This is a genomic window from Halovibrio sp. HP20-59, from assembly GCF_033052795.2.
In the GTDB taxonomy this organism is placed as follows: Bacteria; Pseudomonadota; Gammaproteobacteria; order Pseudomonadales; family Halomonadaceae; genus Vreelandella.
The window spans coordinates 401476-458906 of record NZ_JAWJUW020000001.1; the positions used below are offsets into that span (position 1 = coordinate 401476).

51 protein-coding genes and 1 riboswitch (2 of these 52 only partly in view) are annotated in these 57431 nt (G+C 55.7%); of the genes, 30 read left to right on the forward strand and 21 right to left on the reverse strand.

Going from position 1 to position 57431, the window contains the following annotated elements; all coding sequences use genetic code 11:
• The 3 genes from RZA33_RS01905 to RZA33_RS01915 form a co-directional block, all read right to left on the reverse strand.
• A protein-coding gene (locus tag RZA33_RS01905) for an SDR family oxidoreductase (protein WP_317506151.1) crosses the window boundary here: on the reverse strand, positions 1-485 show its 5' portion. It extends 310 nt beyond the left edge of the window; only the first 485 of its 795 coding nucleotides appear in the window; its start codon is at positions 483-485; the stop codon falls past the left edge of the window.
• Positions 486-630: 145 nt separating this feature from the next.
• Positions 631-951 carry an antibiotic biosynthesis monooxygenase family protein gene (locus RZA33_RS01910; protein WP_317506152.1) on the reverse strand — a complete coding sequence of 107 codons (321 nt, stop codon included), beginning with the start codon at positions 949-951 and terminating at the stop codon, positions 631-633.
• Between the two features lie 149 nt (positions 952-1100).
• The gene (locus RZA33_RS01915; RefSeq protein ID WP_322976186.1) at positions 1101-2141 is read right to left on the reverse strand and encodes a C45 family peptidase; all 1041 of its coding nucleotides are present in this window, start codon (positions 2139-2141) and stop codon (positions 1101-1103) included.
• Between the two features lie 397 nt (positions 2142-2538).
• On the opposite strand from RZA33_RS01915, the gene RZA33_RS01920 reads away from it, so the two are divergent.
• The 12 genes from RZA33_RS01920 to RZA33_RS01975 all read left to right on the forward strand — a co-directional run bounded on the left by RZA33_RS01920 (position 2539) and on the right by RZA33_RS01975 (position 15929).
• Positions 2539-3756 carry an aspartate aminotransferase family protein gene (locus RZA33_RS01920; protein ID WP_317506154.1) on the forward strand — a complete coding sequence of 406 codons (1218 nt, stop codon included), beginning with the start codon at positions 2539-2541 and terminating at the stop codon, positions 3754-3756.
• Positions 3757-3802: 46 nt separating this feature from the next.
• Complete coding sequence (locus tag RZA33_RS01925) at positions 3803-4867, forward strand: arginine N-succinyltransferase (protein WP_317506155.1); 1065 nt, start codon at positions 3803-3805, stop codon at positions 4865-4867.
• Entirely contained in the window at positions 4867-5898 is a 1032-nt protein-coding gene (gene astA, locus RZA33_RS01930; RefSeq protein WP_317506156.1) for an arginine N-succinyltransferase, read from the forward strand. The genes RZA33_RS01925 and astA overlap by 1 nt, the downstream gene beginning before the upstream one ends.
• Before the next feature lie 22 nt (positions 5899-5920).
• The gene (gene astD, locus RZA33_RS01935; RefSeq protein WP_317506157.1) at positions 5921-7393 is read left to right on the forward strand and encodes a succinylglutamate-semialdehyde dehydrogenase; all 1473 of its coding nucleotides are present in this window, start codon (positions 5921-5923) and stop codon (positions 7391-7393) included.
• A complete protein-coding gene (astB, locus tag RZA33_RS01940; RefSeq protein ID WP_317506158.1) occupies positions 7390-8757 on the forward strand; it encodes an N-succinylarginine dihydrolase in 1368 nt (455 codons plus the stop codon). The genes astD and astB overlap by 4 nt, the downstream gene beginning before the upstream one ends.
• A 90-nt stretch (positions 8758-8847) precedes the next feature.
• Positions 8848-9273, forward strand: coding sequence for a GNAT family N-acetyltransferase (locus tag RZA33_RS01945; RefSeq protein WP_317506159.1), 426 nt, complete (start codon positions 8848-8850; stop codon positions 9271-9273).
• A 156-nt stretch (positions 9274-9429) separates the two neighbouring features.
• A complete protein-coding gene (bluB, locus tag RZA33_RS01950) occupies positions 9430-10119 on the forward strand; it encodes a 5,6-dimethylbenzimidazole synthase (protein ID WP_317506160.1) in 690 nt (229 codons plus the stop codon).
• A 152-nt stretch (positions 10120-10271) separates the two neighbouring features.
• A complete protein-coding gene (locus RZA33_RS01955; RefSeq protein ID WP_317506212.1) occupies positions 10272-11183 on the forward strand; it encodes a LysR family transcriptional regulator in 912 nt (303 codons plus the stop codon).
• Between the two features lie 163 nt (positions 11184-11346).
• Entirely contained in the window at positions 11347-12744 is a 1398-nt protein-coding gene (locus tag RZA33_RS01960) for an amidase (RefSeq protein ID WP_317506161.1), read from the forward strand.
• Between the two features lie 49 nt (positions 12745-12793).
• Positions 12794-13021 carry a hypothetical protein gene (locus tag RZA33_RS01965; protein WP_317506162.1) on the forward strand — a complete coding sequence of 76 codons (228 nt, stop codon included), beginning with the start codon at positions 12794-12796 and terminating at the stop codon, positions 13019-13021.
• On the forward strand, positions 13014-14516 hold the full coding sequence (locus RZA33_RS01970) for a sodium:solute symporter family protein (protein ID WP_317506163.1): 1503 nt from the start codon (positions 13014-13016) through the stop codon (positions 14514-14516). Before RZA33_RS01965 ends, RZA33_RS01970 begins: the two co-directional genes overlap by 8 nt.
• Before the next feature lie 90 nt (positions 14517-14606).
• On the forward strand, positions 14607-15929 hold the full coding sequence (locus tag RZA33_RS01975; protein WP_317506164.1) for a DUF2252 domain-containing protein: 1323 nt from the start codon (positions 14607-14609) through the stop codon (positions 15927-15929).
• A 71-nt stretch (positions 15930-16000) separates the two neighbouring features.
• Here RZA33_RS01975 and RZA33_RS01980 read toward each other — a convergent pair whose 3' ends face one another.
• The 3 genes from RZA33_RS01980 to RZA33_RS01990 form a co-directional block, all read right to left on the reverse strand.
• Positions 16001-17800, reverse strand: a complete 1800-nt coding sequence (locus RZA33_RS01980) for a GGDEF domain-containing protein (RefSeq protein ID WP_317506165.1) — start codon at positions 17798-17800, stop codon at positions 16001-16003.
• Positions 17801-17963: 163 nt separating this feature from the next.
• A complete protein-coding gene (locus tag RZA33_RS01985; protein WP_317506166.1) occupies positions 17964-19016 on the reverse strand; it encodes an SPFH domain-containing protein in 1053 nt (350 codons plus the stop codon).
• A 1-nt stretch (position 19017) separates the two neighbouring features.
• The gene (locus RZA33_RS01990) at positions 19018-19512 is read right to left on the reverse strand and encodes a nodulation efficiency, NfeD-like protein (protein ID WP_317506167.1); all 495 of its coding nucleotides are present in this window, start codon (positions 19510-19512) and stop codon (positions 19018-19020) included.
• Between the two features lie 134 nt (positions 19513-19646).
• On the opposite strand from RZA33_RS01990, the gene RZA33_RS01995 reads away from it, so the two are divergent.
• Positions 19647-20360 (forward strand): trimeric intracellular cation channel family protein, encoded by a 714-nt coding sequence (locus tag RZA33_RS01995; protein WP_317506168.1) that lies wholly within the window; start codon positions 19647-19649, stop codon positions 20358-20360.
• Here RZA33_RS01995 and RZA33_RS02000 read toward each other — a convergent pair.
• Positions 20357-23338, reverse strand: coding sequence for a hypothetical protein (locus RZA33_RS02000; RefSeq protein ID WP_317506169.1), 2982 nt, complete (start codon positions 23336-23338; stop codon positions 20357-20359). The genes RZA33_RS01995 and RZA33_RS02000 overlap by 4 nt on opposite strands.
• A gap of 109 nt (positions 23339-23447) precedes the next feature.
• On the opposite strand from RZA33_RS02000, the gene RZA33_RS02005 reads away from it, so the two are divergent.
• Positions 23448-24155, forward strand: a complete 708-nt coding sequence (locus RZA33_RS02005; protein ID WP_317506170.1) for a DUF3581 family protein — start codon at positions 23448-23450, stop codon at positions 24153-24155.
• A 15-nt stretch (positions 24156-24170) separates the two neighbouring features.
• Here RZA33_RS02005 and RZA33_RS02010 read toward each other — a convergent pair whose 3' ends face one another.
• From RZA33_RS02010 to RZA33_RS02020, 3 genes are all read right to left on the reverse strand, one after another.
• A complete protein-coding gene (locus RZA33_RS02010) occupies positions 24171-25037 on the reverse strand; it encodes a transglutaminase family protein (RefSeq protein ID WP_317506171.1) in 867 nt (288 codons plus the stop codon).
• A complete protein-coding gene (locus RZA33_RS02015) occupies positions 25034-27445 on the reverse strand; it encodes a circularly permuted type 2 ATP-grasp protein (protein ID WP_317506172.1) in 2412 nt (803 codons plus the stop codon). Before RZA33_RS02015 ends, RZA33_RS02010 begins: the two co-directional genes overlap by 4 nt.
• A 64-nt stretch (positions 27446-27509) precedes the next feature.
• Entirely contained in the window at positions 27510-30692 is a 3183-nt protein-coding gene (locus RZA33_RS02020; protein ID WP_317506173.1) for a transglutaminase family protein, read from the reverse strand.
• Positions 30693-31056: 364 nt separating this feature from the next.
• Between RZA33_RS02020 and RZA33_RS02025 the strand changes: the two genes are divergently transcribed.
• Together RZA33_RS02025 and RZA33_RS02030 are read left to right on the forward strand one after the other, a co-directional pair.
• Positions 31057-32538 (forward strand): circularly permuted type 2 ATP-grasp protein, encoded by a 1482-nt coding sequence (locus RZA33_RS02025; protein ID WP_317506174.1) that lies wholly within the window; start codon positions 31057-31059, stop codon positions 32536-32538.
• 4 nt (positions 32539-32542) lie between these two features.
• Positions 32543-33544 carry an alpha-E domain-containing protein gene (locus RZA33_RS02030; protein ID WP_317506175.1) on the forward strand — a complete coding sequence of 334 codons (1002 nt, stop codon included), beginning with the start codon at positions 32543-32545 and terminating at the stop codon, positions 33542-33544.
• Between the two features lie 16 nt (positions 33545-33560).
• Here RZA33_RS02030 and RZA33_RS02035 read toward each other — a convergent pair whose 3' ends face one another.
• Positions 33561-34253, reverse strand: a complete 693-nt coding sequence (locus RZA33_RS02035; protein WP_317506176.1) for a hypothetical protein — start codon at positions 34251-34253, stop codon at positions 33561-33563.
• Positions 34254-34542: 289 nt separating this feature from the next.
• Positions 34543-34651: riboswitch (TPP riboswitch) on the forward strand.
• Here RZA33_RS02035 and RZA33_RS02040 point away from each other — a divergent pair.
• From RZA33_RS02040 to RZA33_RS02065, 6 genes are all read left to right on the forward strand, one after another.
• A complete protein-coding gene (locus RZA33_RS02040) occupies positions 34641-36011 on the forward strand; it encodes a sodium:solute symporter (RefSeq protein WP_317506177.1) in 1371 nt (456 codons plus the stop codon). Its footprint overlaps the riboswitch before it by 11 nt.
• 73 nt (positions 36012-36084) lie before the next feature.
• Positions 36085-37542 carry a diguanylate cyclase domain-containing protein gene (locus tag RZA33_RS02045; RefSeq protein WP_317506178.1) on the forward strand — a complete coding sequence of 486 codons (1458 nt, stop codon included), beginning with the start codon at positions 36085-36087 and terminating at the stop codon, positions 37540-37542.
• Positions 37535-38503 carry a magnesium/cobalt transporter CorA gene (corA, locus tag RZA33_RS02050; RefSeq protein WP_317506179.1) on the forward strand — a complete coding sequence of 323 codons (969 nt, stop codon included), beginning with the start codon at positions 37535-37537 and terminating at the stop codon, positions 38501-38503. The genes RZA33_RS02045 and corA overlap by 8 nt, the downstream gene beginning before the upstream one ends.
• Positions 38504-38669: 166 nt before the next feature.
• Complete coding sequence (locus RZA33_RS02055) at positions 38670-39248, forward strand: NnrU family protein (RefSeq protein WP_317506180.1); 579 nt, start codon at positions 38670-38672, stop codon at positions 39246-39248.
• 124 nt (positions 39249-39372) lie between these two features.
• Positions 39373-40560 carry a zinc-binding dehydrogenase gene (locus RZA33_RS02060; protein WP_317506181.1) on the forward strand — a complete coding sequence of 396 codons (1188 nt, stop codon included), beginning with the start codon at positions 39373-39375 and terminating at the stop codon, positions 40558-40560.
• Complete coding sequence (locus RZA33_RS02065) at positions 40560-41633, forward strand: proline racemase family protein (RefSeq protein ID WP_317506182.1); 1074 nt, start codon at positions 40560-40562, stop codon at positions 41631-41633. The genes RZA33_RS02060 and RZA33_RS02065 overlap by 1 nt, the downstream gene beginning before the upstream one ends.
• A gap of 46 nt (positions 41634-41679) precedes the next feature.
• Here RZA33_RS02065 and RZA33_RS02070 read toward each other — a convergent pair whose 3' ends face one another.
• The 3 genes from RZA33_RS02070 to RZA33_RS02080 all read right to left on the reverse strand — a co-directional run bounded on the left by RZA33_RS02070 (position 41680) and on the right by RZA33_RS02080 (position 43395).
• A complete protein-coding gene (locus tag RZA33_RS02070; RefSeq protein WP_317506183.1) occupies positions 41680-41880 on the reverse strand; it encodes a DUF1289 domain-containing protein in 201 nt (66 codons plus the stop codon).
• Between the two features lie 74 nt (positions 41881-41954).
• Entirely contained in the window at positions 41955-42371 is a 417-nt protein-coding gene (gene arfB, locus RZA33_RS02075) for an alternative ribosome rescue aminoacyl-tRNA hydrolase ArfB (RefSeq protein ID WP_317506184.1), read from the reverse strand.
• 76 nt (positions 42372-42447) lie between these two features.
• The gene (locus RZA33_RS02080; protein WP_317506185.1) at positions 42448-43395 is read right to left on the reverse strand and encodes a D-2-hydroxyacid dehydrogenase family protein; all 948 of its coding nucleotides are present in this window, start codon (positions 43393-43395) and stop codon (positions 42448-42450) included.
• Between the two features lie 89 nt (positions 43396-43484).
• Between RZA33_RS02080 and RZA33_RS02085 the strand changes: the two genes are divergently transcribed.
• From RZA33_RS02085 to RZA33_RS02105, 5 genes are all read left to right on the forward strand, one after another.
• Positions 43485-44099 (forward strand): flavin reductase family protein, encoded by a 615-nt coding sequence (locus RZA33_RS02085; protein ID WP_317506186.1) that lies wholly within the window; start codon positions 43485-43487, stop codon positions 44097-44099.
• Positions 44100-44324: 225 nt separating this feature from the next.
• A complete protein-coding gene (locus RZA33_RS02090) occupies positions 44325-45539 on the forward strand; it encodes an ABC transporter substrate-binding protein (protein WP_317506187.1) in 1215 nt (404 codons plus the stop codon).
• Between the two features lie 59 nt (positions 45540-45598).
• The gene (locus tag RZA33_RS02095) at positions 45599-47698 is read left to right on the forward strand and encodes a methyl-accepting chemotaxis protein (RefSeq protein ID WP_317506188.1); all 2100 of its coding nucleotides are present in this window, start codon (positions 45599-45601) and stop codon (positions 47696-47698) included.
• A 111-nt stretch (positions 47699-47809) separates the two neighbouring features.
• On the forward strand, positions 47810-48379 hold the full coding sequence (locus RZA33_RS02100; RefSeq protein ID WP_317506189.1) for a DJ-1/PfpI family protein: 570 nt from the start codon (positions 47810-47812) through the stop codon (positions 48377-48379).
• 112 nt (positions 48380-48491) lie between these two features.
• Positions 48492-48854, forward strand: a complete 363-nt coding sequence (locus RZA33_RS02105) for a ribbon-helix-helix domain-containing protein (RefSeq protein ID WP_317506190.1) — start codon at positions 48492-48494, stop codon at positions 48852-48854.
• Positions 48855-48883: 29 nt separating this feature from the next.
• Here RZA33_RS02105 and RZA33_RS02110 read toward each other — a convergent pair whose 3' ends face one another.
• Entirely contained in the window at positions 48884-49651 is a 768-nt protein-coding gene (locus RZA33_RS02110; protein WP_317506191.1) for a DUF1499 domain-containing protein, read from the reverse strand.
• 76 nt (positions 49652-49727) lie between these two features.
• On the opposite strand from RZA33_RS02110, the gene RZA33_RS02115 reads away from it, so the two are divergent.
• Entirely contained in the window at positions 49728-50072 is a 345-nt protein-coding gene (locus RZA33_RS02115) for a hypothetical protein (protein ID WP_317506192.1), read from the forward strand.
• Between the two features lie 27 nt (positions 50073-50099).
• Here RZA33_RS02115 and RZA33_RS02120 read toward each other — a convergent pair whose 3' ends face one another.
• The gene (locus RZA33_RS02120; protein ID WP_317506193.1) at positions 50100-50333 is read right to left on the reverse strand and encodes a DUF3820 family protein; all 234 of its coding nucleotides are present in this window, start codon (positions 50331-50333) and stop codon (positions 50100-50102) included.
• 145 nt (positions 50334-50478) lie between these two features.
• Between RZA33_RS02120 and RZA33_RS02125 the strand changes: the two genes are divergently transcribed.
• Positions 50479-50904: a VOC family protein gene (locus tag RZA33_RS02125; protein WP_317506194.1), complete on the forward strand. Its 426-nt coding sequence runs from the start codon at positions 50479-50481 to the stop codon at positions 50902-50904.
• A gap of 47 nt (positions 50905-50951) precedes the next feature.
• On the opposite strand, the gene RZA33_RS02130 is transcribed toward RZA33_RS02125, so the two are convergent.
• A complete protein-coding gene (locus RZA33_RS02130) occupies positions 50952-51845 on the reverse strand; it encodes an AraC family transcriptional regulator (protein WP_317506195.1) in 894 nt (297 codons plus the stop codon).
• Between the two features lie 271 nt (positions 51846-52116).
• Here RZA33_RS02130 and RZA33_RS02135 point away from each other — a divergent pair, with 271 nt between their 5' ends.
• Positions 52117-53178 carry an NAD(P)-dependent alcohol dehydrogenase gene (locus RZA33_RS02135; protein WP_317506196.1) on the forward strand — a complete coding sequence of 354 codons (1062 nt, stop codon included), beginning with the start codon at positions 52117-52119 and terminating at the stop codon, positions 53176-53178.
• Between the two features lie 152 nt (positions 53179-53330).
• Here the strand turns inward: RZA33_RS02135 and lnt are convergent, their stop codons facing one another.
• The 4 genes from lnt to RZA33_RS02155 all read right to left on the reverse strand — a co-directional run.
• Complete coding sequence (gene lnt, locus RZA33_RS02140) at positions 53331-54812, reverse strand: apolipoprotein N-acyltransferase (RefSeq protein ID WP_317506197.1); 1482 nt, start codon at positions 54810-54812, stop codon at positions 53331-53333.
• 61 nt (positions 54813-54873) lie between these two features.
• Positions 54874-55773, reverse strand: coding sequence for an HlyC/CorC family transporter (locus RZA33_RS02145; protein WP_317506198.1), 900 nt, complete (start codon positions 55771-55773; stop codon positions 54874-54876).
• Between the two features lie 162 nt (positions 55774-55935).
• Positions 55936-56463: an rRNA maturation RNase YbeY gene (gene ybeY / locus RZA33_RS02150; protein ID WP_317506199.1), complete on the reverse strand. Its 528-nt coding sequence runs from the start codon at positions 56461-56463 to the stop codon at positions 55936-55938.
• Positions 56460-57431, reverse strand: the 3' portion of a protein-coding gene (locus tag RZA33_RS02155) for a PhoH family protein (protein WP_317506200.1). It continues 111 nt past the right edge of the window; 972 of the gene's 1083 nt are visible here — the last part of the coding sequence; its start codon lies off the right edge, out of view — the gene reads right to left on this strand; it ends in the stop codon at positions 56460-56462. The genes ybeY and RZA33_RS02155 overlap by 4 nt, the downstream gene beginning before the upstream one ends.

A 57431-nucleotide genomic window follows, 5' to 3' on the forward strand; every position in this document is an offset into this window, starting at 1 on the left:
AGCAGCGCGGATTTTGTCATGCCGTAATGCACCATTTCACTGGGGATGTTGATGCCTGACTCGCTGGAAATAAACTGTATGCGGCCCCAATCGCGGTCACGCATGCCTTGGGCGTAGTGACGGGAAAGCCGCACCGCACTCATAATATTAATGTCGAAAAATTGCTGCCACGTGGCGTCGTCAACGTCGAAAAAATCCTGCGGGCCGAAGATGCCTACGTTATTGATCAGGATATCCGTGCCGGGCTGCTGTTCGATTAGCGTTTGGCAGCCTTCAGCGGTACCGAGATCCGTTGCCACGCCTTCCACCTTGGCGTTGGGGGTGACTTTTTTAATCGCAGCGATGGCCTCGTCCACCCGCGCCTGGGTACGTCCTGTTACGACCACGTCAGCGCCCGCCTTGGCAAGCCCCTCGGCAATCGCAAAACCAATACCTGCTGTAGAACCCGTGATAATGGCATGTTTGCCGCTTAGATCAATCTGCATACGATGGTCTCCTCTCGTCCTGAGTGTCGGTGCTCATCACTATGCAATGCAGCTCAGCGATAACCGCATAGCTTGCTAATAAGTATGGTGCTCTTTTAGGCTTCTTCAAGGGGGAGGTCTTCAATATCTCTAGCCCAACACCCGTTTACGACTCGGCATTCGGCGGCATCACCATCCACTCAGGCTCCTCGAATTCGCCAATCAGGCGGATCTCGCAGCAGGGGGCCGCACGGCGGATGATCTCCTTTATCTCCGGGTTGGGCTGGGCTTCCATGGCGTCGCGGCTGGCCTTGCTGTCCCAGTGGGCGATGGCGATCAGGGTGTTGGGGTCGCCGATTTTACGATGCAGTTCGGTGCCGCGTGCCCCTGGCGCCTGCTGGATGAGTTGGCTGGCGCGGACCCAGGCGTCGGCGTAGTCCTCGGCACGGTAGCCGTCGCGGATATGCACTTCAAAGATATATTTCATGGCGCTGCTCCCTGTCGCTGCTGCTGAAACTTTCGATCCTGGGTCAGTGTATCCCGCCCACCGTCCTGATTCAGCCGCTACGTTGCACGCCGAGGATCCGCGGCGCATGAGTGCCTGGCTGGAGGTGAGCCACATCTGTCCTCGCGCCGTTAGTCGAGCGTGATTCTTAGCGTTTGCCGGGCCTCGCAGGGGTAGCCGTGGCGCAGGTGCAGGGTGCGCTCGTCCAGGACCATCACCACCGCGAACACGGTCTCCATGCGCTCAGCCTCGGGCAGGTCGACGTCGGTGTGCTTGCAGATCGACATGGGCGCATTGTGGTGGTCGCTCAGTACGTCGAACAGCGCGCTGACGCTGGCCTCTGGCGGTGGGTCGAGCAACTCATCAAGGCGGCGCAGGCGCACATGGGAGTCGGGCTTGGGGAAATCAGCGATACAGGCGGTGGCGGCCGCGGCGTAGAGGTGATTGGTGTGGGTCACTCGCCCACCGCTGGGTTCGAGTACCCCCGGTGGCCCGGGCTGTACCTCGAAGCCGGCGGCCTGGCCAGCAGCGCTGGCGACTAGAAAGTGCGCCGGCGAGGCGACGCGGTCCTCCTCGACGATGCGTTGGGCACTGGTGAAGCCGTCGCTCTCGAGAAGCTTGCGCAGGGCGACGTGGATCGGCAGGCCGTCGCCGCAGGTCTGCGAGCGGATGGCGTTGAGACACACGCCGAGGCCGTGGACGTTGAGGCCGATCTTGGCCAGCATCCCGGCCTCGCCGACGCTGACCAGCGGCGGGGCGTCGTCGCCCTCTATGTGCAGTACCACCACGTTGTCGAGCTGGTCGAGGCGCCAGTCCCAGTTCTGGGCCAGCCACTGGCGACCCTGCTGGTAGAGTGAGAAGGCGGAACAGCCGCCGCTGGCTTGGGTTAGCGAGATCTCGCTGCGGCAGTTGAGGGTGAGAATGTCGTCGCGCTGCAGGCCAGCGCCCTCGGCAATGCCCTCAATCTCATCCAGGATCGCCGGAAAGCCGCGTTCGATAGCCGGTATAAAGCGGCGTGCCTCCTGCCGAGCTGCGGCCCAGTCGAGGCCTACAAAGGCTTGAAACAGCCGGTCATAGACCTCAATGCTGTTCTGAATCTGTGCGGCGTGGCACTGGCCATGGGCCACGCCAATGGCATGGCGGCTACCACGCAGGTGGGTTATGTTGAGCATGCGGAGTGCTCCTCGGGGAGGGGATTTACTCAAGCCTACCGCGAACAGCGTTGAAGTGCAGGTGGGTGCTTGGCTACGCAGGCTCACGGATTGACTCACCCTTGATTACCGGCACCCCGCGCCGATGCCTGGATGCCGCGCCTTATTCAACGTTTGAGGCAAGCTCGCTGCTGACAGCTACCAAAGGGCATCAGGCGTCCCCCCCAACGATAAAAAGCAGGTCTAAATACGTCACTGATACCGTGAGGTGCACAAGGACGGATATAGACTGTTACAAAAGGCGGGACTCCAGTTAAATGCTGCTATTCATAATTTGCCGTCCCATTGCTGAAAGCGGTTAACCGGGTTGGCCGCTTATACTGTTGTTACTTCTTTCCTCCATTGGAGATAGCGTGCCATGAGCCATACCCCAAGCCGTCAGGATTTCGATCACTATATGACGCCTAACTATTCCCCGCAGCAGGTCATTCCAGTGCGCGGTGAAGGTAGCCGCTTGTGGGACCAAGAAGGGCGTGAATATATCGACTTCGCCGGCGGTATTGCGGTGAACTCCCTAGGCCATTGCCATCCTGTACTGGTCAATGCGCTCAAAGAGCAGGGCGAGAAGCTCTGGCACCTTTCCAATGTGTTTACCAACGAGCCAGCGCTGAGCTTGGCTAAATCGCTGGTTGAGCGCACTTTCGCTGATAAGGTTTTCTTATGCTCCTCAGGCGGTGAAGCCAACGAAGCCGCACTTAAGCTTGCTCGCCGCTGGGCGGTGGATAATCACGGTGAGCAAAAAGATAAAATCATCTCGTTTTATCAATCCTTCCATGGACGCACCTTTTTTACTGTCAGCGTGGGCGGCCAGCCCAAGTACTCCCAGGGCTTTGGGCCAGTCCCAGGCGGTATTCTGCACGCTAACTATAATGACCTGGAGAGCGTTCGCGAGCTGGTGGGTGACGACACCTGCGCGATTATGGTTGAACCCATGCAGGGCGAGGGCGGCATCGTGCCCGGAACGCAGGCATTCCTCCAAGGGCTGCGCGACCTCTGTGATGAACACAACGCCCTACTGATTTTCGACGAAGTGCAAACGGGCGTTGGCCGCAGTGGCGAGCTCTACGCTTATAAGAACTATGGGATAACCCCGGATATCCTCACCAGCGCCAAATCCCTGGGCGGCGGCTTTCCTATTGGCGCCATGCTGGCTACCGATGACGTGGCTAAATCATTGGCGATTGGCACTCACGGTTCTACTTACGGTGGTAATGCGCTGGCATCTGCCGTTGCGCTGGCGGCGGTGGCATTTATCGATACGCCCGAGGTGCTTGCAGGCGTTAAGCATCGCCACGACCTGTTCCGCGAGCACTTAGAAACCATCAACCGTAAGCACGGCGTGTTCAAAGAGATTCGCGGTATGGGCTTATTAATAGGCGCTCAAATGTCGGATGCCTATGAAGGCCGCGCCAAAGATATTCTGCCGTTGGCGATTGAAGAGGGTTTGATGGCGCTGATCGCTGGGCCGAACGTACTGCGCATGGCGCCTTCTCTGGTCATTCCTGAAGCGGATATCGCCGAGGGTATGGCCCGCTTAGAGCGCGCGATTGAGCGGTTAGTTGCGCAGGATGAGTGAGCAACAGGCTGCGTCAGTCGTGTTAACTGAAGAGGGGGCATTGAGGATGCTGGTAGTTCGACCCGTTAAAGCGTCTGATCTCACGGCGCTTGAGCAATTAGCCGAGCATGCAGTACCTAAGCTTACTAATTTACCTGCTAACCGTGAGCGGCTTCAGGAGCGCATAGCGCGCTCTCAAGACGCCTTTAATGGTGACGTCGAGTTTCCAGAAGATGAGCACTATACGTTTGTGCTGGCGGACGATACACGCGAGGAAGTGCTCGGTACGGCTACTATTCGTGCCCAGGCAGGCGCTAATGAGGCTTACTACACCTACCGCCAGGAAACGCTGATTCACGCTTCACAGCAGCTCAATGTTCGCCGTGAAGTGCAGACGCTAGCGCTTTCTCATGAAGTGTCGGACGCTACTCTGCTGTGCGCTTTTTCGCTTAATCCTCGCTATAAAGGCACCAGCGCGGAGAGTCTTTTACGCCGGGCGAGGCTGATGTTTATCGCCCAATACCCCGAGCGCTTTTCGCGTATCTTAGCGGTGGCGTTTCCCGGCTATTTGGATACGCGCAGTGAATCGCCGTTCTGGGAGAGCGTAGGGCGGCACTTTTTCGCCCGCAGCTTCCAGGATATTAACCACATTGCCGGGGTGCGCTCGAAAAGCTTTATCGCCGAAGTAATGCCCCAGTTTCCACTTTATTTGCCGTTGCTAACGCCTCAGGCGCGGGCGGCAATCGGCCGGGAACACCCCGCCCATGAAGAGGCGCTGGAAGAGATGCTGGCAGAGGGCTTTGTACGCTCGCGCCATGTGGATATTTTCGACGCCGGGCCGATTGTCAAAGCTGAGCGCGAGCGGCTGGAAACCTTCCGTAGCGCCGCCTGGCACCCGGTACGTATCCGCCCTGAGCACGTCTTGCCGGATGCCGAACCTGCACTGATTGCCAATCAAAAGTTGGGTGAGTTCCGCTGTATCGTCGCGCGCTATGCGCTGTCGCCCACAGGCCAGTTGATGCTCTCAGCGGAGCACGCCGAGCGGTTGGGCGTCACGGAGGGGCGAGCGGTATTGGTCGCGCCGTTAACCCTGCCGAGCGTGGTAGACGCGCTTGATGAAGGAGAAATGTAATGCGCATTCGACCCATTGCCCGTGATGATTTGGATGGGCTTCAGGCGCTTGCGCAGCAGGCGGGCGTTGGTTTTACCTCGCTGCCGGATAACCGCGAGTTTCTAGCCGGTAAAATTGAAGCGGCTGCCAGTGCCTTTGAAGAGCGCACCCCGGTGGACGACCGACTCTACTTCTTTGTATTGGAAGATGAAGACAGTGGCGAATTGGCCGGCTGCTGCGCCATTGAGGGCCAGGTTGGCCGTGAAGTGCCGTTCTACAACTACCGGCTGGGCACGTTGGCACATTCCTCGGTTCAGCTTGACCTGCACCGCACCATCGATACGCTGTTTTTAAGCTCCGACCACACCGGCGACGCCGAAGTCTGTTCGCTGTTTTTACGCCCTGAGTATCGTGGTGAAGCCAACAAGCATTTGCGCAACGGCGCGCTGCTCTCCAAAGCGCGCTGGCTGTTTATTGCCCAGTTCCGCGACCGCTTCCCCAACAAAGTGTTGGCGGAAATGCGCGGCGTATTTGACGAGAACAACACCAGCCCTTTCTGGGAGAGCCTGGGTAAGCATTTCTTTCCCATGGATTTCAATGAAGCTGACCGCTTGACCGGCTTGGGGCAGAAGAGCTTTATCGGCGAGCTGATGCCCAAGTTCCCCATTTACACCACCTTTATGGCCGAAGAGGCGCGGGCCTGTATTGGTCAGGTGCATCGCCACACCCGTCCGGCGCTGGAAATGCTCAAGAAAGAAGGGCTGCGGTGGGAAGGCTATATCGATATTTTCGACGGTGGCCCGACGGTGGAGGCGTACATTGATGACGTGCGCGCCATACGTAACTCACGCATCTGTCAGGTGGAAGTATCTGCCGCTGCCAGCGAAGAGAGCGTCAGCCGCTGGCTGGCTGCGACCTCCAACATGCTCAGCTTTACCGCCAGCTGGGTAGGGCGCGCGCCTACCGAAGACAACACCATCGTGCTTAGCGAACAAGAAGCGAAGCGCTTAGGCGTTGGCACCGGCGACACCCTACGACTACTCGAGACCTAGGCGACGCTTACAGGAGAGTTTTATGCACGCCCAACAGCAGCAACTGATAAATGGCGCCTGGGTCGTAGGCGACGCAGAGCCGTTAAGCAAGCACGACCCCGTTTCCGGTCAGCCGTTATGGCAAGCAGCGACGGCCAGCACTAAGCAGGTCGCAGCCGCTGTAAAGGCGGCTCGCGGCGCCTTCCCCGGCTGGGCACGCACCCCTTTTGCCGAGCGCCAGGCGCTTGTCGAGCGTTTTGCCGAGGTGCTGAAAGCACGCGGTGAAGACATGGCCGTGGCGATTGCTTCCGAAACCGGCAAGCCGCTCTGGGAGGCGCGCACCGAAGCGGTAGCCATGGTCGGTAAGGTGGCGCTGTCGGTTAAGGCGTATAACGAGCGCACCGGTGAACGAGAAAAAGTCGTGGGCAGTGCAAACGCCGTGTTGCGCCATCGTCCACATGGTGTGATGGCGGTGTTTGGCCCTTACAACTTCCCTGGCCACCTGCCCAACGGCCATATAGTGCCTGCGCTGTTGGCGGGTAACTGTGTGGTTTTCAAACCCAGCGACCAAACGCCGCTTACCGCGGATTTGACCCTACAGTGCTGGCTGGAAGCCGGGCTGCCCGCCGGGGTAATCAATCTGGTTCAGGGCGGTGTGCCGGTAGGCCAGGCGCTGGCAGGAAACCCGGATATTGATGGCCTGCTGTTTACCGGTAGCGCCAAAGTGGGTGGCATGCTGCACCAGCAGTTTGCTGGGCAGCTGGATAAAATTCTGGCGCTGGAACTAGGCGGCAATAACCCCCTGGTAGTGAAAGATGCCGACGACGAGCGCGCCGCGGTATTGACCATTCTGCAGTCGGCGTATCTCTCCGGCGGCCAGCGCTGCACCTGCGCGCGGCGTTTAATGGTGCCGGAGGGCGCAGTAGGCGATCGCTTGATCGATGCGCTTTCTGAGGCGATCACCAAGTTGCATGTGGCGGGACAGTTCGAAGAAAACCCTGCGCCATTCTATGGCGGTTTGGTCAGCGTGGCGGCGGCGGATGGCCTGCTCAAGGCCCAAGAGGAGCTGGAAACCATGGGCGGTACGGTGATCAACCGTATGCAGCGCCTGCAAGACAACACCAGCCTGTTAAGCCCTGCATTGATCGACGTGACCGGCCTTGACGTGCCTGACGAGGAGCACTTCGGCCCGCTGCTGAAAATCCACCGCTATCGCGATTGGGATGAAGCGCTAGCGCTTGCCAATAACACCCGCTACGGGCTCTCCGCCGGTTTAATTGGCGGCGATCGAGCCGATTGGGACGACTTCCTGCTGCGTATTCGAGCGGGCATCGTCAACTGGAACCGCCAAACCACCGGCGCATCCGGCGATGCACCTTTTGGCGGCGTGGGTGACAGCGGCAACCACCGTCCCAGCGCATTTTACGCGGCAGACTACTGCTCCTACCCGGTGGCCTCTATGGAAGCTAACAGCCTCGAGATGCCCGAGACTTTGCCGCCAGGAGTTAGCTTGTGAGTGCCGCCGATATCAGTAGCGTCAGGGAAGTCAATTTTGACGGTCTGGTCGGCCCAACCCACAACTACTCTGGGTTGGCCGTGGGTAACGTGGCTTCCATGAGCCATGGCGGCTTGGTGTCCAACCCCAAAGAGGGCGCGCTGCAGGGGCTTTTAAAGATGAAGTCGCTGATGGACGCGGGCTATGCCCAGGGCGTGCTGCCTCCCCAACAGCGCCCCGATATTGGCGCACTGCGCGATTTAGGTTTTAGCGGCAGCAACAGTGAAGTGCTGGCCCGCGCCGCTCTTGAAGCCCCGCAGTTGCTGCGAGCGGTATGCTCGGCCTCCAGTATGTGGACGGCTAACGCGGGCACTATTACTCCCAGCGTGGATGCACCCGATAGCCGGGTGCATTTCACACCAGCCAATCTACAGTCCAGCTTTCACCGCTACCTGGAGCCGCAAACCACAGGGCGTGTGCTGCAAGCGATTTTCCGCGACGAACAGCACTTCGCCCACCACCCGGTGCTGCCCGCTACTCCAGCCTTTTCCGATGAAGGTGCAGCCAATCACACCCGTTTGTGCGGTGAGTACGGCGAACCCGGCGTCCACCTGTTTGTATATGGCCGCCAGACGTTTGGTGACGTGCGTAGCGCCCAGCGCGAACCAAAGCGCTACCCCGCCCGGCAAACCCTGGAAGCCAGCCAGGCGGTGGCCCGCCAGCACGGGCTGACGGAAGCGCAAACGGTGTTCGCCCAGCAGCACCCGGACGCCATTGACGCGGGCGTCTTCCATAATGACGTCATTGCAGTCGGCAACGGCCCTGTACTGCTCTACCACGAAATGGCGTTTCTGGATGAAGAGGGCACGCTTGATGAACTGCGCGCCAAAATGGCCATCCCGCTGATTCCCGTGCGCGTGCCCTTGGAAGCGGTCAGCATGGAGGATGCGGTAGCCTCGTATCTATTTAATTCGCAGCTGCTCTCTAACCCGGACGGCACCATGACGCTGGTAGTGCCTGGCGAATGCCAGGAGCGCGAGGCGGTATGGCGCACTATTCAGGATTATCTGCTAGCGGGCAATAACCCGATCAGTGAAGTGGTCGTCAAAGACGTCAAACAAAGTATGCGCAACGGCGGTGGCCCCGCCTGCCTGCGCCTGCGCGTGGTGTTAACGGACGCCGAGCGTGAAGCGCTCACGGGCCGCGTACTGCTCACCGATGCACTTTATGATGACCTAACCGCCTGGGTGAATCGCCACTACCGCGACCGCCTCGCCCCGGATGATTTGGCCGATCCACAGCTGGCGGAAGAGTCGCTTGCTGCACTGGATGAGCTAACCCGATTGTTAAAGGTCGGGCCGGTTTATCCGTTTCAGTTGGGGTAGGGATTACGTTAAGCTAAAGACAACAAGCCAAGGCAATCCCTTGGCTTTTTGCATTTAAAAACGGGTGGCCATGTTGTCAGGAATAGATAGATGAAGCCCATTATTCGGTCGACTGATGACAAAGCGTTTGCGGAAAAGTTAATTCGCCAAAATATGGGTGCTTACTACAAGCAGCTGGGTATGCGCTGGGACACCGCCCTGTTTGATAAACAGTGGGGCGAGTTAGACAGCTACGAGTTAGTCATAAATGCTTCACGAGCGGGGCTGCTATGTATAAACCACGATGAAGCCGCTTACTATATCCGAGAGCTACAAATTGATCAGAAGTGGCAACGTCACGGCTTAGGCACAACGGCCATTCGCTTCACTGAGGAAATCGCTCAACAGTCGGGTATCCGCTTACTTCGGCTGCGTGTGTTTTGTATTAATCCCGCCATAGCCCTCTATGAGCGTATGGGGTTTAGCGTGCGCAAAACGGAAAGTAATACGCACTACATGGAACGGCGCATTGTTTAGCGATAGAAGTAACCTGGCTGGATGATTCGATTTGCTGACTCTGCGTAGTCGCTGCCTTCACCCTCTCTTTAAGATCGACTCTCTGGTAAACGGCTTGGCTGAGCTCATGTAGACTGCTGCCCATCAACCCGATCAGCAAAAGGCCCAATCAGCGCCATGACCACCTTGAACCACCGTTTTTCCGATGCTGAACGCCGTGGCCTCTACCGCGCCATACACGAGCGGCGTGATGTGCGCTCGCAGTTTCTACCTGACCGGATCCCCGCTGATGTACTGGCCCGCCTTTTGGAGGCCGCGCATCACGCGCCTTCAGTGGGATTTATGCAGCCCTGGGATTTTATTATCATTGAAAGCCAGGAGGTCAGGGCAGCGATCCTGGCAATGTTCGAGCAGGAGAACCAGAAGGCCGCCGAGCGCTTTGAAGGCGAGCGTCAAGCGCATTACCGTAGCCTTAAACTGCAAGGCATTATGGAAAGCCCGCTTAATCTGTGTATTACCTGCGACCGAAGCCGGGGAGGCCCTCATGTGCTAGGGCGCAATAGCATTGTAGATACCGATCTTTTCAGCACTTGTCTCGCTGTACAAAATCTCTGGCTGGCGGCGCGGGCGGAAGGCATTGGCGTTGGCTGGGTGAGCATTCTCGATCAAGAGCAGCTAAGTGCAGCGTTGAATTTGCCTGAGCACGTTTACCCACTGGCGTATCTCTGCCTTGGCTATGTGAGCGAGTTTCTAGACCAGCCGGAGCTTGAAGCCAAAGGTTGGCGCACTCGGCTGCCATTAAGTGAACTAGTACATGGAGATAAGTGGGGGCAGCCGCTTGCAGCGCCCTGGCTTGACGCGCTATAGCGCTACACTTTATTTGCCGATAATGTATTCGCTTGTTCTAAATAAGGCCTGGAGCGAACCATGCGGAGCGATATAATCATTAAACAGCTCAGCGCTGACGATCCCAATGTTGCGTTAGTTGCGGACTCCCCGTTTGGGAGATCGAGGTGGCGATGATCAGTGGCCGTGCATTACGCTATTTCGATACTGTGGCCCGGTGTCGCTCGCTGCGCCAAGCCGCCGCCCAACTGCATATTGCCCCCACAGCGGTTAGCCGCCAGATCGATTTACTGGAACACCAGCTTGGCGCTCCCCTCATCGAGCGCGGCCCCAACGGCATTAGCCTAACGGCGGCGGGGGAGTTGTTGGCCGCCCAGACTCAGCGCACCCTCCGAGACCTAGAGCGGGTGCAGGAACATATTGCCGATTTGAAGGGCTTGCGAACGGGCCGGGTCAGTTTGCAGGTGGCGGAAGGCGTTGTGGCTGGCTTGCTAGCGCCTACGTTGGCCAAGATGGGGCAACGCTACCCGCGTTTGAGTTTTGATATCGGAATTGCCAGCGCCAGCCAAATGGTGGAGGCGCTGCGCCGAGGCGATGCCGATATTGGCCTGTCGTTTTTTATGCCTCGCCACGATGACATTGTGCCCTTTGCCAGCGCGGAGTTGCTCCACCACGCCGTGATGGCACCAGGCCATCCATTGGCCGCGGCTTCTGAGGTGAGTCTTCACTCTTTGGCAGCGCACCGGCTGATACTGCCTGATGAATCCTATGGGGTGCGCAAAGCGCTGGAGCGCGCCGCTCATCAGGCCGGGATAGTGCTGGCTCCGACCTTTAAAACCGCTTCACTGGAAACTCAAAAAGCACTCGCCCTTAATGGGGCAGGCGTTCTGGTATTGCCACCGATGGCGGTAGCTCGGGAGTGCCAATTAGGTCAACTCGTCAGTATTCCCTTGGCTTCTTCAGAGCTTGAGGCAGCGCGGATTGATCTCTGCGTTTATCGCCATCGCCAGCGTAGCTTTGTCACCGAAGCATGCCTTTCGCTACTGGCAAGTGCCCTGCAAGCGCTGCAATCTCCGTCATCTTGAAAGCTCCTGAAAGAAGGTTCTGAAAAAATGGAGTGCACACAAAAAGTGGACACGCTGAGATCAAGATTGAAATAGCAGAAGACACGGTGTGGGTTCATGCTGAGATTGTTGATAACGAAAGCCTGATAACAACAGCCTGATCACAACAGCAAAAGGTAATGTGATGCCTGAACTACACCAACTCACCGCCACTCAATTAATTGATGGCTACCGAGCTTATAAGTTCTCGCCAAGTGAAGTAGCCAGCGCCCTGGTTGAGCATGTCGACGCCTGGGAGCCGCACATCAATGCGCTATATGCCTATCAACCTGATGCGTTCATAAAAGCAGCTGAAGCCTCCACCCAGCGCTGGGCGAAGGGCCAGCCAAGCAGTGCTTTAGATGGTGTGCCGGTCACCCTCAAAGAGTTGATTGCCACTAAAGGGATGCCAGTGCCGGTGGGAACCGGGCTTGGCGAGCAAGCTGCTGCCAGCGAAGATGCGCCTCCGGCGGCGCGTTTAGCAGAAGATAACGCTTTGCTGCTGGCGAAAACGACTTGCCCCGATTTTGGAATGCTTTCATCTGGGCTCTCGTCGTTTCATGGCTTAACCCGCAATCCTTGGCATTTGGCCTGTAATACCGGCGGTTCAAGCGCAGGCGCGGGCGCTGCCGCCGCTGCTGGACTTGGGCCGCTGCATGTGGGTACCGATATTGGTGGCTCGGTACGCCTGCCCGCGGCGTGGTGCGGCGTCGTTGGCTTTAAGCCCACGCTGGGCCGGGTGCCGATAGATCCCTATTATGTAGGCCGCTGTGCCGGGCCAATGACCCGAAGCGTAGAGGATGCCGCGCTGATGATGACGGCGCTTGCCCGTACAGATCGACGCGATGCGATGCGTCTGCCGCCGGAAAAGATCGACTGGATGGATCTGGCGCTCGACGTTAAAGGGTTGCGAGTGGGTGTGATGATGGAGGCGGGCTGTGGGCTGCCGCTGGATGATGAGATTCGCCTCCATGTGGAACACGCCGCCAAGCGGTTGGAAGCTGCTGGGGCAACGCTGGTGCCGATGGCGCCAGTGCTGACTCGCGAAATGTTGGATGGCTTGGATCACTTCTGGCAGGCTCGTCAGTGGGGCGAGCTGTTAAAGCTATCAGCTAACGAGCGTGAGCAAGTGTTGCCTGCCATTTTAGCCTGGGCCGACGGTGCTGCACGCTTAAGTGGCGTAGATGCGGTTCACGGTTTTCAGCAAACGATGGCGATGCGAGGCGCCACTGAAGCCGTATTTGATGAGGTTGATGCGGTGATTTCACCCACCACACCCAATATCGCCTTCCCGGCTGAATGGCCATCGCCTACCAATGATCCGCGCAAGCCCTTTGAGCACATTGCCTACACCGTGCCGTGGAATATGGGCGAGCAGCCTGCGATCTCGCTTAATGCTGGGTTTAGCCGTGGAGATATGCCCATTGGGATACAGTTAATTGGACCGCGCTTTGCAGATCACTTTGTGCTGAAACTAGCGCGGGATTTAGAAGCGCGCTTAGCATTGCCAGCGCGCTGGCCTGCGCTGCCAGTCGTTAAGTAGAAAAAGCTGTCTTTAAAAAGCTGTCTTTAAAAAGCTAAGGAGAACACTCATGGGACGATTATTGGTACTGCCTACCTCTCGGGCGGGCTGGGGCTTGTTAATTGCGTTTGTAGCGCTGGTGCTGGCGGGTACGTGGCCAGTGATTGGCCTGGTGAACCGGGCAACGTTGGTGATGGGGCTGCCGTTGATGGTGGTGTGGAGCTACCTGGTAATTTTTGCCTGCGTCGTGGTGATGCTGATTGGCAATCGGATTGTGGAGCGAGATGACCATGAATAGCCTTTGGCCACTGTTGATTACCTTGAACTATGTTGCCATCGCGATGGTGATTGGCCTACGCGCCAGAGCAGGCCGCTCCATGAATAGCCTGGAAGAGTGGGGGGTGGCAGGGCGCAGCATGGGGCCGGTGACGCTTTACCTACTGATAGCCGCCGGTAGTGTGAGCGCTTACACCTTTATGGGTGCCCCCGGGTGGGCTTATGCCAAAGGGGTAGCGGTGTTTTATGTGGCGATTTATCTCTCCTACTTAGCCCTGGTCGCTTGGTATTTCGGTCCTAAAGTGTGGCAGTTCGGCGAGCAGTTTGGTCACGTGACCCAGGCAAGCGCCATATCCGACCGTTACCAGAGCCCTGCGCTAGGCGCACTGGCGGCGCTTGTCATGGCGATCGGTTCTATTGCTTATGCGGTACTGCAAACCATCGGCTCAGCCTATATTTTGTTTGTGATGAGCGGCGGTTTGATTCCGATTTGGCTGGGGGTCGTGCTGGTGCTGGCCTGCATTGCCGTTTACCTCTATGCCAGTGGTCAACGCGCGATTGGCCGCACCAATGCGTTTCAAGGCGTGTTGATGGTGGTTGTAGCTTGGGCCGTTGGTCTCTGGGCCGTTCATAGTGCCACCGGCGGGTTGAGCTTTGCGGGCGTGTTCGAGCGTATCCAAGCCGAGCATAGCGAGTTTCTCACGCTGCCCGGCGCAGGCGGCGATATGAGCTTTAGTTTCTGGACAACCTCTATCATCGTTTCCATGTTCTCGTTTATGCCGCCGGTCTGGACGCAGTGGATGAGCGCTTCCTCAGCACGTACTATTCGCCGCAGCGCGACGTGGCTGCCCACGTATTACGTGGTTATTTTGCCCATGGTGGTTGTCGGCTTTATCGGGATTTTTTCGCTGCCTGAGCTGGCCCGGGCCGATACCGTGGTACTCGAATACGCCATGCAGCACTTACCGGTCGTATTGGTTGGGTTACTGGGTGCGGGTACCTTGGCAGCCTCAATGTCTTCCAGCGAACCGTTTATCCATTCGGTATCGCTGTCACTCAGCAAGGATGTACTACAGCCGGTATTGAAACTTTCAGATGGCGTTACCGGAAAACTTGCCCGGCTATTGATCCTGCCCATTATGTTCTTGGTGGTCGCGCCGCTCGCGATTGCCGAGCCCGGTAGTTTAGTAATGATTCTGTTGGTGGGGCTGGGCTTTGCCTCTCAAGTGCTGCCTGCCTTTATCGGCATGTTCTTCTGGCCGCGGGCGTCTCGCTTGGGCGTAATGGCGGGTATCGTGGTGGGCTTTCTGATTACTGTGGCATTGACGACCCTTTGGCCGCACCCGCTGGGTATTCACGCGGGCTTCTGGGGCTTGATGCTCAACCTGCCGGTCTTTGTCGCAGTCTCGCTGATGACGCCTGCCACTCACGCCGAGGTGGTTGAGCGTTTTTTCCGCATTGCAGCGCCACGGGGCTTTAGTCGTTTGGGACAAGAGGCGAGCCAGTCGCTGACTTAATCTATTCATGGTTATCGGCTATCTTGGTAGCAAAGTGCTTCTATGCACTAGACTCTGACATCGAACTAGCGCACCAACAAAGGCAACGCAATGAGCCAAGCATTGACAGGACATAATCGCCCGCAGCAGGTGATCGAGGCGATCCAGCAGATGAATTCAGCCCTGGCAACGGCAACCCGCCAAGCGAAATTCTCCAAAATGGCGGCGTCGCCGTACCGCTTTTTTCGTGGCACGAACCACCTCTACTGGGACGATGTCTGGCACGATTGGCGCTTTGCGCTCTTTGGTGGCTGGCCGGCAACTCAGACGTGGCTGCAAGGCGATGCCCATGCGTACAATTTTGGCGCCTACGGGCACCATGATGATCAAGTTCGCTATGGCATGGATGACTTTGACGATGCGCTGATTGGTGACTACCAATACGACCTGTGGAGGCTCGCTGTCAGCGTTGTGTTGGATGGTCGCGAGAACGCTGAGTTAGACACAAAGGCCATTGGTAAGGCGCTTAAAAAGCTAATAGAAGGCTATTATCAAACGCTGGCTGATCATGTGGATGGTACACCTGTCGAGGCCGTGACCCTCGAAAACGCCAAAGGTCCGCTTAAACCCTTCATGAATAAAGTGGCTGACAAGCAGAGCCGTGCCCGCATGCTTGAAAAGTGGACCACGTTGGATGAGCAAAAAGGCCGTCAGTTCGCCGAGCGTCCTGGCAAACTCGCTAACCTGCCTGCCGATGTGGCTAGCCAGTTGAGTCGGACAATCGAGCAGGAGTACCAGCAAACGCTGCAGCATCCGGTTAAGGATAGTGACCCGGAGCATTTTCGGGTAAAAGACACCGCCCGTCGCTTGGATGCGGGCACCGGTTCGCTAGGGGTGGAGCGCTACTACGTGCTGATTGAAGGTGGCCGCGATCACGAACACGATGATGTTGTGCTAGACGTGAAGGAGCAGGTGGCCCCAGAAGCCTATCGGCTGATGAATGCAGATCAAAAGCGAGCTTGGCGACGCTCATTTCCTAATGAGGGTATCCGTCATGCGGCCGCCTTCCATGCCATTGCGGAGCATCCCGACGCCTATCTTGGTTGGCTAACCTTGAACGATCGAGTATTTTCGGTTCGCGAGCGCTCGCCGTTTAAGAAAGACTTTCCCACCCATAAGCTTTCCGGCAATAAGTCGTATCGCAAGTTGGCGCACCAATGGGGGCAAATTCTCGCCCGCGAACACTTACGCGGCGCCCAGGCACTTAACCAGGGAGACCCAACACGCTTTGCCAATGCCGTGTGCCAACGGTTAAACGGCCGTGAAGACCTGTTCGTTGAGGTCGTTTCGACACTGGCGGTGGCTTACGCCGACTGCGTTGAGCAGGATTACGCCGTGTTTATTGACCATTTTCTGGCCACTGCGTCGGATTAACCAAGAGGGATTTTAGCTAAGTCTGTTGCTAGCTAAGTCTGTTGCTAGCCAAGAATGTACGTGTCGTTATCTCACTGGGGTTGCTGTTGGCTATACATCAATCCCTGCTCTGCAAGCGGCTTGGACCACACCACGCATCGGTTACGTCCAGCCCGCTTGGCTTGATAAAGCGCCTCATCGGCGAGCCTGAGTAACTTCTGAGGCTCGCGGGTATGGTCCGGGTAGGAGGCGACACCACAAGAGAGGGTGATGTTTTCCAGGGGTATACCGCGGTGGGTGTAGGCGGCTTGCGACACGATGGTTAACAGCTCATTAGCGCTTGATTCAGCTATTTCGGCGGAGGCTAGCGGGAGTAGAACCACAAATTCTTCTCCTCCAATTCGGCACACCACCCCTAGGTCAATAAAGTGTTGGCTAAGCCGCGAAGCGACCTCAACCAGCACGGTATCCCCCGCATCGTGACCAAAGAGGTCATTGATCTGTTTGAAATGGTCTAAATCCATCATGAGTAGTGAAAGTTGGCTACCGTGCTGTTTAGCGCGACGGCACTCATGGTCGAACACCGTGTTGAAATGGCGCCGGTTGTGGAGCCCTGTCAGGTGGTCTTTAAAGGAGAGGCCTTCCAACTCTTTAACCAGTTGGTCGAGTTCGGCTGTGCGCGATGCCACTTGCTGTTCAAGGGTTTCGTTAGCCATGGCGAGCTGTTGTTGAGTGTGCCGGTAATGCCATAGAAAAATAGCCGCATTAGCCAGCGAAAAGGCCAGCGTGCCATAGCTCAGCGGTACGCTTCGCCAGGGCAGGAAGCCATGGGCAACCAGCATATCGATCAACAATAGCGGGCCAAAAAAAGCAAAACTGACTACCAGTAATCGCTGCTCAAGAGTGAGTCGTTGAAAGCGCATAAGTGCGAGCGCCAGCATTATGGGGAGCGTTAAGGCGAGCATGACGTCAAAAATGGGGAAGGTTAATGAAAGGCTTACCAGCCCCAATTGAACTAAACTAATCGAAAGCACTAGATACACCAAGTGGGTAACCCACAGGTAAGTTATCCAGCGCTTAGCAGTGCCTTCTAGCCAATAGCTGAGCAACAATCCTATTGCCACCGGTAGAGTGTAGTAGCTGGCTGCTCGCAATGTATCCCAGGTCAGTGCGTTATCCGCGATGAGTTGGCGAGCCGGCGCTTCGGCAAGCAACATAAGCCCTGAAGCGAAGGCAAACAGCGCAATAGCCCCAAAACCGCGACGTTCGGGGCCCATCAAGGCGAAAATGGTGGCCAAGACAGCAAGAACCAGTACCAAAGCACTTACACCGAGATCCTGAGCGGAATCATGGATAACTTGCTTAAGCACCTCAATACGCTCCATTACCTGTACTTGGCCCCATAGGCCGATACTGGTGTAGTAAGAGTAAAAGCGAAAGGTGAGTGTCTGACCAGCGGCATTTTCTGGCAGGTCAATCATGTGCCAGGGCCAGCCCGCAAAATCGCCTTTGCCTTGTTCGTCAAATTCACCGTATTGATAGATCAGTTCATCGCCTAGATAAACTTGTCCAATCAAGTTGATACTGGTGATAAAAAGGACTGGATCGCTCCAATCACCGGCGGGCACTGTAGTACGTAGCCAGAGGTGTTCGTGCCCGTTGCGACCGGGTGGGTTAGAAGGGGAGTCAATCGACTGCCACCCTGTTGGATCACTTAGCAGCCATTCAGGACGGTTATCGGCATCGTAAGGAGAGTCGCCCCAACGGTCCTCCCAGCTATTCAGGGGCTGGGGTACGGCGTCGGCTTTAAGCGTACAAGACATTACCATCAGTAGGGTAAAGGCCATCATTAGCACAGTGCCATGGCGTAGGGGGTAACCACGAATCAGCATGGTAAATGTCCTGAATTCCAGCGAGATTGCATTCCACTGATAGTTGCATCAAGCAATGACAAAACTGATGGTTAAGGTAGCACTATGCCCGGTCCTTGTGCGTAGGTTTTTAGTTTAGTGAAAAAAATTGGCCTATGGGGTGATGTGTCGTTCAACGGTGCAACTAGTGTCCGCTGACGGCGCCGCCTACGATCCCGCTACGGAAATTGCCATCACTGCTATTACGGTTTTTAATATGGTTAGCCACAGTATCTTCCGGAGAACCAGCCATTTCGCGGAACATACCCATCGAGCCTAGTAGTGCGGAGGATTCATAAGGCACAAAGACCCGCTCACCGTCTTTCGCCATATTGGGTAGTACCTTGATATAGCTCTGGCCCAGCAGATAGCCGACGACGGTACGCTTGTTCTCTTCGCTGTCGCCGATAGCATTGAGGACTAACTTGATCGACTCCTGCTCGCCCTGGGCGCGCAGAATGGCTGACTCTTTATCGCCTTGAGCATTAAGAATCGACGATTCACGTTGGCCTTGCGCCATGGCAATCGCCGCCGATTTTTCGCCTTCTGCTTCGGTAACGGTCGCGCGACGTTTACGTTCGGCGGCCATTTGCAAGCGCATCGCGGTTTCGACTTCTTCCGGCATGGCGATATCCTGGACTTCAACCCGTGAAATTTTGACCCCCCACTTGGAGGCGGGCTCTTCCATGGCGGCTTGGATCTCGTTATTCACTTCAGCGCGGGACTCAAAAAGCTTATCCAGCTCCATTTTGCCAACGACTGAACGCAGCGTGGTTTTGGCCAAAACTTCTACGGCTTGGCTCATATTTTCCACTTCATACACCGCTCGTTTGGGGTCGATGATTTGGTAGTAAAGCGCCCCGTTGATCCGCACGGTGACGTTATCGGTAGTGACGACCGGCTGACCGGGGAAATCCATGACCGTTTCACGGCGGTCGATGCGGGTTTCATCGGTAGTAAGCGCGGTGTAGTCATCGCCCATTTTGCGATAACGCAGCATGGTAATTGCGCGCGGTTGTTCGATAAACGGCACAATAATATTGATACCGCTTTCCAGTACGCGATGAAACGAACCGAGCCGCTCGATGACCATTACCTCTGATTGGCGAATGATCACCAGGCCTTTCGAAATGATCAATATGCCGATGACGACAACGATCAGGCTGATCAATAAGCCGGGGCTAATGGGTAAATCCATTTTAAAGTTCCTTGGGTTGGGTCGTATCAGCCAAAGGAGCTGCGTTGGCTGATGGATGGAGCTGGACAAGGGCCGTCGTGCCCTCAAAGCGTTTAAACACCACCGTGGTAGCCTGGGGTAATTCGGTCTGGTCACTTTCGATGACGCGTAGGCGATAGAAATCACCGTTGACCTTGATTCCGGTGGCGTTATCAAAGTCGCGTTTTAACGTGGTGTAGTGGTTGCCTTTTTCCACGCCGGTGCCGGTGGTGCCGTAAGAAACGCCCTTGGGTGAAAAGCGCGGGCGAATCACCATCACGCCCAGTGGCACCAGCACACCGGCAAAAACGCCCATGCTAATCAACTGCCAGGACAGGGTGAGGCCAAGCGCTGTTACCGCTGCCGTCAGCATTGCCGCGACCCCCAGGGCGAGTAATAGCATCGCGCCAGAGGTCAGCTCTGCCAAGCTCAGCAACAAGGCGAGTACTAGCCAGCTATAAGCCGGGTTCCAGTCCATAGTCTTTCCTATTATGACAATAAGCCAGCGTAACCTAATTATGGGTTTTAATCCCTTATGGAATAAACGCGTGAGTTTCCGAAGAGTGCTATTCTGCCCGCATTTAACGCAAGCGAGCATAAAAGGAGAAGGGTGTGCCGGGCGTGGTTTACTGGCTTGATATGGCGGGCGTGATCGTATTCGCGCTTTCGGGCGTGATTTTGGCGTGCCGGTCACGGATGGACCCTATCGGCATGCTGGTGCTGGCAGCGGTAACCGGTATTGGCGGGGGCACACTGCGCGATTTAGTCCTGGGGATTAGGCCGGTGTTTTGGGTGACCGACCCAACCTACTTATGGGTGATTATGGCAACGGTTGGTGTGTCGTTGGTGGGGTTTCACTATATTCACCGCCTGTCGCGAGGGTTTTTGCCCGTTGCTGACGCGTTCGGTCTGGCGCTGTTTACCGTGATTGGCACCCATAAAGCGCTCATGCTGGGCACCTCTGGTACGGTGGCAGTGCTGATGGGCATGCTGACCGGTGTGGCAGGGGGCATCATTCGTGATGTGTTAGCTCAGCGTGTGCCCATGGTGATGCGCGAGGAAATATACGCCACTGCCGCTATTGCGGGCGGCACGATATATGTGTTGCTAGACAGCTTAGGGGCACCGCTCATCGCGGCCATTGGCGCTGCACTGTTTGTCACGCTGGCGCTGCGTTTGGCCGCCATTCACTGGCATTTAGCGCTGCCGGTGTTTGCCTGGGTCACACTGCCACCGAAAACACATGATGAGGCGGCACCGCTCTCTACCCCGCAAAAGGCCAAAGAGCGGGTTAGGGTGATTCGTCGTGAGCGCAAAAAACGCTAGGGGCTAGCGGAATGATTCGCTTCCCGCCAGCGGTCAAACCAGCGGCGTGGTTGAATAACCCGCAGGGTGGGTTCGCTTTCGTTAAGTTCTACCCCCAATCCAAGCACGCCAAGGCGGGCATACAGCGCGCCATTAGCGCTGCGATCCGCCAGAGTGACATCCGAAAGCAGCAGTAGCGGCCCGCCGGTTAGCGTTAGGTCACGCAAGCCTATTTGATTGCCGTTGATCAATAATCGGGCAGTGCCGCTGATGTCGCGCACGTTCAGCAGTCTTCCTAGCCAGTTGCTATCCCGGGCGCGGGCGAGAAATAGCCGAGCCAGTAGACCCGTATCGCGCATTTCAAGACGCAGCTGGCTGGTGAGACGAATAGGGTCCGCCCATTCTAACTGTGCTTCGTCCATCAACAATTGTACCCACCAACCTGTATCCCCCGGGCCATCTTCAGACAATCGGGCGATATTTTCCAAGCGTAAGAAAGAGTCGTCGGCGGTGAAGCGCCGCGTTCTCAGGTCGCCGTCGGTTAAGTGTAAGTAAAACTGTAAGTCGCCACGCAGGCGCTGCTCCAATAGGGCCAACTCGGCGCCGAAAGCGCTCAGCGTTATTTCCCCCTGGGCGTTTAAGCCTTCCAGCAGCCACTCGCTTTCCAGGTTGGCTTGTCCATTTAGCAAAGTAATACCGGCGTCATCTGGCAGGTAGCGATTGTAGCGAGTGAAATCGGGCACTTCGGTAATTGGCAGGGCAATACGCGTCGTAAAGTGTTCGGCTTGAGGTGATTCGAGCACGGCGCTGAAACGCTCTGTCTGGGTGGTGAGGGCTAAATGGCGGCCTTCCAGATGAGGGCGATCGTCGTCTTGGCGCCCTAAGGAAAAGCGGGGGATGCCGAGGGAGAGCTGGGCTTGCTCGGCGCTATTCAATTGGGCGGTGAGTTCACCACGCCCGGTGGCGAGGTAGTCTAAAAAGGTGACTTCGAGCTGATCAGCATTGACGCGCAGCCGGGTGGGAGCCAGCAGCCGGGCATCGCGAAAAGCGCCTTGGGCAAAGAGTTGGCCCTCGCCCGCGATGGCTAAACCATGCGCATCGGGTAGAAACGCATTTAAAAAGCCTAATCGCTGCACACTGCCTTCCAGCGCGAACTGACCGCTTTGCACATCATTGCGGCGCTGAAAACGCCCGTCGGTGAGTACCAAGGCGCTCGCTAAACGCTCGCTCGGCTGGTTAACGTCGGCGACTTGCCAATTCAGCCGGGTGCCGCTGATATCCAGCGTGGAACCATCCATCGTCGCCTGCGCAATGGCGAGGTTAAGCTGTATATCGCTGGTTAACGTGCCCGATTGCTCGCCGTGCTGCCAGCCGGTGGCAATCCCTGCGCCGGATAGGTGCACTTGACCACTGACCTGAGCCGCTGTGAAATCGAGCTGGCCGTGGCTGGATGCCTGGCCGCTAAGCAGTTGCAACGGCGCTGGCTCGGGCAGTATTGCTCCCAGGTAGTCTTGTAACACGCGGATGTCGGGTAAACGGGCGGCTTGCCAGCTAAGCGTTGCGGATGCCTCTTCACGCGCTTGGTCTGCCTCCATGGGGCTCGATGCGGCGATATTGATATCAGCATCTTCGAGCAGCAGCCGGTTTTGATGGTGCAAGGTGGCATCGACGACATTAACGGCCACATCTATCATCGCTTGCGGTGTTAGCTGGGCATCAAGTAAGCCGCTACCCTGAGCGATAAAACCCTGTGTGTCTGCTATCAGCTCGTTCGCTTGAATCGTCAGCGAGGCATTATGAGGGCGCGACTCGCGGATGCTGGCCTGGGCGTCAATGTGGCCGTGGCCGGCAAGGCGGATGCCTTGCTCTTCAGCGCCCTGTGGTGGCGAGTTGGGCGCCAAATATCGGTCAAGCATATCCAAGCGGGTGACGTCACCTTCCAGCTCAAGCGTAGCCGCCGTGGGCCGCTCCAGCTGGTCCAGGCGTTGGTTGGGGATCTGCGCGGCTAGGCGTAGCTCAGCATGCTCGGCATAAACGTGTGTGTCGGCCAGCACTCCTTCAGCCAGCGCTACGTCGCTGAGACGGGTCGCAAAATGCACTTGATCGCTGTCAACGAATAGCCGAATCTGGCCTTCACCGCTCGCTACGTGGTTGGGCGGTGGGTTGTCAGCAATCAGCCAGCGCGGTGAATCACCGGGCATGCGCAGGCGCTGCTCGTCCACCGTTAAGCGTAGCGCCGGGGCCGCCAGCGTCAGCGCGCTATCGGGCTGTAATTCACCCGCTTTTAGGTTAACCGTGCCGGTTAATGCACCTCGTCCCTCCAGGCTTAGCCAGGGCAGGGTATCTAGATAGGGCATAAAGACATCCCAGGCATCCGCCTGAGCATCAATCTTCAGCTGGGCAGAAAGCGCCGCCCATACGTCAGGGTTGAGTTCTCCACTTGCGACGTTCACGGGCGTCACACCGGCCAGCGCTGCCTCCGCGGTAAGATGGATATCTTGCACAAGGGAGGCTTGATCGCTCTGGCGTACTAAGCGACCATTCGTAATCGCTAGGGAAAAGTGAGGCACTGCCAGCGTATCGCGGCTTAGTGTGGTGTCTTCTACTCGTAGCTGGCCTTCTGCTTCCAGGGCGATATCGCCGATGGTCAAGCGACGAATACCGTCGGCATCCAACGCGTCAATGTGCAGCTCGCCACGCACTAGGGCAAGCAACGAGAGCGAGAGGGTGGCGTGTTCGGCCTCAATCGCGATGGGCAGAGCGTCATCTTCACGGGCTAAATAGAGGCCTTCTAGCTCCCAACGGCCTGGATGCCGGCTGACACCTTGGTCCCAGCGGATGTCTATCCCTTCGAATTGAGAAATACGTTCCGGTAGCCATTGGCTATTAAGTAACCAATAGCTGCCAGCCACCCAGATCACCACCATAAGCAGTAAGCCAATCAATGCCTTCAGCAACAGGCGGGGTAGGCGATTTTTAGCAGTGTTCGCGTCCAACATAGTGGCTTTCCTAGCAGATAACTCCTGTTGGGGAGTGTTTTATGGCATTATGCGCGACGTTGGGCAGTAACGGGTTTTCGATTTCAACGCTAGGCAGGCAAGAAACGCCATGTTTCAGGATTTTTACGCGCAGCGCGGCGAGTATGTAGTGATCTCCGCAGAGCAGGCCAGCCGCTTTGCCAAAGGCGTGGCTGGCGATTACAACCCCATTCATAACCCGGATGCACGCCGCTTTTGTGTCCCCGGCGACCTGCTATTTGCGTTGGTTCTTGCAAAGTTTGGCTTGTCGCGGCGAATGGAGTTTCGCTTCACCAACATGGTGGGAGCCGATACGCCGCTAAAGTTTAGTGGGTTAGACAAGGGTGCCATTCACGTCTGTGATGAGCACGGAAAATGTTACCTGCAGGTCACGCGTCGTGGTGAAACGACTCAGGACAGCGCCGCAGTGGAAGCATTTGCACGCTGTTATGTGGCGTTTTCAGGCAAAAACTTTCCGCACTACTTGAAGCCGCTAATGGAGCAGCACGGGGTGATGTTTAACCCTAAACGCCCGCTGGTCATTTATGACAGCATGGGATTTTCGCTTGAACGGTTAGATGGTTTTTCACCGGGTTTAACGCTGCGCCAGTCGTCGTTAGAGGTGCAGGGTAAGCGAGCTGATGCGTTGCTGGAGTTCTCGATTGATTCCGCTGGCGAACCAGTAGGCGTAGGCTCCAAAAAGCTGGTGGTAAGCGGTCTTTGCGATTACGACGCCGATGAAATGGCTGCTATCGTTGACGAGTTTTATCGGCTTAAGGCCGCCTATGAGAATTCTTGATGGGGTAATGGCGGCTTAGCTGACCAGCGGCATGACATCGACCTCTACCTCTAAATGGTGTTCGCCGCCGCCATTCATCACCCCTTTGAGCGGGGCCACATCGGCGTAGTCGCGTCCCCACGCCAGCACCGGGTGCTGCTCACCGGCCACGGTGCCGTTAGTGGGGTCGAGAGCTAGCCAGCCCCAGTCGGGAATCCAAATAGCCAGCCACGCATGAGACGCATCCGCGCCTATAAGCCGTGGCTGGCCCGGCGGCGGCTGGGTTTCTAGGTAGCCGCTCACATAGCGGGCGGCGAGTCCTAACGAGCGCAAAGCGCCAATCGTTAGGTGGGCGAAGTCTTGGCAGACGCCGCGCTGGTTGGCGAGCACCTCGCTTAGCGGCGTCACTAGCGTGGTGAAGCTGGCGTCGTACTCAAACGTTTGGTGAATCAATTCATTAAGCGCCAATGCCGCCTCAACGATAGGCCTGCCTGGAGTGAAGCAGCGGAGGGCAAAGGTGGCCAGCGCATCGTTACGGCGGATAAACGGCGAGTCGAGGCGATAAAGCTGGATGTCGAAATGGTTGTCCTGGCGGAGCTGCTGGACCACGTTTTCCCAGGTTGGCGAGCTACTCGGTAGCGCGGCTAACGGCTGGGTGTAAAGCGGGGTAACCACGGTGACGTCCAGACGCTGGTGGACCTCTTCGAGTGCAAAATAAAGCACCCGATTGCCAAACACGTCGCGGCGTTCGCTCTGCACCTGGGGAGCTGGGCTAATGTGTAATGTCGAGGCGCCGCACTGCTGATAGGGTGTTTTACGCGGTAGCACCCGGGCTTCGTTATGGCACAGCGTGACCGGTGCGCTGTAGTGGTAGCGAGTGGTATGGCGCAGCGTGTAATTCATGCATCGGGCTCCATGCTAACAAGCTGTCTTGGCCGCTCCACGTGGCTGAAATGGCTCTGGCTAATCGCCTCAGAAAGCCGGCTCAAGGGGGCAATCAAGGCATCCAGCAGTTGCGCCAGCGCTGCTTGCGCCTCTGAGGTGTCGGCTAAGTGGCTCAAACGATCAATATCGGCCAAGTGCAGCGCCGCATTGGCCTGAATCAGCAGCCGTCGTTCTGCATTACGGTAAGGCGATGAGCTGCCGGGCAGGTGATCCATTTGCCGCTCAATGCGCTTGAGCATATAGCCCACCGAGCGGGGATTCGTTTCATCGAACAACAATAGGTCCAGAATCGCCGCAGGATGGAGCTCGCTGCGATAGCGCCGTCGGTAGGCGGTAAAGTTATCGGTAGTGGCGAGTACCACTTCCCATAACGCAAGCCCTGGTGAGTGCGGGGCATTAAGGGTCAGCTTGAGCAGCTTGAGCAGCCCTAATACGCGATCCAAAAAACGGCCGATATCCATAAATCGCCAGCCGTAGTGGTGCGGCATGGTTTCGTTGCACAGCCCGAAGAAGGCCGCTAACTGGGCCGATAGCCCTTCGCAGGCGCGCCGTGCTGCACTGGTGCCTAAGTGGGTATTAAGAGTGGCTATTTGCTCGCCTAACTGGTGCGCGACGCGCCAGGAGTCGTCGCCTAGGTGGTCGCGCACGCTGCGAGCATTGCGCATTAGCTGGGCGAACAGTGGCCGCAGCGCCTGCGGGTCGACATCATCGAATTGCGCCAGTAGCGCAGCGCGCTTCTGTTCAAAGCCAATCAGCGGCGCCTGCAGGCGCTGTTCGGTGTTTTCATTGGGTGTGGTGATGTCCAACGCCAGCAGTAGCTCATCCAGCAATTGGTCGGCAATGTCGTCCTGGTCATACTCCATCAGTCTCAGCAGCGCTTCACGCAATAGTCGTGCGCGAGTGTCCAGGCGTTCGCCGTAGCGACCTAGCCAAAATAGGCTTTCAGCCACCCGGCTTGGCAGGTCTGTGCCGTCGCGGGTAGCGACCACAGGGCCACGGGCCTGGCGTAGCTGGCTAACATGGGGCTGGGGCGTGGCCGCCGTCACCCAGACATCCTTGACGATGGTGCTGCTTAACGACGGCGACCCAGGCTTGCCGACCCACGCTAAACCGCCCGGCATGACTTGATAGTCACCGTCGGCGCTGCGCTTTCCACTGACGCTATCCGATGTGCGGGTGATAAAACAGCGTAGGTTTAAAGAGGTGGGCGCTAAGCGCTGTAGGTGGCTATCAAACATCGGCGCAGTGGCGGGTACCGTGGTGGCGTCAGCATTGGCTAGCCGCAACGGCTCGCCCAGGAGGTGCTCGCATAGCGCAGGTAGGTAGTCGGCAAGCACGGGGGCTTCCAAAATGCCCACACCCAAAGCGTTAGACAAGGCAACCTTGCCTGCGCGCATGGCTTGCAGCATTCCAGGCACGCCTAACTGTGAATCGCCGCGCAGCTCCAGCGGGTCGCAATAGGCGTCGTCGCAGTGGCGCAATACGACATCCACTGGCTTTAAACCGCCCAATGTGCGCAGCCATACTTGGGTGTCGCGGACGACGAGATCCTGACCTTCCACCAGCGCAATATTGAGATAATTGGCCAAGTAGGCATGCTCAAAATAGCGTGGGCTAGACGGCCCTGGGGTCAGCAGAATAATCGTGGGATTATCCCGATGGTGATAGGCCATTGCGATGAGCGTGCGGTGGTGCCGGTCAAGAAAACCGGCTAACCGCTTCAATGGCGCATTGCGGTACATATCGGGCAGTGCGCGGGCCATCAGGATGCGGTTTTCAAGCGCAAAGCCCGTGCCTGACGGCGCCTGCAGCCGGTCTGCGATGACTCGCCACTGGCCTTGCGCGTCTTGAATAACGTCCACCGCATGGAAGTTGATCGCGGAACGCTGATCGGGCAGTGACTGATGGCAGGGCAACAGTAAATGCGGCGATGCAAGCAGCGCTTGAGTCGGTAATAGCCCCGCCGCAAACAGCGTTTTGGGCCCGTAAAGGTCGTCATAAAGGGCGCTCATTAACCGGCTGCGCTGGATTAAGCCCGCCGCTAACGTTTGCCACTGCGCTTCATCAATTACCCACGGCAGCGGGTCAAGTCGCCACGAACGCCCTTGGGTGTCGTCGTGTCGATTAAAAATAACGCCGTTTTCGTCTAGCAGTCGTTGGATTTCTTCATGCTGTTGATGGCGGCCTTGCGGACCCAGGGCCTCCAAGCAGCCGAGTAAGCTCTGCCAACCCGGGCGTAGCTGCCCTTGACCATCGAGCATGGCGTCAAACTTGCTGGGCTGTCCCTTGCCTAGCTGATTCAAGTAATCCTCAACGAGTCCGCGTTTAACGGGCGCGAGAAGTGAGGTAGAGACAGGGGCCGTCATTATCCTTGTAATCCTGGGAGGTAAAGAGGCTGATTATCCTGCACTGGCCGCTAAGATAAAAGCATTAGCTTGGCGTCCAGCGCAGGTCTAGCGTTTGTGGTAGCTCCAGGCTGGGGGTTTCCAGCTTGGGAACTTGGTGGCCATGGCTGTGTCCACTGTCACTAAAACGCCCCAGTCGGCGTGCTTCGGCTTCAAACGCATTGACCGGGAAGGTGTCGAAATTGCGACCCGTGGAGTGCGCCACATGGTAAGTACAGCCCGCAACTGAGCGTTGGTTCCAAGTGTCGATAACATCAAACACCAGCGGTGCGTGAATGGGAGTTTGCGTGTGCAGCGCTGATGGTGGCTGCCAGGCACGATAGCGCACCCCGGCTACCGCTTCACCGGTTCTACCCGTCGCGGAAAGCGGTACCCGGCGACCGTTGCAGGTAACCACGTAACGGTCACCGCTCATACCGTTGACTTTGACTTCCAGGCGCTCCACTGAGGTGTCGACGTAGCGGGCAGTACCCCCAGCGACCGCTTCTTCACCCACGACATGCCAGGGTTCGATTGCTTGGCGCAGCTCAATATCCAGCATGGGGGTATGCAAGCGTCCGTGCAGCGGGAAGCGAAACGCCAGGAAAGGGGCAAACCACTCCAGGTCAAAATCGAAACCGTGGTGGCGCAAGTCACTCAGCACGTCGTCAAGGTCACTCCACAGGTAGTGGGGAAGCATCCAGCGATCCTGCAGCGCACTGCCCCAACGCACTGGCTTGGCCCGGTAAGGCGTTTTCCAGCAGCGTGCTACCAGGGCGCGGACCAGCAGCATCTGCATCAGCCCCATGCGGGCATGCGGCGGCATTTCAAAGCCGCATAGTGTTAACAGGCCCAACTGCTTGTCGCTGCTATCCGGCGGGTAGAGTTTGTCGATACATAGCTCGGCGCGCTGGCTGTTACCGGTTAAGTCGGTGAGCAGAGGGCGCAGCAGTTGATCCACTAGCCAAGGCTGGTTCAGGTCGTCTGCGGGTATCTGCTGCAGGGCGACCTCCAACTCGTAAAGGGCCTCGTGGCGGGCTTCATCCACCCGTGGGGCTTTGCTGGAAGGGCCAATAAATAAACCTGCAAACAGGTAAGACAGGCTCGGGTGGTGCTGCCAGTAAGTCACTAAGCTTGCGAGCAGGTCCGGGCGGCGTAAAAACGGTGAGTCATCTGGGGTGATACCGCCCAGGGTGACAGGGTGACCGCCGCCTGTCCCCGTATGACGCCCATCGAGCATGAATTTTTCGGTGCCCAGACGCGCCGCCCATGCATCGGTATAGAGGCGTTCGGTCTGCGCCACCAGCGTTTGCCAACTCGCTGCCGGCATCATATCGACAGTGATCACACCGGCCTCGGGCGTTATCATTACGTTTTCCAAGCATGGGTCCTGAGGCGGTGCGTAGCCTTCAATAATGACCGGACAAGCGAGCTCGCAGGCGCATTCTTCCACGCTGTTGATCAGAGCGAGGTAGTGCTCCAGACGGGTCAGCGGCGGCAGGAAAATATGCAAACGGCCATCGCGTGACTCCACGCATAGGCTGGTACGAATAATACCGTTGTGGTGGTCACTTTCCGCAGGCGCTTGTTCCAAGTCAGCCCATGATAAAGCAGAGAGCGGCAGGCGCAGCCCCATGGGCGAGTCGCCGGGTACTAAGAAAAGATGGTGACGCTTGAACGGCCAGCGGCTAGTTTCCCAGCGGTGGGCTTGGCTAGGCGAATGGCGCAGGGGCAGGGCATAGCCGACCACTGCGTCCAGGCCCTGCTGCAATAGCCGTGCTAGCCGCTGACGTTCAGCACTGTCTGTGATACTGGCGTTACGTGGGTCAACGTTGATCGGCAGCGACTGCTCTTGCCAACGATAATAATCGCTATCTTCATAGGCCGGGATCCAGTAGCGCTCGTCCACGCTCAGGCGCTCGCTTAGCGCTGCGGTAAAACGCTGAGCGATTGCGTCGTCTGCGGCTACCTTGGGAGCCTCGGCCATGAAGGCGAGCAACGTTGGGTCCCGCCATAGCGGTACGCCGTCTTTACGCCAGTAGCAGGCCAGCACCCAACGCGGCAGCGGTTCACCGGGGTACCATTTTCCTTGCTGCTGCTGAATCATACAGCCGGGTGCGAAGGCCGCCTGAAGGCGAGTCATTAGCGCCTCCGCGCGTTCGCGCTTGTGTTCGCCTAGTGCGTGAGTATTCCACTGTGGGCTTTCCATGTCGTCGACCGACACAAAGGTTGGCTTGCCGCCCATGGTCAGGCGTACGTCCTGCTGGTTAAGTTCAGTGTCAACCTGGTCGCCTAGCGCACCGATTCGCTGCCACTGCACGTCGCTATACGGCTTGGTGGTTCGCGGGTCTTCGTGGATGCGCTCGACTTCCATGGTGACATCAAAGCTGACCTCACACTTTTCGGAAGATCCAGTAATCGCGGCCGCGCTGCCGATGGTAGGGGTGGCGGCCAATGGAATATGGCCTTCGCCAGCGAACAGGCCTGAGGTTGGGTCCAGGCCTACCCAGCCGGCCCCAGGCAGGAACACTTCGGTCCAGGCGTGTAGGTCGGTGAAATCTTCATCGCTACCGCTGGGGCCATCCAGGGCTTTGACGTCTGACTTGAGTTGAATCAAGTAGCCCGACACAAAGCGTGCGGCGAGCCCCAGGTGACGAAAAATCTGCACCAGCAGCCAGGCACTGTCGCGGCAGGAGCCGCTGGCAAGCATCAGCGTTTCTTCGCAGCTTTGCACGCCGGGTTCTAAACGCACCAAGTAGCCGATGTCGTCCTGCAGGCGCTGGTTAAGCGCGACCAAAAAATCGACGGTCGTGGTGGGTTCGCGCGGAACGGCTTCAAGCCACGCCATCAGCCGCGGTCCGGCTTCAGTGATTTCCAGATAGAAGCTTAATTCTTGGCGCAACAACGCTGGGTAGGCAAACGGAGCCGTTTGGGCTACCTCATCTAAAAAGAAATCAAAGGGATTAATGACCGTCATTGAGGCAATTAACTCAACGGCAATGGTTAGCGCTTGTCGCGGTTCGGGAAAGACGACGCGGGCATTAAAGTTGCCGAATGGATCCTGTTGCCAATTAATAAAATGGTCATCGCCGGAGAGTTTGAGCGAGTAAGCCTCAATATGCGTGCGACAGTGAGGCGCCGGGCGTAGGCGAATCACATGCGGCGAAAGGCGCACCGGGCGGTCAAAGTGGTAAGTCGTGCGATGATGCAAGGCAACGCGAATGGTCATGGGCCACCCTCAAAGGAACCGTTATCAACCGGATAGTCGGTTGCGTTAGGGAATAACCGAATGCTCCGCAAGTATCGTTCCACTTTTACTTTTTTGCAGCTGGTATCTGACCTAAGACGTTTAACAAAAGTGTAAATGCGTTAATGCACCAAATTAAAGCTTCTTGTGTGCGCTAAAGCGGTGCAATAAGACACTATTTTGTGCTTGAGATTGCTAATAAGTAACGTTTGGGTAAGCAATCGTTGAAATAACGCCAAAGCTGGTACGTATATTGCTCTAAATTGTTTGAATGTTTTGCAAGCGGCAGACCTACACTGAACATTGAGGATGTTGCTGCTTTTACCCCAGCGCCAGGAGAGCGCCCATGAGCCAAGTAAATTGGAATAACTATGCGTGTAGTGACTATTACGATGAGCTGATGGTGGCACCCGGTCAGCCGCGCGCGTCAGCGGGTGAACTGTGCAATATGTTGGCAAGGTTTAGCGCTGAAGAGTTGGCAGAGCGAAAAAACGCCGCCGAGATTGCTATTCGTACCATGGGTATTACCTTCACCGTTTATTCTGAAGGGTCCATGATCGACCGGGCTTGGCCCTTTGATATCGTGCCGCGGATTATTCCTGCCAGTGAGTGGCGCAAAACTGAGGCGGGCCTTAAACAGCGCGTGCAGGCGCTAAATTTATTTATCGATGATCTTTACCATGATCAAAAAGTGATTAAGGACAAAGTGCTGCCAGCAGAAGTGCTGGCGCAATCGGTTAACTTCCGCCCCCAGTGTGTTGGTATTAACCCACCTCACGGCGTGTGGGCGCATGTTTGTGGCTCGGATTTAGTGCGCGATGGCGACGGTACGCTCTATGTGCTGGAAGATAACTTGCGTATTCCTTCCGGCGTTTCTTACATGCTTGAAAACCGTAACGTCACTAAGCGGGTGCTGCCGGAGCTGTTTGCCTCAGGCAAAATTCTGCCCGTGGACGACTACGTAGCCAATCTTTACGACATGCTGGCGGCCATGTCGCCGCGACCTGGGGATGATCCGCAGGTGGTGGTACTGACCCCTGGTATTTATAACTCCGCCTACTTTGAGCATGCCTACCTCGCTCAGCAAATGGGCGTGGAACTGGTACAGGGCAGCGACCTAGTCGTTGATGACGATGACGTGGTGTATATGCGCACCGTAGAAGGGCGCCGCCGGGTCGATGTGATTTACCGTCGTGTGGACGACGAGTTTTTGGACCCGGAAGCCTTTAACCCTAAATCAATGCTAGGGGTGGCGGGGCTAATGCGCGCTTGGCGGGCAGGCAATGTGGCGCTGGCTAATGCCCCGGGCGCTGGCGTAGCGGATGACAAAGTCGTCTATGCCTTTGTGCCCGCGCTTATTCGCTACTATCTCGATCAGGAGCCGCTGTTGCCCAACGTGCCCAGCTATTTGTGCATGTTTGAGGAAGACCGCCGCTATGTGCTCGACCATCTTGAGGAGTTGGTGGTGAAGCCCGCCAACGAGTCAGGGGGGTACGGTATGCTGATTGGGCCGCGCTCAACTAAAGAAACCCGTGAAGAGTTTGCCCGTTTGATCGAGGCGAACCCGCGCAATTACATGGCCCAGCCCACCCTGGCACTGTCGACGACGCCAACTCTTTCCGATGGTTTAGCGCAGCCTCGCCATGTGGATTTACGCCCGTTTATTCTCTCAGGGCCTGAAATCCACGTGACCACCGGTGGCCTTACCCGGGTGGCGCTAATTGAGGGCTCGCTGGTGGTCAACTCTTCTCAAGGCGGTGGCAGTAAAGACACCTGGATTGTAGAAACCGACGATAAAGCGGCAGCGGCCGCGGTGAAAGGAGCCTAACGCCATGCTGTCACGCGTTGCAGAAAACCTCTATTGGATGGCGCGTTATATCGAGCGCGCAGAAGATACCGCACGCCTATTGAGCGTCAATAGTCACCTAATGCTCGATTTACCCGGGCGCCTGCCGCTGGGCTGGGCGCCACTGATTGAGATGACCGGCAGCCGGGAGGCCTTCACTGCCCGCCATACAGACTTTGATGAACGTAGTGTGGTGCACTTTTTATGCGCTGATGCCGACAACGATATTTCGATTATTTCAGCACTGGCTAGCGCTCGGGAAAATTTGAGAACCACCCGAGACGTGGTTCCGCGGGAGATTTGGGAGGAAATTAACCAGCTATATTTAAATGTGTCAGATCACGTCGAAAACGGTGTTAGTCCGCGGCGGCGGGATAGCTTTCTTAAAAACGTCATACGTGGCTGCCAAACGCTGACCGGGCTCATTGAAGGCACCTTGAGCCATGGTCCGGCGCGCACTTTTATTGAGCTGGGGCGCCAGTTGGAACGGGCCGATATGACCACGCGGATTGTTGATGTGCGCTCTGCCAGCTTGTTGCCGCAAAACCCAGAAGAGCTGCTGCCGTTTGAGAATCTGCAGTGGATGAGTGTGCTTAAATCGATTACCGCTTATCAAATGTATCGCCAGCAGGTGCGTCTGCGCGTGCGCGGGCCGGATGTGCTGCGCTTTTTGTTGCAAGACCCCAATCTGCCGCGCTCGATCGCCTGCAGCCTTGAAACACTCGGCTACGAGCTGACGCTCTTACCTCGCCAGGACCGGCCGGTGGCGACTGTCTCCTTGGTGCGAGCCGACGTGGTAGATGCCGATATTCAAGCGCTTGCCCATTCGCCCAGTAAGCTGCATGCATTTATCGATGAGTTGCAGATTGGCTTTGCCGCCATCCACGCTATGCTGAGTGCGACCTATTTCGTCAATGATGACGCCGTGCCGATGGCGGCGACGCAGCACCAAAGTCAGCACCACGTGGGCGAAAACGATAATGACTAGCGGCCTTTCCGGTGGCTTAAAAATTGTCGAATAGTGGCAGGCTTTCTTCGAGTAACTGCTCGATTGGGTCAAGCTGGCTTTCGTGTAATACAAGCAGGTAAGACTCATCCATAAAGCTTGAAGCGGGTGGGACCAGTAGCGCGAACTCTCCCTCTTCAAGGTGAAACTCGTGTATTTCACGCAAGCCGTGTGATGTCAGGCACTGCGTGCTCCGGTAGGCGTCGTCTTCGCTATACACCAAGCGATGGTACATTTTAAACAGAGTGTAGAGAGCCAGTCCGCCCTCGAAAGTTTGCCAGTGAGCCGGCGTGCTGCGAATGTCTCGGGGAAGGCGTTGGCCCAAGGTTTCGGCATTTGCAATCGCCTCGGCTAGCGGATCGTCAAGAACGGCGGTGGTGTCGGTCGGTAGAGCGGTATTGTGCTTGGAGGCATATTCAAAGTCTTTGACCGCGCGCTTGAAATCGTCCACGTTATTAAGCGGATAGTCGATGTGCTGAAGGTCTTCCGGCTCATAGCCGCCATTTTCCCAGCCGTGGATAACCCGCAGGGTTACCTGCCCGCGTTGCATCGGGCGGGCCAATAGCATATGCAGCATAATGCGAATATGCAGCTGACGCTCATCCGTCTCGTTGTCGAACGCGCGGTAGGGGTCGGCAAATAGTTCGTTTAGCCGACCAACGGTGTGTTCCTTGGCTTCGTTATGAATCATGACGGTGTCCCTTTAAACGAGCTGCTTATGCGGATTGACGCGCTGCTTTTATGATAGATCGCTAACGCAGTATGGCGGGCAGAGCAGCGGATGAAAAGTTTCTTATGCTCGCGTTTTACTATGCGTTAGCTAAACCGTTTTAATGAGGTAATTCATCGTCATCACACCCAGCGGTTATGTGATTATTTTTTAATGCGTTTTTAATCTAGCTGACCTATTGTGAACAGCGTTTAAACTTTACTAACGTGCGCTTTTAATTGAAGATAGCGTTGAGATACTTACTTAAATTCACTGTCGCCAGGGGAGCCTTTGTTGGAAAAGGCTGAGAATGCGCAGCGCGCAGACCCTGGAACCTGATCCGGTTCGTACCGGCGGAGGAAGTGCGACATGCTTTACCTGACATCAGCCGTGCTGGGCGCGGCGCTATGCTGTTTTGCTTATTTAGGTTTACGTGCTCGCTGGGTGGATGGCCCGGTTGATGACTATGTCACGGCACGCAATTCGCAAACATCCTCGACCCTTGGACTCTCCTTTCTTGCCTCTGGTATGGGCGCCTGGATTTTGTTTGCGCCCCCTGAAATTGGTGCTTTTGTAGGGCCTTTAGCACTGGCGGGTTATGCCGTAGGGTCGGCTTTGCCATTTATCGTATTAGGCCTTTACGGGCCTAAAATCCGCCGGGTGTTACCCGAAGGCCGAAGCATCGCTGAGTTCGCCGAAGCTTGCTACGGCAGGGGGGTAAGGCACTGGGTAACCTTGGTCTCTGTTGGCTATATGGCTTGTTTTTTGGCCGCAGAGCTAACGGCCATCGGGGCGATCACCGGGTTACTTTCTGACGTGCCGCCTGCGCTAGTGATTATCGGCGTGGCACTAACCACGCTTATTTATACGGCAGTGGGCGGGCTGCGCGCCAGCCTGGCTACCGACCGCTGGCAGGCTTGGCTTTTGCTAGCGCTACTGTTGGCGGTGGGCAGCGTCGCGTTATGGCGGTTGCCCGCAATCCCAGACGGGGCGACGCTGCCTTCAGTGCCCGTAACAAACGCGCTCAGTGTGGCGCTAACGCTCGTCATTGCGGTCACGGCGGCCAACTTGTTCCACCAGGGTTATTGGCAACGCGTTTGGGCTGCCCAGGATGATCAAAGCCTGGGGCGTGGCGCCTGGTTAGGCGGAGGCATGACCGTTGTCGTCGTGATGATAATTGGCAGCTTGGGCACCTTGGCGGCAATGAGTGGCGTCGCACTAGGTGAGCCGCCAATACCGTTTTTTGCGCTACTGTCTGAGGCACCCGCTTGGCTATCGTTACCGGCGCTGGTACTCGCCGTTACCTTGGTGGCCTCCAGCGTCGATACACTACAGAACGGTATTGCTTCCCTGGTAGTGGCCCGCAGCGAGCAACGCGGCGTCTCATTAGTGGCTGCCCGCTGGATTACCATCGCCTTGATGATTCCAGTGGTTATCATTGCCTTGCAGGGGTTATCCGTACTGCGGCTGTTTTTAATCGCCGACTTACTGTGTGCTGCTATTGTGGTCCCCGTGCTGCTGGGCCTGTGGCAACGAATGACACCCTTTGCCGCAGTAGGGGGCGGAATTGCCGGGCTAATCGGGGCCGTTTTACCTGGCTGGATTAGCCAAGGCAGCCTTGTGGCGGGCTTCTTGGCGGCTAGTTTTCCAGGCAGTGTGCCGACCTTAGGGCCGTTTCTGGGGGCGCTGGTGGCTTCCACCGTGGTTAGCGTGGTACTCGCAGGGGTGATTAGAAAGTAGACAACCATAAGCAGGAAGGCGCCAATCGCGTTATGATGGTGGGTAAACGCCTACCATGATGGGTGATATCAAAATGGCTTACCCTATAACACCTGATGAAGATGCGCGCTTGGCAATTCTGCATGAGCTTGAACTGCTTGATACACCTCATGAGCCCGTCTTTGACCGTGTTACCCGGCTGGTGACGAAACTGCTCAACGTACCCATTGCAACGGTATCGTTGATTGACGCTGATCGGCAGTGGCTTAAGTCGAGCATCGGTGTCGAGACGCGCGAGACGTCAAGAGATGTGGCTTTCTGTGCGCATACCATTATGCAAGCTGAACCTCTCATCGTCGAAGACGCCACGGCGGACGAACGTTTTGCTAATAACCCGTTCGTGACCGCTCGGGAAGGCATTCGCTTTTACGTTGGTTTTCCACTGCTCTCTTCCCAAGGCTTGCCGCTTGGGGCGCTGTGTGCCATCGACACTAAACCGCGTACGCTACAACAAGATGAGTTAGCGGTTATGCAAGACCTAACGGCTATCGTCACCGATGAAATTCACCTACGTGAACGGCTGGTATTTGAGAAGAAGACCAAGCAGGCCACGCAGCAAGCGCTGAAAGCGTTTCATGAAAGTATGGAAAGCCAAATAGAGCGGCGTACTAGCGAGCTCAATCTGGTCATCGAATCGGCCTACGACGCTTATATTAGCCTGGATACACAAGACGTGGTTTTGGACTGGAACCGCGCAGCGGAAATGATGTTCGGTTGGTCACGCAAACGAGCGCTGGCAAGGCCGATCACTCAGCTAATGTTTCCACAAGGGTTACCCGCCAGCGACGAACAAGCGCCGTTGATTTCCACCGCCCAACGCCACGACGGTAGTCAACTGCCGGTAGAAATCCGCATAAAATCGTTGCGCATTGATGGCCAACAGCGGCGCAGTTTGTTTATCCACGATATTACCGAGCGTCAGCAGTTGGAGCGGCTTCGCGACCAGGAAGCCCGTGAAGATGTATTAACCCAGCTGCCCAACCGGCGCGCCCTGAATGAACGCATGACTGAAGCGATGGCACGTGCGCGCCGCTCGCAAAAAAACCTTGCCGTGCTGTTTATGGATTTAGACGGGTTTAAGGCGATTAATGATCAGCACGGGCATGCCACCGGCGATACGTTGTTGCGTGAGATTGCTAAGCGATTGAAATCGGCCGTCCGCGAAACCGATTATGTCGCCCGCTGGGCGGGGGATGAGTTCGTGGTTTTATTAGAAAGCGTCGCCTCCGACGCTGTTCAACCGTTGGCTCAGTCCCTCGTGGATGTAACAGAAAAGCCGGTCGCGATGGGCGAGATAAACCTGAGGGTAAGCACCAGTATAGGTGTCGCTCTCTATTCACCTAGCGCTGGGGAAACCGCTCAAGAGCTACTTAAACGCGCTGATGTAGCCATGTACGAAGCTAAACATTTAGGCAAGGCCCAGGTAAGCATGGCACGCCCTGCCGATAGTACTGCTCCCGATGTACCCAGTCTCAAGGATGAACATGATTAGAACGCTTTTGACCACCCCTGATGGGGCGGTTCACGAAGGTGATGAAGACCTGTTCGCAATGTGGCAAGCCACACCCGATAGCCATATCTGGATCGATATGCAGGGCGAGACTCAAGAGCGCGAACGGACTATTTTAGGGGCTTTTGAGTTGCATCCGATGTCGATCCAGGACGCACACAAAGAGCGCCACCCGCCGAAAATAGAAGAGTTTGATAACCACACGCTGATTATTTATCGCGGCATCTCGTCATTCGATGCAAAGCTGAACTACCAGCCTCAGCAGCTGTGCTTCTTTGTCGGCGAGAGGTTTCTAATTACCCTTCATCCCGGGGAGGCGTTAAGTATTGAGCGCCTTTTCAACGACCACGGCAAAACGCTTTTAGCACATCACCCGGAGCACGTGGCGCTGAGGGTGATGTATATATCCGCAGGCTTCTATATCGACAGCCTGCTTGAGTTTGAAACGGAGCTAAGTGATCTCGAAGATGAGCTGTTAGAAAACGGTAATGATGTTTTGATGCGCAAGATCATCAGCTACCGTTCTCGATTGGTCAAAATGCGCCGTATCTTTAGTTATCACAAAGGGATCACTCAAGAGCTGACGGCCTACGACTATGAACATCTGCCCCGTGAAGCAAGTGAAACCCTGCACGCGATTAACGATGTGGCCGAACGTTTTGAACGGCTCTACACCCTGACCCAAATGTACTACGATATTTGCGGCGACTTAGTCGACGGCTATATCTCTATTTCTTCCCACCAGTTAAACATCACCATGCGTGTACTTACGGTGATCACCGCGATTTTTGTGCCACTGACCTTTATTGCCGGTATTTATGGCATGAATTTCGACAATATGCCCGAATTGCGCTACGAGTATGGTTACTTTTTTGTCTGGGGCGTGATGCTTGGAATCGGTGGACTATTGATTTTACTTTTCAGGCGCAAGCACTGGTTTTAGCGTCAAGTAACTAGGCTAGCGCCCCTTTTGTCGGCATGTTGAGCTTTTAGGTGAGCGAAAAGTTGACGCATTAATATGTGGTTGGCGGCTGTCTGTGGCATCCTCTGCAGCGACCAAGACTATAAGGCTTAAAGCCGTCACTAGCGTATTACCTGGGAGTACTTCCATGACCATTATGATTATTGGCCTGCTGATTTTTTTAGGCAGCCATTCCGTGCGTATTTTTGCTGAAAACTGGCGTCAGCAGCAGATTGCCAAATTTGGTAAGACCAACTGGAAAATCGCCTATTCGGCAGTGTCTGTCGTTGGCCTCGCCATTGCGATTTATGGTTACGGGCAGATGCGCCTCGATCCTATTGTGGTTTGGTTTCCGCCCATGGGCTTACGCCATGCAGTGGCGCTGCTGATGGTGCCTGCCTTCATTATGTTGGTAGCGGCCTATGTCCCGGGCAATGCCATTAAGGCCAAACTAGGCCACCCAATGATGCTGGCAGTTAAAATCTGGGCGTTTGCTCACCTGCTCGTCAACGGGCGCCTGGGCGATATCATCTTTTTCGTTGCCTTTCTGGTTTGGGCGATCCTGGCCTTTAAAACGGCTAAAAAGCGCGACCGTCTTTCACCGCCAGCACCGGTCAACACCTCCAAGATGGCAACCATTGCCACGGTATTATTAGGCTTGGTGGCGTATGTGATTTTTGCCTTCTACCTACACATGCTATTGATTGGCGTTCCTGTGTTTAGTTAACGATTCGGCTGTTGTTTATGTAACGCCAAAGCGCTGCTGCCATCGTGATGGATAAGGCTTGAGACTCGGTGAGAGTTTGTTATCTTCAAGCTATAGCCAACACGTACTATCAGGGAGTCATGCTATGGTTGAATCTGCACACACGTTACCAACGACGATGTCCGCCATGCTATTAACCGGGCATGGTGATATAGACAAGCTGGAATATCATCAGGATGTGCCAACCCCCCAGCCTAAGGCTGGGGAAGTTCTGGTGCAGGTAACCGCCACGGCGAAGAATAACACCGACCGCAAGGCCCGAGAGGGGCTATACCCCACCAAGGATAAAGGTGATGTGACCTCGTTCGCCATGGGCGGCACGCCAACGTTGACCTTTCCGCGTATCCAAGGCGCCGACGTGGCTGGCCGCATCGTGGCGGTCGGCGAGGGCGTTGATGCTGAGCGCATTGGTCAGCGAGGGCTGCTCGATTTTAATATCTACGCCGATGAGCGCCGCGATATTAACCTAACCCCCGATTACTACGGCCATGGGGCCGATGGGGGGTTTGCTGAGTTTATCGCCGTCCCCGCAGATCAATTCCACGCGGTACCCAACCCAGAGCTGCACGACGCAGAGCTGGCCTCAATGGGTATGTGTTCGTATCAAACCGCTTATCATATGATGACCGCCGCCAACGTCCGTGCTGGTGAACGCGTGCTGGTGAGCGGCGCCAGCGGCGGCGTTGGCACTGCATTGATCCAGCTGTGCCGTATTGTAGGCGCTATTCCTTATGCGGTCAGCAAGCTAGACAAAGCCGAGGCGCTTAAAGCATTAGGCGCGGAAGCCGTGATTGATCGCGGTGACTTGCCCACTTTTGTTGAGCGTGTGCTGGCAACGACCGGCGGCCAGCCGATTGATGCGGTCATGGATTTGGTTGGCGGTGAAATGACCAACCTATTTATCGATACCATGATTGTCGATATGCAGGGGCGTAAGCGCTATCCGCGGCTTTCAATCGCCGGTGCCAGCGGTGGCAACCTCAGCGAAATGATGTGGACCCGCGTGTACCTCTATCAAGTACAGATTTTTGGCGTTTCCCACGGCACCCGCGAAGAGGCTGAGCAGCTTGTCGCCTGGATTCGCAGCGGGGAATTAAAGCCGGTGCTTCACGCCGCCTTCAAACTTTCCGACCTGCACGTAGCCGAGCGCTATTTTGTCAACCGGGACAGTAACTTTCTGGGTAAAATTGTCATTGTGCCCGATGCACAGTGGGCCGACCACGGCGCGCCTTTTGCGCTTGAAAATACACCGTCTGGCCAGGAGCGCCGCTAGTGAATAACGTGCATACCATTCAGCTGATGGATACCCATGCCGGTGGCGATGTCAGTCGTATCGTCACAGGGGGCATTGATGTGCTACCAGGCGCTACCGTGCGCGAGCAGATGGAGTATCTTCGCGATGACGCCGACGGGCTGCGTCGCCTGCTGCTTGAAGAGCCCTATGGCATGCCGGAAATGTCGGTCGACTTATTAGTGCCGGCAACGGACCCTGAAGCGGTGGCGGGTTATATCATTATGGAAGTGATGGGTTACCCCATTTATTCTGGCTCGAATACTTTATGCACGGCCACTGCCGTGCTGGAAAGCGGCATTGTGCCCAAACAGGAAGGCCTTCAGCGTTTTAAGCTGGAAGCGCCCGCTGGGTTAGTGCAAATCGAAGCGAGAGTGCACAACGGCGTGGTTGAGTCGGTGACTTGTGGCGGGCTGCCCAGCTATATTGACACCTACCGCGATAAGATTCGTGTGCCGGGGATCGGTGATGTCACCTACTCAATCGCCTATAGCGGTGGCTTTTACGCCTTGGTCGATGCCACTGAGTTGGGCTTTAGGCTGGTGTATGAAGAAGAGCGCGCGTTAGCTGAGTGTGCCTTCAAAATTGTTGAAGCGATTAAAGCCAAGCGCGGTTTTTCCCATTACACCTTAGGCGATGTGGGGCCGCTACCGTTTTTACATTTTATGGGCCCCGAAGAGCCGGTAGGCGAAGGCTATGTACGCTCACGTTCCACTACGTATGTGCATCCAGGGGTTATTTGCCGCAGTACAACAGGGACCGGTACCTCGGCCCGTTTAGCGTTGATGAATTACGAAGGGAGGCTCAACCTAGGAGATAAGTTGGAAACTGTCTCTCTGCGTAATACCGGTTTTATAGGCACCTTTACCGGCACTCATCAAGAAGGCGCTTACCAGGTAGTGGAAAATACGATTACCGGGCGCAGCTATGTATTGGCCCACTCTGAGATTGTCATTAATTGTATAGATCCCATGGTGGCCTGTGGCGAATTACACCATATATTGAGTGACCGTCACCCCTACGCTGAATCGATGTCACTGCCGCTTGAGATATAGCTATCTGTCAGCGACGCTAGCGTTTAGAGAGTTAGTATTTAGAGAATTAGCGTTTAGAGACAAAGCCTTCCACTTCTAAGCGATCCCACACCGGGGCTTTTTCGGCCTCGGTCATCATTCCCCAGCCAGCAATTTCATCTAAGGTACGGCCACAGCCGCGGCAAACCGACGACGACATTTCCATTTGGCAAATTTTTACACACGGCGAGAGTGGGCGGCTGTTGGGCGGTGGGGAAACGTTCGTCATTACTGTAGGCCCTGTAGATAATCTTGCGGGGCTAAACGATACGACGGGCGGTGCGATAAAGGCACCGGCACCGGTTACGAGGTAGGTACTTTACCACGCAGCGATTTGATTTTGCCCTTACGCGTTTTGTGATCGACGCGGCGGCGCTGAGAGCCTTTAGTGGGCTTAGTGGCACGGCGTACCTTTTGCTGTTGGGTGGCACTCTGTATTAACTCTTTTAAACGCGCCAGCGCGTCTTCTTTATTTAATTCAAGCCGGCGGTGGCTTTGGGCTTTAATAATCACCACGCCTTCTTTGCTAATGCGCTGGTCGGACAGCGCCATCAAGCGCTCTTTATAAAGTGGCGGCAGCGTAGAGCTAAGAATGTCGAAGCGAAGGTGTACCGCTGAAGCGACTTTATTGACGTTCTGGCCGCCGGCGCCTTGGGCGCGAATCTGGCTGATATCAATCTCCCAATCAGCCAGGGTAACGTTACTAGAAATGGTGAGCATTAATGGCCTCTGTATGACTTATGATCGTACAAGGCTAGCACACTTGGCAGAGAGGTATTAATTCGCCAATCCGCTATCAGTCGGCTAGGTTGTTGATTGGCAGGCCATTGATATACGCCAGCAGGTTGCTAAATGCATCGCCAAAGTAGAGCTCGTAGCTATCTTTTTCCACATAGCCAATGTGTGGTGTAGCGACCAGATTGGGCAGTTCCAGGAGTGAGTTTTCAAATACAGGTTCTGCATCGAATACGTCTATCGCCGCTTGGCCAGGTCGCCCAGCATTGAGTGCTTGTTCCAGCGCCCCAGGCGCCACTAACTGGGAACGGCTGGTATTCACCAACAGGGATGTGGGCTTCATCTGGGCAAGTGATTTAGCGCTGACGATACCGCGGGTATCGTCGTTTAAGCGCAAGTGCAGGCTGAGTACATCCGCACGCTGGAACAAATCGGTCTGGCTTTTGGCGACCTCTATTCCAGCATCGGAGGCGCGCTGGCGAGTGCTTTCGCGGCCCCATACCAATACCTTCATTTCAAATGCCTTGCCATAGCGGGCTACTAAGCTACCGATTTTGCCGTAGCCAAAAATGCCTAGGGTACGGTCTTTAAGGCCCGTGCCCAGGGTACGCTGCCAACGGCCCGCTTTCAGGTTCTCAACTTCTGCAGGTATATGGCGCATTGCCGCCAGCACCAGGCCCCAGGTTAATTCGGCGGCGGCATAAGGCGAGCCAGTACCCGTCATGACAGCGATGCCATGACGGCGGCAGGCCTCAATATCCACATGCGCCGCACCGCCACCCGTCTGGCTGATAACTTTCAGGTTGGGCAAGCGCTCCAATAGGGCGGCCGTGATCGGCGTGCGTTCGCGGATGAGCACCAACGCCTCGGCATTCTGAAAGCGCGTGCTCAAGGCATCCAGGTCGGTGAGCGTATCGTGATAAATCGTGACCTCTTGGCCTTCAAGCAGCTTGAAGGCGTCTAAATGGCGCACACAGTCCTGATAATCATCGGCAATGACAATCTTCATCAAATCGGCTCCTTGCGGGCAATGCTGTTGTAAAGTGATGGCTGTTATAGGGTGATAATACGCCTAAACCCATTACCCAGGAGTCAAAAATGAGCGACTACTTATTGGCTGAGTCCCCGCTAAGCCCAGGGGTTATTTATCGGTTGCTATCGGGGACTGTTTGCCCCCGGCCTATTGCCTGGGTGTCTACCCAGGATAAGCAAGGAAATGCCAATCTAGCGCCATTTTCATTTTTTAACGTCGCCAGCGTGAATCCACCTGTCTTGGCGTTTTCGCCGCTGCTCAATGGCAATAGCGAACTTAAAGACACAGTACGTAATTTAAACGAAGTCCCTGAGTGTGTAGTGCATGTGGGCAGTGAAGGGTTGATAGAAGCGCTCAATACCACCAGCGCTAGCTTGCCGCCAGGAGAGGATGAGTTTGCTCTGGCCGACCTTGAAAAAGCTGAGATGCCAGGTGTTAGCGTACCGAGGATTGCCAACGCACCTGTGGCGTTTGGGTGCCAACTATTCGATATGATCCGTTTTGGTGATCAGCCGTTAGCAGGCACGTTGATCCTGGCTCGCGTCGTTTCCATCCATATAGACGATGCTTTGTGGGACGGGCGCCATGTGAATATGGATTTACTCAAGCCGGTTGGGCGCTTAGCGGGCAGTGATTACATCCGAATTAGTGACCGTTTCGCCATCGAAAGACCCACTTAAAAGCATAATGTTGCACTAATCGAGTGCGTGGCATCGCTTGTTACAATCTAAGTAATATTTGTTACTTAGTAATCAGCGATAATTAATCTTTAGTCGTATACTCTTCCGCCGATAGTTATAAGAATTGGTTGGTAATTTCGAGCGCGTGCGATGTTAACCATCGCACGTATTCGGTATTGCTATTTATAAAGTGGGGACATGATCTAGCCAGCAAGGAGCAGATCAATGCAACAATTGGGAACGGGGTTGTTAACAAAAGCCTTGCTAAAAAAAGTGTTATTAAAAAATTGCTTGCTGAGTATAACTTTATCAGTTGGGATTTTTTTTCCACTATTTGCACAGGCAGAGCTTAGTTTCGGCATTGTGGCGCCTTCCAGCGGTGGGGCGGCACCGCTAGGGTTGGGCATGCAAAAAGGTATTGAAACCTACTTTGCCGAGGTTAATGCGGCAGGCGGGGTTAATGGTGAAACCCTGGCCTTAATTGCCCGGGATGATCAGTACAAACCGCTGCAAGCCGCCAGCAATACCCGGCAGCTTATTCAAGAGGATGACGTGCTAGCGGCGATCGGTAATGTCGGCACGCCAACGGCCACCGTAACCATTCCCATTTTTAACGAATATGAAACGCTGCTTTACGGGGCGTTTACTGGTGCGGGTGTGCTGCGCAAGACGCCGCCTGACCGCTACGTGATTAACTACCGGGCAAGCTATGTACAAGAAACCGCCGCCATGGTGGATGGGCTGTTGGAGGCAGGTGTTTTGCCCGAGGAGATCGCCTTCTTTACCCAGAACGATAGCTTTGGCGATGCAGGATACAATGGCGCCACCCAGGCATTGACTGCCCATGGCGTCGACAATGTCGCGGCACTGGCCCATGGCCGTTTTACCCGCGGTACACGTAATATTCACCAGGGCTTGGCGACCATTCTGGAAGCGCCGGTGACGCCGCGCGCCGTTATCATTGTTGGAACCTACGGCCCAGCAGCTGACTTCATTCGTGAAGCGAAAAATGACCTACCTGACACGGTCTTTCTGAACGTTTCTTTTGTGGGCAGCCAAGCGCTTATGGATGAACTTGGCGACCTATCCGAAGGCGTGATTATTACTCAGGTAGTCCCCCCCCTGGATGCCGATTTGCCCGCCGTAGAAGCATACCGTCAGGCGTTGGATACCCATGCCAGCGGTAGCGAACCTGACTTCATCTCACTCGAAGGTTACCTAGCCGCGAAACTCTTTGTGGAAGGAGTGAAAGCAGCCGGCGCTAACCCAGACCGTGAGGCGATTGTGGATGGTTTGCTTGGTTTGGGTTCGGTCGATATTGGACTAGAGGAGCCGGTTAGTTTGGGACCGAACGACCATCAAGCCAGCGATGCGGTATGGCCCACCATTATTACTAACGGGCGTTTTGAGTCGGTGGAATGGGCAAGCTTGTTGCCCTAGAGCTTATACCCCAAAGCTTACGTTACCTGTCTGTCCCCTGACACGAGTGAAAACAGATAATGAAAAAATCTTTAAGTATTCGAACGATGTTGATCAGCCTGTTCTTAGCTGCAGTGCTAGGCGCCGTGGTGCTGGCGGCAACGGGTTGGACGACCAACCAACGGCTAATCGACTCGCAGCGTTATATCACCAATGACGTATTGCCGCTTCAGGATGCCAGCATGGGCATGGTGCTGACCATGGGGGCATTTGGTCAACGCCATGCGGATTTGCTTGCCGCAGAAAGCATGGCTGGTTTAGATGAGGCCCCGACTCAAGCGGCACTGGATGCGCGCTTTAATGATGCACGTCAAGGCCTTCATGGGGTTGATCAGGCGCAAGAACTGAGTGAGTTGGATAGCCATTATCAGGCGTTGCTTGAAGGGGATACGGTGCTGGAAGCCGTACGCCGTGAAGAACTGAGCCTACAAACTCAGATGGCTGAACGCATCGGGACAATGCAAACACTTATTTCACAAGTGATGCTTAGCGCCGAGGATATTGCCGGACGCACGGCACTAGCACAGGTTCGCAGTGACCGTGAACAGCGTGAGTTGATGGAGGCCTGGCGCGAAGACGGCATGACGACCCTGCCGACTACGCTTCTGGAAAATATGTTTACCGCACAAGCGGATATTGGGCGCCTGAGCGGCAATGCGCGTATGGCCCTAGCGAAGCTGTCAGACCTTGGCCGCCAGATGATGCAAACGGATAGCGCCGATGCGTTGGTCAATTTGCGCCACAATGAAATTGCCCAGCAGGTGGGCCTAGCTCGCCACTCATTGACGGCGATCGCAGAGGCGCCTAGCACCGAAGTAGAGCAGCGCTCGCTAATCAGTAATTTAGACGATGTCATCGTCGAACTGGAAGGATTGATGGTCTCCGATGACAACGCTGTTTATGAGCTGCGTTTACAGCAGCTATCGCTTAACGAACAGGTGCAAGCGGCGCTCACCAATGTTGCCCAAGCCATGGCGCAAATGCGTACGGCGCTGAGTGACGTTGAAGCGTATACCGTTGGGCAAGCAGAAAACGCTGTGACGCAGGCAGAAACCTTAGCCAATGCCGGGCGCTCGCTGCTGATTATTGTCACGCTGGTGGTAATCGCGCTACTGGCGATCTTTGGTTGGCGCACAATGGTACGCGTATTGGGGCCGTTGGTCGTCATGCGCCAGCAAATGGAGAATATCAGCGGTGCCGCAGGTGAAAATGCAGACCTGTCTAAGCGTCTTGAACTTAAACGCAACGATGAAGTGGGGCAAACTGCCCAGGCGTTTAATAACATGATGGATACCTTTGAAGGCATGGTGGCGCAAATTCGTGAAAGCGCCGAATCTATTGCCGCCAGCAGCCGTCAAATTGCAGCGGGTAATGAGAATCTATCCCAGCGTACCGACCAGCAGGCGGCGTCGTTGGCGGAAACGGCTTCAAGTCTTGAAGAGATTACTGCCACGGTAAAACAAACGGCTGAGTACGCTGACCAGGCCAAAGACGCTAGCGGTAATGTTGACCAGCGCGCCCGCGCTGCAGGCGATGTGTCAACGCGCACCACGGCGGCGATGGGTGATATTCGTGAGGCCAGCGAAAAAATCACTTCGATTATTAAAGCGATAGACGATATCGCTTTCCAAACCAATCTCTTGGCGCTAAACGCTTCCGTTGAAGCCGCACGAGCGGGTGAGCAGGGGCGTGGCTTTGCCGTGGTAGCCCAAGAAGTACGCAAACTCGCTGGCCGCAGCGCCGAAGAGGCGGCTCAGATTCGTCATTTGGTCGATGACAGCGTTAACAAAGTGAGTGAGGGTGAGCAGCTCGTTAATGCCTCTAGCAAGCATCTTCAAGAGATCATCGAGAGTTTGGGTGAGGTGACGCGCTATGTCGTCGAAATTGCCGACGCCACTAACGAGCAATCTGCAGGCATTGATCAGATCAACCAGGCGATTGCACAGCTGGATCAGGTCACTCACCAGAATGCACGCCTCGTGCAAGAAGCGACGACTGCCAGCCACACGCTGGATGATCGTGCCGGGGATATGCACTCGCTGGTGGGGCGCTTTCACGTCAGCGACGCGGCAGGGCAGCGGCATCTAGCCCTTTTGCAGAAAGAGGAAGATACTCAGTAGTAAGCAATTACTACCTATTGCCACAAAGCGCTTGCTAGTCTCATCCAACACGCCCCGCGTGTGCTCAAACACTCGATCAATAACCATAAGATAATTAAGAGGAGCACTGAGATGAGCAGCAAGCGCATTTTAATGATCACTGGCGATTTTACCGAAGACTACGAAACCATGGTGCCGTTTCAGGCGCTCATGGCGGTTGGTCACCAAGTGGATGCCGTCTGCCCGGGTAAAGCCTCTGGCGATACCGTGGCGACGGCGATTCATGATTTCGAAGGTGATCAAACCTATTCTGAAAAGCCCGGCCATCGGTTCGCACTCAATGCCGATTTCGCCAGCACCAATCCCGCCGATTACGATGCCCTGGTGGTGCCCGGAGGGCGCGCGCCGGAGTATCTGCGCTTAGATAAAGACGTGCTTGCGATGGTGCAGCATTTTTTCGAGGCCAATAAACCCGTGGCAGCCATTTGCCACGGTGCACAGCTATTGGCCGCTGCGAAAGTGCTGGAAGGTAGGCAGTGTTCTGCTTACCCCGCTTGCCAGCCGGAAGTAGAGCTTGCGGGCGGTCACTTTGCCAATCTGGAAGTGACCGATGCGGTAACCGATGGCAACTTGGTCACGGCGCCCGCTTGGCCTGCCCACCCTGCGTGGTTGGCGCAATTTATGGCATTGCTGAATAAGTAGTTCGGCTAACGCTGATAAAACGGCCTGCACGCCCAGTATCCACTGGGCGTGCGGTCTATTGCCCGCTATGCTGGTGGTTGATGCTGCTTACGAATGTCGGGAGGTAATCGTCATGTGTAAACTGTTTATTCAAGCCGACCCCGAGCTATGGCGCAGCGCTACGCACTCGCTACGTATCGATGGCATGGTGACCAGCGTGCGCATGGAAAATTATTTCTGGCATATCCTTGAGGAAATTGCCCAGCGCGATGGCATGAATACCGCCCAGATGATTACCCGGCTTTACCATGAGTCTATCGATGCCGGGCATGATTTGGGTAACTTCACCTCGTTTTTACGCGTTTGCGCGCTGCGGTATCAGGCGCTTCAATTAAGTGGCGAGATTCCAGCACATCAGGATGTGCCCATCGCCACCTTGGATGCTGAGCAAATTTTAGTGCGTGAAGGCAGCAATAGACGCGACCCGTTGCATTGACTGGAGTGAGTAAGGCGCTATTGAAACGGTCACTCAAGTCGCGCTTCCAGCGCCGTTAAAAACTCGTTAATACGCGCTGCGTTGGTGCCCACATCACTGGCGCCTAGACGCGAAGCCGAGCGCATATCCACCTGCACCCCATTCTCAATCTCGGTGAGGCGAATGGCAACATCATCTTCAAAGCCAAACCAGCGCGTCGTTGCGGTGGCTTCTATGTGATTATTGCTAACCTGAGCAATTCGCCAGCCATTTTCTTCGACTTGCGCCTGGGCTGCGGCCAGCACCGTTGGCAGTGCGGCGTCTACCACCAGCGGTTCAATGCCGGGGTAGGCTGCCTGTTGCTGCTCTGCGGTGGCCTCTCCGGGGTAGTCGACGGCATTAGGCGCTGCCTTACGAGCGTCGGCTAAAGCTTCAAAGGCGGGGGGATTCTGCGTGTCGGTGGTGATGTCGTGAATGGCAGGTACCTCTTGGGCGCGTTGCCAATGCTGCCAGGGCACATAAAGCAGCGCTGCGGCGCCTACTATGGCCAGGCTGGCTACCACTGCTGGTTTAAAGCGGCGGGTTAATGCGCTGATTAACAGCGCCACCAAGCTTAACGCCACTGCGCCGCCAGCGGCATAAACCCCGTTGCGCAGAAAGCTAAACGCCTCGCCTAGCGAGATAAGCTCACCACGATAAGCAGGCCCAGAGCCTGCCATCATCAGGGCTGCCGCCGCGAGTAGCAGTATACTCAGCCCGGCTAACATAGCCGGCCAGAGGCCACCGCGGGGGCGTGTTGGGGTTGATCGGTTTGCCATGTTCGCTCCTTATCACAACGTATTCAGTTATTCTTAGCACAAACATTTCTACAAAAGGGTTTTTCTACAGATTTTTATGGATGATAAAGCCATAGCACTACGCCAATTGCTGCTCAGCGCACCGCGGGATTCACTACCCATGACCTACCAACAGGTGGCTAGCACGCTTGAGCTTACGCCGCCACGCACGATTGCCCAAGTGACTCAGGCGTTAGAGCAACTAATGCATGCAGATGCTGCCCAACAAAAGCCCTTTATCGCCGCCTTGGTTGTCAGTCGGCGCGGTGAGCAACTACCTGGTGCCGGCTTCTTTGAACTGGCAGTGGCGCTGGGGCGTTTTCCTGAGGACCCGGCGTTACATGCCGAGGCTTATCGGCGGGAGTTTCAGCAGGCCTTATGCGAGCGTGACGAGCGCGCCTGACGAAAGCGCGCCTGGGAAGGCTCAGCACTAAACCTCGCCACGTTGGCTGGGTGTCTTTCGCAGCGGGTCCAGTAGTGAGCCTAGCCCGTTGTGATCAATTTCGTGCATTAAATGCAGCAGATGGCCAATCTCTCCGGCAGGAAACCCTTCACGCGCAAACCAGTTTAAGTAGGGACCGGGAAGGTCGGCGATAAGGCGCCCTTTATACTTGCCAAAAGGCATGGTGCGAGTCACTAGCTTTTCCAAATCCTCTGGTTGCATCGCGGTTACTCCTTTGCTGTTACCTTAACGCTTTAATGCGATGATTAAACCGCCTACTGACCAGCGTTGTTAAGCCTATGGCAAATACAGCGTGGTAGCATAAAATGCTAACCACTTTATTAACCCAAGCAAGGAGAAGACGACTATGAGCCTTTCACCTTTTCATTTGGCGATTCCCGTTGACGATGTGCCTCTGGCGCGGGCGTTTTATAACGATGTGTTTGGCTTGGAAGAGGGGCGCTCCAGCGATCAATGGGTCGATTTCAATTTCTTCGGCCATCAGTTGGTGATTCATGAGCAGCCGAAAACGACTGCCCAAGCTAACGCCCACTCTAATCCTGTGGATGGCCACGACGTGCCGGTACCGCACTTTGGGGTGATTTTAGCGTGGGAGGAATGGGAAGCGCTAGCTGAGCGTTTGAAGGCGCGTGATATACAGTTTGTCATTGAACCGTATATTCGCTTTAAGGGCGAAGTGGGCGAGCAGGCCACTATGTTCCTGCTCGACCCATGCGGCAATGCGCTGGAGTTCAAAGCATTTAAAGATATGAGCCAGGTTTTTGCAAAATAAACGTTGCAAAGTAATCTTTGTAAAGTGATGTTGTGCGAGACCCAGCATCAGGCCCGTAAGGCCTGCTCTTTGCGGCGGTGCTGCAGCGGCGGTTCGCCAAAGTAGCGCTTATAGTCGCGGCTAAACTGCGGCACGCTGCGGTAACCTACCGCAGCGGCGGCCTGATTGACGTTGTGGTTATTTTGCAGCAGCAACTGCTGCGCTTTGATCAAGCGTAACCGTTTTAAGTACTGGGCAGGCGAGGAGCGGGTGATCTGTTTAAAGTGCTGGTGAAACGTAGAAGCACTCATATTCGCCTGTTGCGCGAGCTGCTCCACACTAAAGTCATCGGCAAAATTAGCATGCAGTTTAGAAAGCGCCTGCACGATGCGCGAGTAGTTACCGTGTCCCATTACCAGCGCCTGTAACGCGGGGCCTTGCTCGCCTTTCAACGCTTCAAATACCACATCGCGAATACGCGCATTGCCCATGGTGCTGCACTCCACCGTATCGTGCAGCGAGCGGGCCAAACGCAAGACCGCGTCCTGCATACCGTTGGTCATCGCTACTGAAGCCATCGGCAGTGGTGTCTGTGCGTGGTGGTTCAGATCACCCATTGCTGTCACCATTTCGCTTAACAGCGCCGGATCCAACCGTATTGATATCCCTAGCAGGGGAGCTGCTGGCGAGCCGTAAGTTTCGCACTCAAAGGGCAGCGGTAGCGTTTGAACGAGATAGTGGCCAGGGTCGTAATGGATTTCGCGATCACCCAGAAAGCCTACTTTTTGCCCCTGCGCAATGATGATCAGGCTCGGTTCGTAGAGCAGTGGCGTACGCATCTGGTAGCGGCTCAAGCATAACAACGATACGCCCGCTAGCGAGGTCGCCGTCATACCGTCGACTGTGATGAGGGATTTGATAACATCAGCCAGCGCATTGCCAGCCTGAGCAGTGGAGACCATGGTGGATTCTCTTAATAGTGAATGGCAAAGCGGAGTAACGGGGATTGCCTTGCTGATCAGTTTACTATTTTAGCTGTTATTGCATAATTATGACGTTTTTATCACTATTTTTGTTATTTTATCACATTGATTTGGATTTATAGGCAAAAATGTCGGAGCTTCGTTCATCGCTATCCCTGCCGTTTGGGCCAATACTGTTGGCATACCTCGCACGCGGGGAATGATTGCTTATATTGAAGACAAGCGTTTTTGAAGACAAGGAGTCTCACCGATGAGCCAAGCAAAATCCTATGCAGCCTTTGCCGCCGACAAGCCACTGGCACCGTTCACTTTTGACCGTCGTCAACCACGCCCCGATGACGTCGCTATTGAGATTCTCTACTGCGGCGTGTGCCACAGCGACCTGCACTTTGCGCGCAACGATTGGGGCATGAGCCGGTACCCGATAGTGCCTGGACATGAGATTGTCGGCCGGGTAACCGCTGTCGGCGATAAAGTGTCGCGCTTTAAGGCCGGTGACGTGGTAGGTGTTGGCTGCATGGTTGATTCATGCCGTACCTGCGCTGCCTGTAAAGACGGCGTAGAGCAGTACTGCCTGGAAGGCTTCACCATGACCTACGGCAGTGATGATCGCCAAGATGGCACCATGACCCAGGGCGGCTACTCTGACTCTATCGTGGTCAGCGAGCACTTCGTGCTGCAAATGCCCGATGGCATTGACCTGGCCTCGGCGGCGCCGCTTCTCTGCGCCGGTGTGACGACCTATTCGCCGCTTATGCACCATGGCGTAGGTAAAGGCCATAAAGTCGGTGTCATCGGCATGGGCGGCTTAGGCCATATGGGCGTTAAGCTGGCCAAAGCGCTGGGCGCGGAGGTCACGCTATTTACCCGCTCCAATGCCAAAGTAGACGAAGCCAAGCGTAACGGTGCCGACCATGTCGTTGTTTCCAGCGATCAAGCGCAAATGGATGCGGTCGCTGAAACCTTCGACTTCATGCTCGATACCGTGCCCGTTCAGCACGACCTTAACCCCTATCTCGCGTCGCTGAAGTATGACGGCACGCATATTATCGTGGGTCTACTTGAGCCCATTGAGCCGGCCATTGAAGCGTTTAATCTGGTCTTTAAGCGTCGTGTAGTCGCCGGTTCGCTGATTGCCGGTATTGCCGAGACCGAAGAGCTGCTCAAGCTGTGTGCCGACCAGGGTATTACCTGCGATATCGAGATGCTCGATATCAACAAGATTAACGAAGGCTTTGAGCGCATGGAGAAAGGCGATGTACGCTATCGTTTCGTGATTGATATGGCGACGCTGAAAGACACCGCTGCCTAAGTTAATATCGACGTTTAAGTTAACAACGAAGTCTACGTTAATAAAACGATAAGGCCCGAGTCCTGAAAAGGACTCGGGCCTTTTTATTTAGGCAGCCGCTTTAGCGCCTATTTATCTTTAGTACCTATTTATTGAGTAGCGCCTATGACATTTCAGCTTCGTGCTCGGCGCGTAGTTCTGGCGGCTACTACGCCGAGTAGCAGCATCAGGCCTGCTAGCAACCAAGCGGGCCAGCTACCCAAACGGGTGAAAGGTGTTAGGCCCTCCATGGCGTAAAACTCACCGGTGAGCGTTGTGGTTTCAAACTGGGGTGCGCGTTCAACAATGTGTCCGTTAGGGGCAATAATAGCGGTAATGCCGTTGCTAGTGGCCCGGACCACATAGCGGCCATTTTCTAGCGCGCGTAGGCGGGCCATCTGTAGATGTTGATGGGGGCCGATAGAGGCGCCAAACCAGGTGTCGTTGGACACCGTTATGATCACACCGCTGTCTTGAGCGCGTCGGGCGACCAACTGCGGGTAAATAATTTCATAGCAGATTGCATTACCAATGCTAACGCCGGCGGCTTGCATGGGGGGTTGTTCGTGCTCGCCTTTAGTAAAAGCCGACATGGGTAGATCAAAAAAATCAATTGCACCGCGAAGCACGCTCTCCAGTGGCAGGTACTCACCAAAAGGCACCAGGTGCTCTTTCTGGTAGCTGCCCGCTACATTTCCCACGCCAATCATACTATTAAAGTAGCGTTCTTGTTCATCGCGTTGAACGATACCGGTAAGCAAGGCAACTTCGGGCGGCAGGTTCGCTTGCACCCGCTCCAAAACCGGGCGGGCTTGAGCTTCCATCATGGGCAGGGCGGTTTCTGGCCATACAATTAGGTCAACCTCATCGGCTACCTCGCGGGTGAGGCCGCTGTAGGTATTAGCGGCCTGGCGTTGGCCTTCTGGCGTCCACTTTGACAGCTGCGGTAGATTGCCTTGCAGGAGGGCGACGCGAGTGGGTTCGTCCACTGGCGTGGTCCATTGCTGGGGGAGGGCCAGCGGGATCAGCCAAATAGCCGCGAGTGGGGCGAGCGCCCACCATCGGCGGCGTAACAATAGTTCAGCGCCGAGTGCGCCGCTTAGCGCTACCAGCAGTGAGAGCAGGTAGACCCCGCCAACAGGCGCCCAGGCGGCCAGCGGCGAGTCCACGTAGCCAGAGCCTAGCAGCAGCCAGGGAAAGCCGGTGAACAAATAGGTGCGCAGTACCTCGCCCAATACCCAGGCGCCTGCAAAGCTTGCAAACGCAAGCCGGGCAGAGGTGAAGCGCCGGTAGAGCCAGAAGGTGCCCGCAAAAAAGAGTGCCAGAACGGTGACGAAAAGAGTGGTAAGAAAGACCGCTAATGGAACGCCGGTATAGCCATAGTCGTGAATGGATACGTACACCCAGGAAGTGCCGCTGGCGAACAGCGCCACGCCATATAGCCACCCCTTTAGGGCCGCTTGAGCGGGGGTTAGCGTGTGCAGCCCAACATACAGCAAACCAATCGCCACCGGGCCCAGCCACCAAAGCTCAAACGGGGAGGCGGTTAAGGTGGTGAAGCCGCCCGCCACCAAAGCGGCAAGCAGCTGTAACAAAAACGCGGGGGGTAAACCCATAACGATAACCTATCGATGGTAAGGAGCGAGGAAGAGGATAGAGCGTGGTGACGACCAGTGACTAGTCGGGCTTGTTTTCTTGATCGTCATCCTCTTCGTCGTCACGGCGACTGTCGCGATAGGCTTCGAGTAGCCGGATGCGCCGCGTATCGGCGTTAAGAATTACAAACCGCCAGCCGCCCAGCACAGTGTGTTCACCACGCCGAGGTAAGTGACCGAACTGCTGCATCACCAAGCCGCCAACGGTATCAAACTCATCGTCAGAAAACTCGGTGTTAAAACGTTCGTTGAAGTCTTCGATAGGCGTCAGCGCGCGAATGGCGTAATGGCCGTTCTCCAACTCGCGGATATCGTCTTCTTCGTCGGTATCGTGCTCGTCTTCGATGTCGCCGACGATTTGCTCAAGTATGTCTTCGATAGTAATAATGCCGGCAGTGCCGCCGTATTCATCGACGACAATGGCCATGTGGTTATGGGTATCGCGAAATTCTTTGAGCAGGCTGTTAAGACGCTTTGATTCAGGGATAAACATTGCCGGGCGCAGGATGTCATCAAGTTTAAAGGCATCGCGCTGGGCCTGCGTTTGCGAAAGCAGCGGGAGTAAATCTTTTACCAGTAGAATGCCTTTAATATCATCCAGATTTTCACCGATCACCGGATAGCGCGAATGGCCGGTTTCCTGAATAAGCGGCAGGTAGCCGTCGCTGGTTTGGTCCAGCGCGATGGCCGAGACCTGCGAGCGGGGAATCAGTATTTCCCGTACCTGTTGGTCGCTGATGTCTAGCGCGCCCTCGATAATCATGATGGCGTCTTGATCCAGCTTTAATTTGCCTGCGGTATGGCGTAAAAACGTCATCAGCTCATCGCGTGAACTGGGTTCGTCATTGTCTCCGGAAAGGGCGCCAAAGAGTTTCTCGAGCCAGGATTTTTGATTAGGGTTGCTCGATCGGTCTTCGCTCATGCGTCAAATCTCTCGTTTGCGGGCGGACAGTTGCCATCTTGTTTACGACGTTTCAGGTAGCGTCGTCAGTAGTCGTTTTATCACTCAAGCGGGGGATGTTACCAGATTAGTCGCTACACGATTTAACGCACCCGTGATCAAGATAATAAAGGCGCTCAGCATTTAGTCGTCCTTGCTATTAGTCGCAGACGTATCGTTTGAGGTGTCAATGTCAGCGTAATTGTCAGCATAGGGGTCGGGGATGTTCAGCTCGGCCAGTAGCTCGCGCTCAAATTGCTCCATCTCCTCGGCCTCTTGATCGTCAATATGATCGTAGCCCATTAAGTGCAAAATGCCATGCACGACCATATGGGCGTAGTGATGGGCCAACGGCTTGCCTTGTTCACGGGCTTCCTGGGCGACAATCGCATGGCAAATCACCAAATCACCGAGTAGCGGCAATTCAACACCCGGCGGGCTTTCAAAGGGGAATGACAGCACGTTGGTTGTCTTGTCTTTGTCGCGGTAATCGCGGTTGAGCGTCTGGCTTTCATGCTCATCCACAAAGCGAATAGTGACTTCAAAGCGCTGATCGTCAGGGTGGTGGGCAAACACACAGCCCACCCAGTGGGTGAGCTGTGTCAGGTCGGGGAGCAGTGGTTCGTCGATCACCGCCTGGCGATCGACGATGACTTCAATAGCCTCGCTCATCGCGAGCTATCCCAGGAGTTTTCACGCGCCTGCATACGCGCATCGCGCTCTTGCTGACGCGCTTCACGCTGGGCACGCTCTTCCACTTCCTGCTGGGATTCAAACATATCGTAGGCTTCGATAATGCGCTGCACCAGCGGGTGGCGTACCACATCCTTGGCGGCAAAGTGGGTGACGCCGATGCCTTGAGTATCCTTCAACACGTCGAGCACTTGAATCAGCCCCGAACGCTGGCCTTTGGGTAGATCGACCTGAGTGACGTCGCCGGTAATCACCGCGGTGGAGCCAAAGCCAATCCGGGTCAGGAACATTTTCATCTGCTCCGGAGTGGTGTTCTGGCTCTCATCCAAAATGATGTAAGAATTATTGAGCGTACGGCCACGCATATAGGCCAGCGGGGCAATCTCAATTACCTGGCGCTCAATCAGCTTGGCTACTTGTTCAAAGCCGATCATCTCGTACAAGGCATCGTAAAGCGGGCGCAGATAGGGGTCGATTTTCTGGGCCAAGTCGCCGGGCAGGAAGCCGAGTTTTTCACCCGCTTCAACCGCCGGGCGCACGAGCAGGATGCGGCGTACTTCCTGTTGGTTGAGTGCCTCAACCGCGGCCGCGACGGCGAGGTAGGTTTTACCGGTACCCGCGGGACCAATGCCGAAATTAATATCGTGCTCGCGGATGCTGGAAACGTAGCGCTGCTGGTTAAGGCCGCGCGGTTTGATCATGGTACGTGGTGTACGCATGATCACTTCATCGCTGCCGCCGCCGTTGCCGTCGTCTTCCTCTTCCAGCGCTTCAAGCCCCGATTCCTGTAGAAACAGGTGCACGGTGTCGGCGTCCAGTTCGCTCGCTGCGGTTTCGCGATAGAGGTGTTCCAACACGTTGGCGGCTGCTTTGATGCGGTTGGCAGGGCCGGCAAGCTGAAAGACATTGCCCCGGTTACGCAGCGTCACGTCCAGTCGGCTTTCAAT

Excerpts from the sequence above, each read along its gene's own strand:
- RZA33_RS01910 (WP_317506152.1), bottom strand. The coding sequence starts at position 951 with ATGAAATATATCTTTGAAGTGCATATCCGCGACGGCTACCGTGCCGAG.
- RZA33_RS01915 (WP_322976186.1), bottom strand. The coding sequence starts at position 2,141 with ATGCTCAACATAACCCACCTGCGTGGTAGCCGCCATGCCATTGGCGTG.
- RZA33_RS01920 (WP_317506154.1), top strand. The coding sequence starts at position 2,539 with ATGAGCCATACCCCAAGCCGTCAGGATTTCGATCACTATATGACGCCT.
- RZA33_RS01925 (WP_317506155.1), top strand. The coding sequence starts at position 3,803 with ATGCTGGTAGTTCGACCCGTTAAAGCGTCTGATCTCACGGCGCTTGAG.
- astA (WP_317506156.1), top strand. The coding sequence starts at position 4,867 with ATGCGCATTCGACCCATTGCCCGTGATGATTTGGATGGGCTTCAGGCG.
- astD (WP_317506157.1), top strand. The coding sequence starts at position 5,921 with ATGCACGCCCAACAGCAGCAACTGATAAATGGCGCCTGGGTCGTAGGC.
- RZA33_RS01945 (WP_317506159.1), top strand. The coding sequence starts at position 8,848 with ATGAAGCCCATTATTCGGTCGACTGATGACAAAGCGTTTGCGGAAAAG.
- bluB (WP_317506160.1), top strand. The coding sequence starts at position 9,430 with ATGACCACCTTGAACCACCGTTTTTCCGATGCTGAACGCCGTGGCCTC.
- RZA33_RS01955 (WP_317506212.1), top strand. The coding sequence starts at position 10,272 with ATGATCAGTGGCCGTGCATTACGCTATTTCGATACTGTGGCCCGGTGT.
- RZA33_RS01960 (WP_317506161.1), top strand. The coding sequence starts at position 11,347 with ATGCCTGAACTACACCAACTCACCGCCACTCAATTAATTGATGGCTAC.
- RZA33_RS01965 (WP_317506162.1), top strand. The coding sequence starts at position 12,794 with ATGGGACGATTATTGGTACTGCCTACCTCTCGGGCGGGCTGGGGCTTG.
- RZA33_RS01970 (WP_317506163.1), top strand. The coding sequence starts at position 13,014 with ATGAATAGCCTTTGGCCACTGTTGATTACCTTGAACTATGTTGCCATC.
- RZA33_RS01975 (WP_317506164.1), top strand. The coding sequence starts at position 14,607 with ATGAGCCAAGCATTGACAGGACATAATCGCCCGCAGCAGGTGATCGAG.
- RZA33_RS01980 (WP_317506165.1), bottom strand. The coding sequence starts at position 17,800 with ATGCTGATTCGTGGTTACCCCCTACGCCATGGCACTGTGCTAATGATG.
- RZA33_RS01985 (WP_317506166.1), bottom strand. The coding sequence starts at position 19,016 with ATGGATTTACCCATTAGCCCCGGCTTATTGATCAGCCTGATCGTTGTC.
- RZA33_RS01990 (WP_317506167.1), bottom strand. The coding sequence starts at position 19,512 with ATGGACTGGAACCCGGCTTATAGCTGGCTAGTACTCGCCTTGTTGCTG.
- RZA33_RS02000 (WP_317506169.1), bottom strand. The coding sequence starts at position 23,338 with ATGTTGGACGCGAACACTGCTAAAAATCGCCTACCCCGCCTGTTGCTG.
- RZA33_RS02005 (WP_317506170.1), top strand. The coding sequence starts at position 23,448 with ATGTTTCAGGATTTTTACGCGCAGCGCGGCGAGTATGTAGTGATCTCC.
- RZA33_RS02010 (WP_317506171.1), bottom strand. The coding sequence starts at position 25,037 with ATGAATTACACGCTGCGCCATACCACTCGCTACCACTACAGCGCACCG.
- RZA33_RS02015 (WP_317506172.1), bottom strand. The coding sequence starts at position 27,445 with ATGACGGCCCCTGTCTCTACCTCACTTCTCGCGCCCGTTAAACGCGGA.
- RZA33_RS02020 (WP_317506173.1), bottom strand. The coding sequence starts at position 30,692 with ATGACCATTCGCGTTGCCTTGCATCATCGCACGACTTACCACTTTGAC.
- RZA33_RS02025 (WP_317506174.1), top strand. The coding sequence starts at position 31,057 with ATGAGCCAAGTAAATTGGAATAACTATGCGTGTAGTGACTATTACGAT.
- RZA33_RS02030 (WP_317506175.1), top strand. The coding sequence starts at position 32,543 with ATGCTGTCACGCGTTGCAGAAAACCTCTATTGGATGGCGCGTTATATC.
- RZA33_RS02035 (WP_317506176.1), bottom strand. The coding sequence starts at position 34,253 with ATGATTCATAACGAAGCCAAGGAACACACCGTTGGTCGGCTAAACGAA.
- RZA33_RS02040 (WP_317506177.1), top strand. The coding sequence starts at position 34,641 with ATGCTTTACCTGACATCAGCCGTGCTGGGCGCGGCGCTATGCTGTTTT.
- RZA33_RS02045 (WP_317506178.1), top strand. The coding sequence starts at position 36,085 with ATGGCTTACCCTATAACACCTGATGAAGATGCGCGCTTGGCAATTCTG.
- corA (WP_317506179.1), top strand. The coding sequence starts at position 37,535 with ATGATTAGAACGCTTTTGACCACCCCTGATGGGGCGGTTCACGAAGGT.
- RZA33_RS02055 (WP_317506180.1), top strand. The coding sequence starts at position 38,670 with ATGACCATTATGATTATTGGCCTGCTGATTTTTTTAGGCAGCCATTCC.
- RZA33_RS02060 (WP_317506181.1), top strand. The coding sequence starts at position 39,373 with ATGGTTGAATCTGCACACACGTTACCAACGACGATGTCCGCCATGCTA.
- RZA33_RS02070 (WP_317506183.1), bottom strand. The coding sequence starts at position 41,880 with ATGACGAACGTTTCCCCACCGCCCAACAGCCGCCCACTCTCGCCGTGT.
- arfB (WP_317506184.1), bottom strand. The coding sequence starts at position 42,371 with ATGCTCACCATTTCTAGTAACGTTACCCTGGCTGATTGGGAGATTGAT.
- RZA33_RS02080 (WP_317506185.1), bottom strand. The coding sequence starts at position 43,395 with ATGAAGATTGTCATTGCCGATGATTATCAGGACTGTGTGCGCCATTTA.
- RZA33_RS02085 (WP_317506186.1), top strand. The coding sequence starts at position 43,485 with ATGAGCGACTACTTATTGGCTGAGTCCCCGCTAAGCCCAGGGGTTATT.
- RZA33_RS02090 (WP_317506187.1), top strand. The coding sequence starts at position 44,325 with ATGCAACAATTGGGAACGGGGTTGTTAACAAAAGCCTTGCTAAAAAAA.
- RZA33_RS02095 (WP_317506188.1), top strand. The coding sequence starts at position 45,599 with ATGAAAAAATCTTTAAGTATTCGAACGATGTTGATCAGCCTGTTCTTA.
- RZA33_RS02100 (WP_317506189.1), top strand. The coding sequence starts at position 47,810 with ATGAGCAGCAAGCGCATTTTAATGATCACTGGCGATTTTACCGAAGAC.
- RZA33_RS02105 (WP_317506190.1), top strand. The coding sequence starts at position 48,492 with ATGTGTAAACTGTTTATTCAAGCCGACCCCGAGCTATGGCGCAGCGCT.
- RZA33_RS02110 (WP_317506191.1), bottom strand. The coding sequence starts at position 49,651 with ATGGCAAACCGATCAACCCCAACACGCCCCCGCGGTGGCCTCTGGCCG.
- RZA33_RS02115 (WP_317506192.1), top strand. The coding sequence starts at position 49,728 with ATGGATGATAAAGCCATAGCACTACGCCAATTGCTGCTCAGCGCACCG.
- RZA33_RS02120 (WP_317506193.1), bottom strand. The coding sequence starts at position 50,333 with ATGCAACCAGAGGATTTGGAAAAGCTAGTGACTCGCACCATGCCTTTT.
- RZA33_RS02125 (WP_317506194.1), top strand. The coding sequence starts at position 50,479 with ATGAGCCTTTCACCTTTTCATTTGGCGATTCCCGTTGACGATGTGCCT.
- RZA33_RS02130 (WP_317506195.1), bottom strand. The coding sequence starts at position 51,845 with ATGGTCTCCACTGCTCAGGCTGGCAATGCGCTGGCTGATGTTATCAAA.
- RZA33_RS02135 (WP_317506196.1), top strand. The coding sequence starts at position 52,117 with ATGAGCCAAGCAAAATCCTATGCAGCCTTTGCCGCCGACAAGCCACTG.
- lnt (WP_317506197.1), bottom strand. The coding sequence starts at position 54,812 with ATGGGTTTACCCCCCGCGTTTTTGTTACAGCTGCTTGCCGCTTTGGTG.
- RZA33_RS02145 (WP_317506198.1), bottom strand. The coding sequence starts at position 55,773 with ATGAGCGAAGACCGATCGAGCAACCCTAATCAAAAATCCTGGCTCGAG.
- ybeY (WP_317506199.1), bottom strand. The coding sequence starts at position 56,463 with ATGAGCGAGGCTATTGAAGTCATCGTCGATCGCCAGGCGGTGATCGAC.